Annotated in this window: 56 protein-coding genes and 1 tRNA gene (2 of these 57 cut by a window edge); 43 read left to right on the top strand and 14 right to left on the bottom strand. The window is 63.5% G+C overall.

Annotated elements, in window-relative coordinates:
• Positions 1-534 carry the beginning of a mannonate dehydratase gene (uxuA, locus tag NKH89_RS07425; RefSeq protein WP_352494127.1) on the bottom strand. 645 nt of this gene lie to the left of the window's left edge, so the window shows 534 of its 1179 coding nt (coding positions 1-534); its start codon is at positions 532-534; its stop codon lies off the left edge, out of view.
• On the bottom strand, positions 531-2033 hold the full coding sequence (locus NKH89_RS07420) for a mannitol dehydrogenase family protein (RefSeq protein WP_023719700.1): 1503 nt from the start codon (positions 2031-2033) through the stop codon (positions 531-533). Before NKH89_RS07420 ends, uxuA begins: the two co-directional genes overlap by 4 nt.
• A 175-nt stretch (positions 2034-2208) precedes the next feature.
• Here NKH89_RS07420 and uxaC point away from each other — a divergent pair, with 175 nt between their 5' ends.
• From uxaC to recQ, 9 genes are all read left to right on the top strand, one after another.
• Positions 2209-3618 (top strand): glucuronate isomerase, encoded by a 1410-nt coding sequence (gene uxaC, locus NKH89_RS07415; protein WP_352908548.1) that lies wholly within the window; start codon positions 2209-2211, stop codon positions 3616-3618.
• A 37-nt stretch (positions 3619-3655) separates the two neighbouring features.
• Positions 3656-4633 (top strand): TRAP transporter substrate-binding protein, encoded by a 978-nt coding sequence (locus NKH89_RS07410; protein WP_023719698.1) that lies wholly within the window; start codon positions 3656-3658, stop codon positions 4631-4633.
• A 103-nt stretch (positions 4634-4736) separates the two neighbouring features.
• Positions 4737-5264, top strand: a complete 528-nt coding sequence (locus NKH89_RS07405) for a TRAP transporter small permease (RefSeq protein WP_023719697.1) — start codon at positions 4737-4739, stop codon at positions 5262-5264.
• Positions 5265-5268: 4 nt separating this feature from the next.
• Complete coding sequence (locus NKH89_RS07400) at positions 5269-6549, top strand: TRAP transporter large permease (protein ID WP_023719696.1); 1281 nt, start codon at positions 5269-5271, stop codon at positions 6547-6549.
• Positions 6550-6559: 10 nt separating this feature from the next.
• A complete protein-coding gene (locus tag NKH89_RS07395) occupies positions 6560-7336 on the top strand; it encodes a FadR/GntR family transcriptional regulator (RefSeq protein WP_023719695.1) in 777 nt (258 codons plus the stop codon).
• A 28-nt stretch (positions 7337-7364) separates the two neighbouring features.
• On the top strand, positions 7365-8222 hold the full coding sequence (kduI, locus tag NKH89_RS07390; protein WP_023719694.1) for a 5-dehydro-4-deoxy-D-glucuronate isomerase: 858 nt from the start codon (positions 7365-7367) through the stop codon (positions 8220-8222).
• Positions 8219-8986 carry a 2-dehydro-3-deoxy-D-gluconate 5-dehydrogenase KduD gene (gene kduD / locus NKH89_RS07385; RefSeq protein ID WP_352480961.1) on the top strand — a complete coding sequence of 256 codons (768 nt, stop codon included), beginning with the start codon at positions 8219-8221 and terminating at the stop codon, positions 8984-8986. The genes kduI and kduD overlap by 4 nt, the downstream gene beginning before the upstream one ends.
• Before the next feature lie 24 nt (positions 8987-9010).
• Positions 9011-9349, top strand: a complete 339-nt coding sequence (locus tag NKH89_RS07380) for a cupin domain-containing protein (protein WP_352908547.1) — start codon at positions 9011-9013, stop codon at positions 9347-9349.
• Positions 9350-9711: 362 nt separating this feature from the next.
• Positions 9712-11547, top strand: a complete 1836-nt coding sequence (gene recQ / locus NKH89_RS07375; RefSeq protein ID WP_352908546.1) for a DNA helicase RecQ — start codon at positions 9712-9714, stop codon at positions 11545-11547.
• A gap of 21 nt (positions 11548-11568) precedes the next feature.
• Here recQ and NKH89_RS07370 read toward each other — a convergent pair whose 3' ends face one another.
• On the bottom strand, positions 11569-11823 hold the full coding sequence (locus tag NKH89_RS07370) for a hypothetical protein (protein WP_245278615.1): 255 nt from the start codon (positions 11821-11823) through the stop codon (positions 11569-11571).
• A gap of 197 nt (positions 11824-12020) precedes the next feature.
• Complete coding sequence (locus tag NKH89_RS07365; RefSeq protein WP_352494132.1) at positions 12021-12914, bottom strand: alpha/beta fold hydrolase; 894 nt, start codon at positions 12912-12914, stop codon at positions 12021-12023.
• Between the two features lie 736 nt (positions 12915-13650).
• Between NKH89_RS07365 and NKH89_RS07360 the strand changes: the two genes are divergently transcribed.
• The gene (locus NKH89_RS07360) at positions 13651-14250 is read left to right on the top strand and encodes a TetR/AcrR family transcriptional regulator (protein ID WP_352494133.1); all 600 of its coding nucleotides are present in this window, start codon (positions 13651-13653) and stop codon (positions 14248-14250) included.
• A 76-nt stretch (positions 14251-14326) separates the two neighbouring features.
• Entirely contained in the window at positions 14327-14902 is a 576-nt protein-coding gene (locus tag NKH89_RS07355; protein ID WP_352494134.1) for a DUF308 domain-containing protein, read from the top strand.
• Between the two features lie 129 nt (positions 14903-15031).
• On the opposite strand, the gene NKH89_RS07350 is transcribed toward NKH89_RS07355, so the two are convergent.
• The 3 genes from NKH89_RS07350 to NKH89_RS07340 all read right to left on the bottom strand — a co-directional run bounded on the left by NKH89_RS07350 (position 15032) and on the right by NKH89_RS07340 (position 17050).
• Positions 15032-15829 (bottom strand): DUF2182 domain-containing protein, encoded by a 798-nt coding sequence (locus NKH89_RS07350; protein ID WP_352494135.1) that lies wholly within the window; start codon positions 15827-15829, stop codon positions 15032-15034.
• Positions 15830-15890: 61 nt separating this feature from the next.
• On the bottom strand, positions 15891-16529 hold the full coding sequence (locus NKH89_RS07345; RefSeq protein ID WP_023719685.1) for a DUF1326 domain-containing protein: 639 nt from the start codon (positions 16527-16529) through the stop codon (positions 15891-15893).
• Between the two features lie 431 nt (positions 16530-16960).
• Positions 16961-17050, bottom strand: a tRNA-Ser gene (locus NKH89_RS07340).
• A gap of 338 nt (positions 17051-17388) precedes the next feature.
• Between NKH89_RS07340 and NKH89_RS07335 the strand changes: the two genes are divergently transcribed.
• From NKH89_RS07335 to NKH89_RS07325, 3 genes are all read left to right on the top strand, one after another.
• Entirely contained in the window at positions 17389-18096 is a 708-nt protein-coding gene (locus NKH89_RS07335) for a 50S ribosomal protein L21 (protein WP_352480957.1), read from the top strand.
• A gap of 98 nt (positions 18097-18194) precedes the next feature.
• The gene (gene rpmA, locus NKH89_RS07330) at positions 18195-18464 is read left to right on the top strand and encodes a 50S ribosomal protein L27 (RefSeq protein WP_023678077.1); all 270 of its coding nucleotides are present in this window, start codon (positions 18195-18197) and stop codon (positions 18462-18464) included.
• A 115-nt stretch (positions 18465-18579) separates the two neighbouring features.
• Positions 18580-19167 carry a GNAT family N-acetyltransferase gene (locus NKH89_RS07325; RefSeq protein WP_352480956.1) on the top strand — a complete coding sequence of 196 codons (588 nt, stop codon included), beginning with the start codon at positions 18580-18582 and terminating at the stop codon, positions 19165-19167.
• 10 nt (positions 19168-19177) lie between these two features.
• Here the strand turns inward: NKH89_RS07325 and NKH89_RS07320 are convergent, their stop codons facing one another.
• Positions 19178-20047: an endonuclease/exonuclease/phosphatase family protein gene (locus NKH89_RS07320; protein WP_352480955.1), complete on the bottom strand. Its 870-nt coding sequence runs from the start codon at positions 20045-20047 to the stop codon at positions 19178-19180.
• 171 nt (positions 20048-20218) lie between these two features.
• On the opposite strand from NKH89_RS07320, the gene obgE reads away from it, so the two are divergent.
• From obgE to NKH89_RS07295, 5 genes are all read left to right on the top strand, one after another.
• Positions 20219-21250, top strand: a complete 1032-nt coding sequence (gene obgE, locus NKH89_RS07315) for a GTPase ObgE (protein WP_352480954.1) — start codon at positions 20219-20221, stop codon at positions 21248-21250.
• A gap of 2 nt (positions 21251-21252) precedes the next feature.
• On the top strand, positions 21253-22407 hold the full coding sequence (proB, locus tag NKH89_RS07310) for a glutamate 5-kinase (RefSeq protein ID WP_023719680.1): 1155 nt from the start codon (positions 21253-21255) through the stop codon (positions 22405-22407).
• A gap of 13 nt (positions 22408-22420) precedes the next feature.
• Positions 22421-23707, top strand: a complete 1287-nt coding sequence (locus tag NKH89_RS07305) for a glutamate-5-semialdehyde dehydrogenase (RefSeq protein WP_352480953.1) — start codon at positions 22421-22423, stop codon at positions 23705-23707.
• A 249-nt stretch (positions 23708-23956) separates the two neighbouring features.
• Positions 23957-24544, top strand: coding sequence for a nicotinate-nucleotide adenylyltransferase (locus tag NKH89_RS07300; protein ID WP_031194203.1), 588 nt, complete (start codon positions 23957-23959; stop codon positions 24542-24544).
• 72 nt (positions 24545-24616) lie between these two features.
• A complete protein-coding gene (locus NKH89_RS07295) occupies positions 24617-25906 on the top strand; it encodes an MFS transporter (protein ID WP_023719677.1) in 1290 nt (429 codons plus the stop codon).
• 29 nt (positions 25907-25935) lie between these two features.
• Here the strand turns inward: NKH89_RS07295 and NKH89_RS07290 are convergent, their stop codons facing one another.
• Complete coding sequence (locus tag NKH89_RS07290) at positions 25936-26793, bottom strand: mechanosensitive ion channel family protein (RefSeq protein ID WP_023719676.1); 858 nt, start codon at positions 26791-26793, stop codon at positions 25936-25938.
• Between the two features lie 240 nt (positions 26794-27033).
• Here NKH89_RS07290 and rsfS point away from each other — a divergent pair, with 240 nt between their 5' ends.
• From rsfS to NKH89_RS07250, 8 genes are all read left to right on the top strand, one after another.
• Positions 27034-27411: a ribosome silencing factor gene (rsfS, locus tag NKH89_RS07285; protein WP_023678068.1), complete on the top strand. Its 378-nt coding sequence runs from the start codon at positions 27034-27036 to the stop codon at positions 27409-27411.
• A gap of 61 nt (positions 27412-27472) precedes the next feature.
• Entirely contained in the window at positions 27473-27955 is a 483-nt protein-coding gene (gene rlmH / locus NKH89_RS07280; protein ID WP_023719675.1) for a 23S rRNA (pseudouridine(1915)-N(3))-methyltransferase RlmH, read from the top strand.
• Between the two features lie 151 nt (positions 27956-28106).
• Positions 28107-29450: a murein hydrolase activator EnvC family protein gene (locus tag NKH89_RS07275; protein ID WP_352908545.1), complete on the top strand. Its 1344-nt coding sequence runs from the start codon at positions 28107-28109 to the stop codon at positions 29448-29450.
• A complete protein-coding gene (locus NKH89_RS07270; protein ID WP_352494138.1) occupies positions 29451-30776 on the top strand; it encodes a S41 family peptidase in 1326 nt (441 codons plus the stop codon).
• Positions 30777-30974: 198 nt separating this feature from the next.
• Positions 30975-32186 carry a divergent polysaccharide deacetylase family protein gene (locus tag NKH89_RS07265; protein ID WP_352908544.1) on the top strand — a complete coding sequence of 404 codons (1212 nt, stop codon included), beginning with the start codon at positions 30975-30977 and terminating at the stop codon, positions 32184-32186.
• A 1-nt stretch (position 32187) separates the two neighbouring features.
• Positions 32188-32709: an RNA pyrophosphohydrolase gene (locus NKH89_RS07260; RefSeq protein WP_352480951.1), complete on the top strand. Its 522-nt coding sequence runs from the start codon at positions 32188-32190 to the stop codon at positions 32707-32709.
• Between the two features lie 29 nt (positions 32710-32738).
• On the top strand, positions 32739-33908 hold the full coding sequence (gene alr / locus NKH89_RS07255; protein ID WP_352908543.1) for an alanine racemase: 1170 nt from the start codon (positions 32739-32741) through the stop codon (positions 33906-33908).
• 138 nt (positions 33909-34046) lie between these two features.
• Entirely contained in the window at positions 34047-35303 is a 1257-nt protein-coding gene (locus NKH89_RS07250) for a D-amino acid dehydrogenase (RefSeq protein ID WP_352494141.1), read from the top strand.
• A gap of 38 nt (positions 35304-35341) precedes the next feature.
• Here NKH89_RS07250 and NKH89_RS07245 read toward each other — a convergent pair whose 3' ends face one another.
• Positions 35342-36223 carry a LysR family transcriptional regulator gene (locus NKH89_RS07245; RefSeq protein WP_352480948.1) on the bottom strand — a complete coding sequence of 294 codons (882 nt, stop codon included), beginning with the start codon at positions 36221-36223 and terminating at the stop codon, positions 35342-35344.
• A gap of 375 nt (positions 36224-36598) precedes the next feature.
• On the opposite strand from NKH89_RS07245, the gene NKH89_RS07240 reads away from it, so the two are divergent.
• The 3 genes from NKH89_RS07240 (at position 36599) to NKH89_RS07230 (ending at position 39321) form a co-directional block, all read left to right on the top strand.
• Positions 36599-38095: a CoA-acylating methylmalonate-semialdehyde dehydrogenase gene (locus NKH89_RS07240; RefSeq protein WP_023719667.1), complete on the top strand. Its 1497-nt coding sequence runs from the start codon at positions 36599-36601 to the stop codon at positions 38093-38095.
• Between the two features lie 307 nt (positions 38096-38402).
• Entirely contained in the window at positions 38403-38702 is a 300-nt protein-coding gene (locus NKH89_RS07235; RefSeq protein ID WP_023719666.1) for a hypothetical protein, read from the top strand.
• Between the two features lie 304 nt (positions 38703-39006).
• The gene (locus NKH89_RS07230) at positions 39007-39321 is read left to right on the top strand and encodes a hypothetical protein (RefSeq protein ID WP_023719665.1); all 315 of its coding nucleotides are present in this window, start codon (positions 39007-39009) and stop codon (positions 39319-39321) included.
• Positions 39322-39335: 14 nt separating this feature from the next.
• On the opposite strand, the gene NKH89_RS07225 is transcribed toward NKH89_RS07230, so the two are convergent.
• A complete protein-coding gene (locus tag NKH89_RS07225) occupies positions 39336-39989 on the bottom strand; it encodes a GntR family transcriptional regulator (RefSeq protein WP_352908542.1) in 654 nt (217 codons plus the stop codon).
• A gap of 103 nt (positions 39990-40092) precedes the next feature.
• On the opposite strand from NKH89_RS07225, the gene NKH89_RS07220 reads away from it, so the two are divergent.
• From NKH89_RS07220 to NKH89_RS07160, 13 genes are all read left to right on the top strand, one after another.
• Positions 40093-40986, top strand: coding sequence for a dihydrodipicolinate synthase family protein (locus NKH89_RS07220; RefSeq protein WP_352908541.1), 894 nt, complete (start codon positions 40093-40095; stop codon positions 40984-40986).
• Between the two features lie 48 nt (positions 40987-41034).
• Positions 41035-42285, top strand: a complete 1251-nt coding sequence (locus NKH89_RS07215; RefSeq protein WP_352815015.1) for an NAD(P)/FAD-dependent oxidoreductase — start codon at positions 41035-41037, stop codon at positions 42283-42285.
• A 28-nt stretch (positions 42286-42313) separates the two neighbouring features.
• Positions 42314-43315, top strand: a complete 1002-nt coding sequence (locus NKH89_RS07210; RefSeq protein ID WP_352480944.1) for a 4-hydroxyproline epimerase — start codon at positions 42314-42316, stop codon at positions 43313-43315.
• Between the two features lie 334 nt (positions 43316-43649).
• Positions 43650-44552 carry a branched-chain amino acid ABC transporter permease gene (locus tag NKH89_RS07205; RefSeq protein ID WP_023719660.1) on the top strand — a complete coding sequence of 301 codons (903 nt, stop codon included), beginning with the start codon at positions 43650-43652 and terminating at the stop codon, positions 44550-44552.
• Between the two features lie 4 nt (positions 44553-44556).
• On the top strand, positions 44557-46152 hold the full coding sequence (gene livM, locus NKH89_RS07200) for a high-affinity branched-chain amino acid ABC transporter permease LivM (protein WP_352480943.1): 1596 nt from the start codon (positions 44557-44559) through the stop codon (positions 46150-46152).
• Positions 46152-47663 (top strand): ATP-binding cassette domain-containing protein, encoded by a 1512-nt coding sequence (locus NKH89_RS07195; RefSeq protein WP_023719658.1) that lies wholly within the window; start codon positions 46152-46154, stop codon positions 47661-47663. Before livM ends, NKH89_RS07195 begins: the two co-directional genes overlap by 1 nt.
• Positions 47663-48391 (top strand): ABC transporter ATP-binding protein, encoded by a 729-nt coding sequence (locus tag NKH89_RS07190; RefSeq protein ID WP_023719657.1) that lies wholly within the window; start codon positions 47663-47665, stop codon positions 48389-48391. Before NKH89_RS07195 ends, NKH89_RS07190 begins: the two co-directional genes overlap by 1 nt.
• 17 nt (positions 48392-48408) lie before the next feature.
• Complete coding sequence (locus NKH89_RS07185; protein ID WP_023719656.1) at positions 48409-48756, top strand: DUF6867 family protein; 348 nt, start codon at positions 48409-48411, stop codon at positions 48754-48756.
• 140 nt (positions 48757-48896) lie between these two features.
• Positions 48897-50015, top strand: coding sequence for a branched-chain amino acid ABC transporter substrate-binding protein (locus NKH89_RS07180; protein WP_023719655.1), 1119 nt, complete (start codon positions 48897-48899; stop codon positions 50013-50015).
• Positions 50016-50189: 174 nt separating this feature from the next.
• Positions 50190-53648, top strand: a complete 3459-nt coding sequence (gene pyc / locus NKH89_RS07175) for a pyruvate carboxylase (protein ID WP_352908540.1) — start codon at positions 50190-50192, stop codon at positions 53646-53648.
• A 161-nt stretch (positions 53649-53809) separates the two neighbouring features.
• Positions 53810-54070, top strand: a complete 261-nt coding sequence (locus tag NKH89_RS07170) for a DUF2312 domain-containing protein (protein ID WP_023719653.1) — start codon at positions 53810-53812, stop codon at positions 54068-54070.
• 51 nt (positions 54071-54121) lie between these two features.
• A complete protein-coding gene (locus NKH89_RS07165) occupies positions 54122-54562 on the top strand; it encodes a hypothetical protein (RefSeq protein ID WP_023719652.1) in 441 nt (146 codons plus the stop codon).
• Between the two features lie 71 nt (positions 54563-54633).
• On the top strand, positions 54634-54948 hold the full coding sequence (locus NKH89_RS07160) for a hypothetical protein (RefSeq protein WP_023719651.1): 315 nt from the start codon (positions 54634-54636) through the stop codon (positions 54946-54948).
• 3 nt (positions 54949-54951) lie between these two features.
• Here NKH89_RS07160 and msrB read toward each other — a convergent pair whose 3' ends face one another.
• The 3 genes from msrB to NKH89_RS07145 form a co-directional block, all read right to left on the bottom strand.
• On the bottom strand, positions 54952-55356 hold the full coding sequence (msrB, locus tag NKH89_RS07155; protein WP_352480940.1) for a peptide-methionine (R)-S-oxide reductase MsrB: 405 nt from the start codon (positions 55354-55356) through the stop codon (positions 54952-54954).
• Between the two features lie 108 nt (positions 55357-55464).
• Positions 55465-56286 (bottom strand): MBL fold metallo-hydrolase, encoded by an 822-nt coding sequence (locus NKH89_RS07150; RefSeq protein ID WP_352480939.1) that lies wholly within the window; start codon positions 56284-56286, stop codon positions 55465-55467.
• Positions 56287-56732, bottom strand: partial view of a vWA domain-containing protein gene (locus NKH89_RS07145; RefSeq protein ID WP_352908539.1) — the final stretch only. 745 nt of this gene lie beyond the right edge of the window; only the last 446 of its 1191 coding nucleotides appear in the window; its start codon lies off the right edge, out of view — the gene reads right to left on this strand; it ends in the stop codon at positions 56287-56289.

Raw genomic sequence — 56732 nt, 5'->3', positions numbered from 1 at the left:
GATCAGGTTGAGCTCCAGTCTCGCCTTGTCGCTTTCGCTCATGCCTTGCAGCCGCACACGCGCCGCCTCGACACGGGCCGGCGGGTGATCGGCCTCCGCCCGTTTTCGCTCGAGGATGAAGACGTCATAGGCGCAGAGCTCGACGACATCGAAGCGCAGCGCCGTGCCGCCATGCGGCATCGGATAGTCGAGGTCGGTGCGCGTCCAGTCGGTGATCGCCATGAAATTATAGCAGATGGTGTTGATGCCGGCGGCAGCGACGGCGCGGATCGAGGCCTTATAATTGTCGATCAGGGTGCGCCAGTCGCCACTGCGGGTCTTGATGTCCTCGTGGACGACGATGCTCTCGACCACGTCCCAGGTCAGGCCTGCTGCCTCGATCTCTGCCTTGCGCCTGGCGATCTCGTCCGCCGGCCAGGCGCGGCCGTCATTGAGGTGATGCAGCGCGCTGACGATGCCGACGGCGCCGGCCTGACGGACATGGGCAAGCGTCACCGGGTCGTCGGGCCCGAACCAGCGCCAGGTCTGTCTCATGGCTTCTCACTCCCTATGCCAAGCGCCGCCAAGGCAGCGGCAGGCCCGCCCCGCCGCAGGCGCTCGAGATGGGCTGTCGTCAGATCAATCAGTGTCATGCGCTGGGAATGGTCCCTGGCGAAGCCGGCGAGATCGAACATCGCTGTCACAGCTTCATCAGCCGGCCGGCTGCCGAGCGCCGTAAGCCGAGTGTCGATCGGGTCGGTGAAATGGGCTTCGGGCAAGGTCTTGCCGCGCGCCTCGCAAGCGGCGATCCAGGCGGCCACCACCAGCATCAGATGGGCTGGGGGATCACCGGCACTCAGCCGCTCGACGGCCGAGGCGACGATGCGCTGTGGCAGTTTCTGGCTGCCGTCATTGGCGATCTGCGCCGTGCGATGGGCCAGCGCCGTGTTCGAGTAACGTTCGGCGAGCTGGGCCGTGTAGCCGGCCGTATCGAGCCCGGCGTCCGGCGGCAGCGTCGGGATCGCCTCGGCCCACAAGCCGTCGACGAATTGCCGGATCGCCGGATCGGCAAAGGCGCGGTCGACCGTGTCGTAGCCGCTGAGCAGGCCGAGATAGGCGATTGCCGAATGCGAGCCGTTGAGCAGCCGCAGCTTCATGTCCTCGAACGGCCCGACGTCGCCGACCATGGTGACGCCGAACTTTTCCCAGGCCGGCCTGCCCGCCGGAAAGTCGTCCTCGACCACCCATTGGCAGAACGGCTCGGTCATCACCGGCCAGGCATCCTCGACGCCGAGCTCGACGGCGATACGCGCCCGGTCGGCATCGGTGGTCGCCGGCACGATGCGGTCGACCATGCTCGACGGAAAGGCGACGCCGTCGGCGATGTGTGCGGCGAGCCTGGCATCGCCTGAAGTGGCGAGCCTGGCATCGCGCAGTGCGGCGAATTCGACCAGCAGGCGGTGCAGCGTGGCGCCATTGGCCGGAAGGTTGTCGCAGCAGAGCACGGTGAAAGGCTGGATGCCGGTGGCACGGCGGCGCGACAGCGCCTCCGTCAGGAAACCATGCGCCGTTCGTGGCATTTGCGGGTTAGCCAGATCATGGACGATGTCGGGGTGGGTATTGTCCAGTCCGCCGCCGGCTGCCCTCAGATAGGCCTTTTCGGTGATCGTCAGCGTGACGATACGGGTGAGCGGATCGGTCAGAGCGGCGAGCACCGCAGCCGGATCTTCCGGCGCCACCAGCAGCGACAGGATCGAACCGACGACGCGCAGCTCTTCTTCGACGCTGCTCCTGATCGCCAGTGTGTAGAGGCCATCCTGCGGCGCCAGTGCGTCGCGCGTGTCTGGACTGCGCAAGGACACGCCGACAATGCCCCAGCCTGTCTCTCCAGCCGCCAGACAGTCGTCGACATAGGCCGCCTGGTGGGCGCGGTGGAACGCGCCGACGCCGAGATGGACGATGCCTGGCGCAATAGCGCCGCGGTCGTAGCGGGGAACCGCGACCGAAGCCGGCAGTGCCTTCAGCGTGCTGTTGGAAAGGCGTCTATTGGTCATTGCGCGGCGTGTCTGATCGAGGTTGCTGGGTCACTGTTGGCAGGCGGCGTAACACCCGTTGCCGTCACGCACAATGGGCAATGGCCGACGAAAAGTCATCATACAACAACCCATTTTTTGTATGTTGACATTATTTCTTTCCAACCCTACCGATGTCCGGATTGGGAGGATTTACGTGGCCGCATTGACGGATCCGGACTTGCTGTTTGCCGCCGAGGCGCGCCCGCGTTCGCTGGCCCGCGATCTCTACGCCGCGGTCAAGGACCTGCCGATCGTCAGCCCGCACGGCCACACCGATCCCCGCTGGTATGCGCTCAACGAGGCGTTTCCCGATCCGGCGCAGTTGCTGATCGTACCGGACCACTACATTTTCCGCATGCTGTTCAGCCAGGGCGTTCGGCTTGAGGAGCTTGGCGTGCCGACACTTGACGGTTCGCCGGTGGAAACCGACGGCAGAACGATCTGGCGGCGCTTCGCCGAGCATTATTACCTGTTCCGCGGCACGCCGACCCGGCTGTGGTTCGACCATGTGCTTGCCCATCTGTTCGGCATCGACGAGCCGCTGAATGCCAAGACGGCCGACCGCCACTACGACACGATCGCGACGCTGCTGCAGTGGGAGAATTTTCGCCCGCGAGCGCTGTTCGAGCGCTTCAACATTGAGGTCATCGCGACGACCGAAGGCGCGCTCGACGATCTCAGATGGCACCAGATGATCCGCGACAGCGGCTGGGACGGCCGCGTCGTCACCGCCTATCGGCCGGATGCGATCGTCGATCCCGACTTCGAAGGCTTTTCGGCCAATCTCGACCGGCTTGGCGAGATCACCGGCTGCGACACCGGCAATTGGGCCGGCTATCTCGATGCGCATCGCCAGCGGCGCGCCTTCTTCAAGAGCTTTGGCGCGACTTCCTCCGATCACGGCCATCCGACGGCCGAAACCGCCAATCTCTCGGATGCCGCCGCCGAGGAGCTGTTCAACCGCATCCGCCGGGGCTCGAACGACGAGCGCGAGCGAAAGCTGTTTCGCGCCCAGATGCTGACCGAGATGGCCAAGATGAGCCGTGACGACGGGCTGGTCCTGCAAATCCATCCCGGCTCCTGGCGCAATCATTCGCCGGCTGTCTTTCAGAAGTTCGGCAGGGACAAAGGCTTCGATATCCCGACTCGAACCGATTATGTGACGGCGTTGAAGCCGCTGCTCGACTGTGTCGGGCTGGAGCGCGATCTCACCATCATCCTGTTCACCCTCGACGAGACCAGCTATGCGCGCGAGCTGGCGCCGCTCGCCGGTGTCTACCCGGCATTGAAGCTCGGGCCGGCCTGGTGGTTCCACGACAGCCCCGAAGGCATGCGCCGGTTCCGCGAGATGACCACCGAAACGGCCGGTTTCTACAACACCGTCGGTTTCAACGACGACACCCGCGCCTTTCCATCCATACCGGCCCGCCATGATGTGGCGCGCCGGGTCGATTGCGCATATCTGGCGCGTCTCGTCGCCGAGCATCGGCTCGGCGAGGACGAGGCGCACGAGCTGGCGCAGGAACTTGCCTATACGCTCGCGAAAAAGGCGTACCGGCTCTAACGGCGCTTGCCGCCATCGTTCAAACGGGAGGAAACCAATGCTGCATTTTTCAAGACGGGCGGGAGCTACGCTACTTGCCGCCGCACTGCTGGCCGGAACGGCAAGCGCCCAGACGGTCCTGCGCTCGTCTGACACACACCCGGACGGCTATCCGACGGTCGAGGCGGTCAAATATTTCGGCGAGCTCGTGAAAGAGCGCACGGCCGGCCGCTATGTGGTCGAACTCTATCCTTCCGCGCAACTCGGCGAGGAAAAGGACACGATCGAGCAGGTGCGCACCGGCGTGATCGATCTCAACCGCGTCTCGATGGCGCCGTTCAACGGGCTCATCCCGGAGACCACCGTACCCTCGCTGCCCTACATCTTCCGTTCGGAAGACCATATGCACAAGGTCATGGACGGGGCGATCGGCGACCAGATCGCGGCGGCGTTCGACCAGGTCGGGCTGGTGCTGCTCGCCTTTTACGATGGCGGCTCGCGCTCCTTCTACAATTCGAAGAAGCCGATCAACACTGTAGCCGACATGGCCGGCATGAAGTTCCGCGTCATCCAGTCCGACATCTTCGTCGATATGGTGGCGGCACTCGGCGCCAACGCGACGCCGATGCCGTATGGCGAGGTGTATTCGGCGATCGAGACCGGGGTGATCGACGGTGCGGAGAACAATTTTCCGAGCTACGACACCGCCAAGCACGCGGAAGTCGCCAAATACTATTCGCTCGACGAGCACACGATGGTGCCGGAAGCCTTCGTCATGGCGAAGTCGAGCTGGGACAAGCTGACGCCGGAAGACCAGGCGATCTTCAAAGCGGCCGCCAAGGAGAGCGTCGCCAAGCAGCGCGAGCTGTGGACCGCCAAGGTCAAGGAATCGCGCGCCAAGGTCGAGGCGGCCGGTTCGCAGATCACGACGCCGGATAAGCAGCCCTTCATCGACGCGATGGGCCCGGTCTACGAGAAGCACGTCAAGGACGACAAGCTGAAGGCCATGGTCGAAGCCATCAAGGCCGTGCAGTGATCAAGCGGCGGCGCGGACATCCCGCGCCGCCGTCCTCTTGCGGAGAAAACCGGTGACTTCCAGCCTAAAACCAAGACCGCTCCTGTCCGGCGTCGCGCAAGTGATGTCGCGCGTCAGCACGGCGGCGCTGTCGATCGCCGGCATCGGGCTGGTGCTGATGACCGCCTTCGTCGCCTGGCAAGTGTTCGGCCGCTATGTTCTGAATCGTTCGCCGAGCTGGACCGAGCCGGGCTCGGTGATGCTGATGAGCTGGTTCATTTTCCTCGGCGCTGCCGTCGGCGTGCGCGAGAACTATCATCTCGGCTTCGACGTCCTGCTCTACGTGCTGCCAAAAGGCGGCAAGCGCTGGCTGCGGATGATTTCGGACCTCGTCGCGCTCGCCTTCGGCATCGGCATGATCTGGTATGGCAGCCAGCTGGTCGCATTGACCTGGGGCTCTGTCTTGCCGTCACTCGGCATATCGGGGGGCTGGGACTATGTCCCGCTTGTCGCGGGAGGCGCGCTCATCGTGCTCTTCACGCTGGAGCGCATCGTGCTTCGCCTCTCCGGCGCGCCGATCGACGATGCCCTCGATGAATTGCCGCCGGCCGAAGTCGCAGCCGAACTCGACACCGCCAACGTGAAGGTCTGACGCCATGGAACTGTGGATTCTCTTCGGCGTCTTCACCCTGCTGATGCTTATCGGCACGCCGATCGCTTTCTGCCTCGGCGTCGCAAGCCTGGCCACCGTCCTCTATATGGGCCTGCCGCCGCTGATCGTCTTCCAGCGCCTGAATTCCGGCATGAGCGTCTTTTCGCTGCTGGCCATTCCGTTTTTCATCTACGCCGGCGACTTGATGGTGCGCGGCGGCATCGCCAGCAAGATCGTTGCCTTCGCCGGCTCGCTCGTCGGCCATTTGCGCGGCGGCCTCGGGCAGGTCAACATCGCGACCGCTACACTATTCGGCGGCATTTCGGGCTCCGCGGTGGCGGAGGCAGCCGCGGTGGGCGGCCTGATGATCCCGCAGATGAAGGCGCGTGGATATGGAGCGGACTACGCCGTCAACGTCACGTCGATGGCGGCGCTGATCGCGCTGCTGCTGCCGCCGTCGCACAACATGATCATCTACGCGATCTCGGCAGGCGGAAAGATCTCCATCGCCGATCTGTTCACGGCCGGCATCATCCCGGGCCTGCTGCTGGCCCTGTCACTGATGGTCACCGCTTATTTCGTGGCGCGCTCCCGCGGCTATCCGACCGAGCCGTTTCCGGGCTTCACCGCGGTCGCGCATCTTTTCGCCGTCGCGGTGCCCGGCCTGCTGCTGATCGCGATCATCTTCGGCGGCGTACGATCGGGCGTCTTCACGGCCACCGAGAGTTCCTGTATCGCCGTCATCTATGCGCTGCTCGTGACCGTCTTCGTTTACCGGCAGATGACCTGGGAAGGGTTCGTTCATGCCACCCATGGCGCCGTGCGCACCACGGCCATGGTGCTGCTTATCATCGGCATGGCGGCGGCATTCTCGTGGCTGATGGCCTTCCTGAAAGTACCGGCAGCGCTGATAGCCTCCATGAACGCGATCTCGGACGATCCGCTGGTCGTGCTTCTGCTGCTCAACCTCTTGATGCTGTTCCTCGGCACGTTCATGGACATGGGGCCGACGATCATCATTTGCACGCCGATCTTCCTGCCCGTGGCGCAGGCCTACGGCGTCGATCCGGTGCATTTCGGCGTCATCATGATCCTCAATTTCGGCATCGGGCTGAACACGCCGCCGGTGGGCGCAGTGCAGTTCGTGGCGTGCGCAGTGGGCAAGATATCCGTCTGGGAATCGATGCGCTCGATCTGGCCGTTCTATGGCGCAGGCCTCGTGGTGCTGGCGCTCGTCACTTACATTCCAGCCATTTCGCTATGGCTGCCGAGCGTCTTCAAATAGGGGTTGCGACATGGCATCGGACACCGCAGTCGGGCTCCGCGTCGAACGAAGACCGAAGCTTTCGGAAACCGTCGTCGCCGCGATCCGCAAGCAGTTGCAGGCGGGCGAGATCCAGCCTGGGCAAAAGCTGCCGACCGAGGGCCAGTTGACTGAAACCTTCGGGGTCAGCCGCACCGTGATACGCGAGGCGCTGGCCAAGCTTGCCGCGGACGGCCTGGTCGAGCCGCGCCAAGGCGCCGGCGTCTTTGTCACCGAGCATATCTCGACAGCGTTCGGGGCTCTGGCAGCGGAGATGGGCAGCAAGGATTCAATTGCCCTCAACGTGCTCGAAGTCAGGTTGGCGATCGAGATCGAATCCGCCGGGCTCGCCGCCCTCCGCCATAACGCCGCACAGGAAGCGGCGATCCAGGAAGCCTTCTTCGAGTTCGAACGGCTGCTCCTCAACAGCGAGCCGACGGGACCGGCCGACCTCGCCTTCCACCGCGCAATCGCCAGCGCCACCAACAATCCGTTCTATGTCGAGATGCTCGATGTGCTCGGCCGGCGCGCCATCCCTTGCGATGTGACCTCGCCCTGGTCGACCGAATTCGCGCAGTCCGACGCCTACCAGCGCGGCCTGCAGCGCGAACACCTGATGATCCTTAATGCCATCTCGGCAGGCGATGCCGAGGCGGCACGGGAGGCGATGCGCGCGCATCTCGGTGCCAGCCAGCAGCGCTATCGCGAACGCCTGCACGCGCGTCAGGTGTTTTATGCCGACTCGGTCAAGGCCGCGGCAACTGAATAAGCAATTGAGGCAGCTCCATGGGACAGCAATGAATCACACTGACAATCATACGGATTTCACCTCGCGCTTTGCCATCGATCCTGTTTCTGCCGCGGCGATGGGCACGGACGAACTGCGTCACAATTTTCTGATCGAGGACTTGTTCCAGCCCGGCCGTATCAGCCTGACCTACACCCATTACGACCGCATGATCGTCGGCGGTGCCATGCCCGCCGGCGCGCCGCTGCCGCTGCAGGCGATCAAGCCAACCGGGACCAAGAATTTTCTCGACCGCCGCGAGATGATCATCGTCAACATCGCCGGTGCAGGCGTCGTGAAAGCCAGCGGCCAATCCTACGAGCTGCAGGCGCGCGACATGCTCTATCTAGGCATGGGCACCGATGAGGTGTCGTTCGCTGCGACCAATCCGGCTGAGCCGGCTAAGTTCTACCTGCTAAGCGCGCCGGCGCATCAGAGCCATCCCAACCGGCTGATCCGCATCGGCGATGCCAAGCGGCTCGATCTCGGCAGCCAGGCGACCTCCAACGAGCGCTCGATCTTTCAGTTCATCCATGCCGACGGCGTGAAGACCTGTCAGCTGGTCGTCGGCATGACCCAGCTTGCCCCCGGTTCGGTCTGGAACACCATGCCGTGCCATGTGCATGACCGGCGCATGGAGGCCTATCTCTATTTCGACCTGCCGGAGACGGCGCGGGTGTTTCACTTCATGGGCGAACCGGACGAAACGCGTCATCTCGTCGTGCGCAACGAGGAGGCGGTGCTGTCGCCGGGATGGTCGATCCATTCGGGCGCCGGCACCTCGAACTACGCCTTCATCTGGGCGATGGCCGGCGACAATGTCGACTATACCGATGTCGACCTGGTGGCGATGGAGGAGCTCAAGTGAGCGACCTCTCGGCCTTCAGCCTTGCCGGCAAGCGTATCCTCGTCACCGGCGCCAATACCGGCATCGGCCAGGGTATCGCCGTGTCGATCGCGCGTGCCGGCGGCGCGGTCGTCGGCGTCGGTCGCTCGGCGATGGACGAGACGGCGGAGAAGATTGCGGCGGCCGGCGGACGCTTCGAGGCGGTCCGCTGCGACCTTGGCGATGATGCCGCCGCCCAGGCGATGCTTGACCGCGTCTGGGACGATACAGGGCCGCTCGACGGCCTGGTCAACAATGCCGGCATCATCCGGCGTGCCGATGCGGTCGACTTGACCGAAGCCGACTGGGACGACGTCATCGGCGTCAACCTCAAGACGGTGTTCTTCCTCAGCCAGAGTTTTGCCAGGCGCGTGCTTGCCGACCCGGGACGGCGTGGCAAGATCGTCAACATCGCTTCGGTGCTGAGTTTTCAGGGTGGCATCCGCGTCGCCTCCTACACCGCCTCCAAACATGGCGTGCTCGGCATCACCCGACTGCTCGCCTGCGAATGGGCGGCAAAGGGCATCAACGTCAACGGCATTGCGCCAGGCTATATCGAGACCAACAACACCGAGGCGCTGCGTGCCGATCCCGACCGCAGCGCTTCGATCCTGGCGCGCATTCCGGCCGGGCGCTGGGGCGCGCCGGAAGACATCGGCGACGCAGCCGTCTTCCTGCTGGCGCCGGCGTCGAACTATATGCACGGCGCGGTGATGCCGGTGGACGGTGGCTGGCTGGCGCGATGAACAACAAAAGATGAGAGTTTGGCGATGACCGGAACCAAGATCTTCTCGCATGCCGGCGAGGGTGCGTGGACGCCGACGCCGGATGGCAACCGCAGGCGCGTGCTCCTGCACACGGACGAACTGATGATGGTCGAGTTCGCCTTCGACAAGGGCGGCGTCGGCGCGCTGCATTCGCATCCGCATGTCCAGGCGAGCTACGTCGCCGAAGGCCACTTCGAGGTCACCATCGACGGCAGGACCGAGATCTTGGAAACCGGAAGCAGCTTCATCGTTCCTTCCAACCTGGTCCATGGCGTCAAGGCACTGGAGGCGGGACGACTGGTCGACAACTTTACGCCGCCCCGCGCCGATTTCCTCGACTGAGCTGCGGGCCCGAAGATCAGGCTGTCAGTTCTCGGAACGAAAAACCCGCGCCTCCGGAGAGACGCGGGCGTGTTGCCTGGGCGCTTGTGGCGCCGCGGTACTCAAAACATCACCGCAGAACCTGAACCTGCCGAATGATGGTGAAGATAGGATTAACCGCTCCGAGGCGGCGCGATATTCACAGCCAAGGCGAATAGGGGCTGGAACGACGGTCTGATATCGGCCAATGAGAGAGAAGTTCGCTTCAGCCGGTGCCGAGGACAGGACCAGAGGGGTCGATAAATGTTCGAATCTGCTGTCCAGGCAATCACCCGGCGATTCGCCGGGGAATTTCGGCAGGTCGTATCCGCGAAAGTTCTGTAATGCAGATTGCGGCGAGCATCCCGGCAGAGGATTCCAAGCGGCGCGTCCTGAAGGATGTCTTCGGCTTCGATGATTTTCGTCTCGGCCAGGCGGCCGTGATGGAGGCGCTGCTGGCCGGGCATCATGTACTGGCCGTCATGCCGACGGGTGCGGGCAAATCGCTCTGCTACCAGGTCCCGGCGCTGGTGCTGGGCGGGCTCACCATTGTCGTTTCGCCGCTGGTAGCGCTGATGCAGGACCAGGTCGCCGCATTGCGCCTTGCCGGTGTGGCGGCCGATACGATCAATTCCTCGCTCGACCGCGATGCCAATGTCGCTGCATGGCGCCGCGTCGCGGCAGGGCAGACACGGCTGCTCTATCTTGCGCCGGAGCGGCTGATGACCCCGCGGATGCTCGAGGCGTTGACCAAGCTCGATGTCCGGCTGATCGCCATCGACGAGGCACATTGCATCTCGCAATGGGGACCGGCGTTCCGGCGCGAATACGAAGAATTGTCGCGGCTGCGCGGCATCTTCCCCGATGTGCCGATCATTGCGCTGACGGCGACTGCGGACGAGACGACGCGCACCGACATTGCCGCGCAACTGTTCGACGGGCGCATCGATACCGTGGTGCTCGGCTTCGACCGACCGAACATCAAGCTAAGCATCGAGCCCAAGCAGGACAGCAAGCGCCAATTGCTGAATTTCGTGCAGCGCCATGCCGGCCGAAGCGGGATCGTCTATTGCCTGTCGCGCAAAAAGACCGACGAGATGGCGGCGTTCCTCGAGCGGAACGGCGTACGCGCGCTCGCCTATCATGCCGGCATGAGCAAGGACGCGCGTGAAGCGCATCAAAACGCTTTCATGACCTTGTCCGGGGTGGTGATGGTGGCGACCATCGCCTTCGGCATGGGGATCGACAAGCCGGACGTCGCCTATGTCTTCCACACCGACCTGCCGGGCAGCTTGGAAGCCTACTATCAGGAAATCGGGCGGGCGGGCCGCGACGGGCGGGCGGCCGAGGCGCATATGCTCTTCGGTCTCGGCGACATCCGTATGCGCCGGCTTTTCATCGACGACGAGGGCGCACCGGCGGAGCACAAGAGGCGCGCGCATGGCCGGCTCGATACGTTGATCGGCTATTGCGAGACGGCGCAGTGCCGCCGCCAGATCCTGCTTGGCTATTTCGGCGAAAGTGCTTCGCCTTGCGGCAATTGCGACAACTGCCTCGACCAGGCGCCGCATGCGGATGGCGACGCCGAGGCGCGGATCATCCTGGCAGCGATCACACAGACCGGCGAGCGCTTTGGCGCTGCCCACGTTGTCGATGTCCTGCTCGGCCATGAGACCGAGAAGGTCCTGGCCAGGAACCACCACAGGCTTGCCAGCTTCGGCACCGGTGTGGCGCATAAGAAGAGTCTCTTGCTGTCGCTGCTTCGCCAACTCGTCGCGGGAGGGTTCCTGACATCGGACTCAGCCGGCCATGGCGGCCTCGCCGTCGCCGAGAAAGGCCGTGAACTCGCCCGGGGCGAGGCTTCATTCCGGTATCGCGTGGACGCGCGCCAGTCATCGCGAGGCAAGATACGTCCTGTGGATACCGCAGCAGGCACGGAAGGTCTGGATTCGGCGCTGCTGGCCGCGCTCAAGGCGGTACGGCTGCGTCTTGCCCGGGAACGCCAAATGCCGGCCTTCGTGATCTTTTCGGATCGTACGCTGATCGATATGGCCGAACGCTGCCCGCGTGATCTGGACGCCTTCGCCGCGGTCAACGGCGTCGGCGCCGCCAAGCTCAAGGATTTCGGCGAGATATTCCTCGGCGCGATCGCTGCGCATCAGTCCGGTGTGGCGGGCTGAAGACCCACTTCAGTGACGCAATCAGCACCTGCTTCGTCTCGCCGCCGCAATCGCAGCCTCCTGCTGCCGCAAGCGCTCGATCTTCGCGCTCTGGCGGGCAGCGACGGTCGAGGCGACACGCTGCCCTCCCCACAGCCAATCCGGAATGTTGGTGTGGACGACTTTGCCGCGAGCGATGGCTGTTGCCGACATCTCGTCAGCGACCGTGCCGATCGCCACGTTGAGCTCGACGCAACTCATCTTGTCGTATTTCGCAGCATCAAAGGATGCAGGCAAAGGCGATGCACAACTTCCGACAAACATCAGGCTGCATATCACAGGCGTGGCCATGGAGATCGGCTTCATTCTCTTATCAAGCACGTTGATGCCGGACAGACGAATATCGGAGGATGCTCGACCTGGGGCCGCGAAGCACTCCCGAGGTTCCGCGTAACTGAAGCATGTGACCTCTACAACCCTCTGTCCTGACCGTCCTATTTGTCCTCGAAGAATTCCGAGAGAACCGCTGCTATCGTGTCGGGGTGCTCTTCTGGGAAAAAGTGCCCGCCTTGGACAGCGCGTCCTTCCACGCTGTCAGCCCATTTCCTCCAGATAGCCAGCGGCCCGCCTTCTTGCGCATACCAGTTCTCCAGGGCGCCTTCGCCACTCCATAGCGCCATTAGCGGGCACTCGATGCGACGACCGTTTGCCTGGTTCAGCGCGTCATGTTCACGATCGGTCGTCGCAGCGGCGCGATACTCTTCGCATATCGCATGAATATGCGCGGGATCGCGAAGCGCATCAACATAGGCGTCCCTGACCTCTTTGGAGACCATTTTCGTCGACGATCCCCATTGCGTTATTGCATCGTCGACGACGGCATCGGGAGCCGCGCCAATCAGACGTTCCGGCAGGGGCTCCGGCTGGGCAAGCAGGCTCCAGGGCCAGAAGCCGAGCGCCAGCCTGGCATCCGCCCGATCCCATGTTGCGGCGGTGGGGATGATGTCGAGGACGGCGATTTTGAGGACTTTGTCGGGATGGTCGAGCGCAAGGCGATAGGCAACCCGCCCGCCGCGATCATGTCCGGCAACCATGAATCGCTCAAACCCCAGTTGCTTCATGGCTTGAACCATGTCGCCGGCCATGGCGCGCTTGGCGTATTGGCTATGATCGGCAGAGGAAACCGGGCATCCGCTTTGGCCATAGCCTCGAAGGTCGGCGGCGACCACCGTGAAGCGGGGCGCCAAGGCTGCGGCGATATCCCTCCACATCAGATGCGTCTCTGGAAAACCGTGAAGAAGCAGCAGCGGCGGACCGGTGCCACCGACCCTTGCGAAAATGGTCGTATCGTCCAGTCGCAAGCTGGTGGCTCTGAAACCTGCAAACACCGTCAGCCTCCTCCGGCGCCGTCAGACAAACTCTCTAAGGGCACTAACGGTCGCCTGAGGCGAAAACCCCGGCCGCGATGGCCAGGGTTCAAGCCGGCCAATTGCTAGAATCGAAACCAGACCCAGACGCGCCTGCGGAAGCACCGCCTGCGCCGATAGCCATTCCGCCAGTAAACGCGACAGACCCTTCTCCAAGCACGCCGGCGGCGCCGGCGCGGCCGGTGCCACCGGCGATGATAGACTGGTTGCAACTCTGCTTGAGTATCGTCGTCGAAGGTCTCGACGTCCGGCGCCTCGAGTTCATCGAGAATGCCGTTTCTGGCAGTTGGAACGCCGGCCACTGCGTTGATTGGCCGAACCGTGCTTGCAAGGGCCGCGGCCCCGGCAATGCCAAACATTCCTGTCAAAAATAGTCGCCGATCCATGGAAACCTCCCGATCTCAACCAGCGATAGAACAGGGCTAACGATGGGGAGATAGCGCAGTCGGTGCAAACGCCTAGTGCCGCGCGGCGATTGCGATGATCCGGTCGGCCGAAGGGTGTCGCCTTCTCCTCGAAGTGGGACGGCTACTTCGATCGACAAACACTCGGCGCTTTTTTGAATTGATGGCGGCCGAGACACAAGGAACATCGAATGACGTCTGCGCCATAGCCACGTTCCACGCTACTGCTCTCGCTTTGGTCGTTGCGTTGCAAGAGGGCTTGACTGCCATCCTACCAGAAGGTAGGTAGGGGCATGGGCAACGTGTCTACTACCTCCGACGACATCCTGGCTTGTGCGCGTTCTCTGATCGTCGCTGGCGGCTACAACGGTTTCAGTTATGCCGACATCGCTGATGTGGTCGGGATTCGTAAGGCGAGCATCCATCACCATTTCCCAAGCAAGGTCGATCTGGTCCGAACGCTGGTTGCGCGGTATCGGGAAGAAGCTGAAGCGGGGATGGCGAATCTCGAACTTCAGGTCTCCGATCCGCTCGAACAGCTTCAGGACTACGCTGGCTATTGGGAAGTCTGCATCGCGGATGCCAGCGCTCCGTTTTGTATCTGCGCGCTGTTGGCAAGCGAGCTCCCCGTGCTGCCCGAGGAAGTTGGCCTTGAGGTCCGGGCGCATTTCCGCTCCCTGTCGGCTTGGCTGACATCCGTGCTGGAGCGCGGTGCGCGGCTCGGCCGATTCCAACTGATGGGTGCCCCTCGTGCCGAGGCTGAAGCGTTCATGGCGACTGTCCACGGCGCGATGCTTTCGGCACGGGCCTATGGCGATCCGAAGATATTCGCCGTCGTGACACGCCCGCTCCTGGAGCGGCTCGCTCCGCGTTCCCTCCAGATACAATCCTAAGACCTCAAATAACCATCGCCGTAACGGCTCTGCGACGTTCGTCGAGAGACCTACCTACTAGTCGAAAGGACATCCAATGACGGTTCACAGTAGCGATCTTTCCCGCGCCAGCCAGGAACAATGGCTCAAGCTCTATTACTTCGCACGGACGGCGGTCTCGGCTGTCTGGGTGGCGGCTGCCTTTACAGTGGGACAGAATTCCGGGGTGGTGGCGGCGGTTTTGCTCGTGGCTTATCCTGCATGGGATGCCCTCGCCAATTTTGTCGACGCATCGCGCAGCGGAGGATTGGGACAGAATCGCACCCAGACCATCAACGTCGTGGTCAGCGCGGCGACAACGCTCGCGGTCGTTGTTGCGCTGAAGATGAGCATGAATTGGGTGCTTGGGGTGTTCGGCCTATGGGCGATCCTGTCTGGCCTGCTTCAACTCGGCACCGCGGTCCGCCGTTGGAAGAGCTCTGGCGCGCAGTGGGCGATGATCCTGAGCGGAGGGCAATCAGCACTGGCAGGCACGTTTTTCATCGCGCAGGCGCGGATGCCGATGCCGCCATCCATCACCAACGTGGCCGGCTATGCCGCAGTAGGCGCCCTCTACTTCCTGGTTTCGGCGGTGTGGCTGAGTGTGAGCCAATTGCGGCGGAAGGCTGCATAGCCCGCCATCTTGAGCCATCACCGACCCGATCAGAGGGCTGCCAGCTGCTAGTATCGGTTCGCCAAACACAACGACCCGCCCTTATCCTTAAGGACCGATATGTTTGGAATTTCACCACCCGGCTGGGGGCTAGCCGCTCATCCAAGGCATCTCGATCGCGCCGAACGATACAGCGATCCCGAGGGCCATCAGCGCAATGCCCAAGGCAACTTCGAAGCGGCGGCCGCGCTGCAGCAGCTTCTCGACGAAGACGACCAGCGTCAACAGCAGCATCCAGGCGACACTCATGATGCCCACCGCGACCAGCACGGCAAACAGCGCCCAGCAGCAACCAAAGCAATAGAGTCCGTGCCGCAGCCCCATCTCGAGTGCGCCAACCCGCCCGTCGCGCCAATGCTGCGCAACGAAAGCGAGCGGCGAACGGCAATGGCTGAGGCAAATGTGCTTGAGTGTCGTGAATTGGTAGAGTCCGGCGACGCCAAGCGTGATACCGAGCGCGAGCGGCGCCCATTTCGAATGCTGAGGCGGATCGAGGCTCGTCGCAAACTCGCTTCCGATCTGGACCAGGACATACACGAGAAGGCCCGCCGCCGCCCAGACGAGCATGTAACCCGCGACGAATATCCACGTCGGGACGGCAACGTGCTGTTCGCGCCTGGCCTGCGCCGCCGCGAACATAAAGATCATGGGCGCGGCCGCCGGCAGCATCATGGCAGCCATCATCACCGTCCATACAGCAAGAAAGGCGGCGGCGCCGGCGAGTGACCAGCCGTCAGCGGCAATTCCGGCCATCGCCATGCCGGCCATGCCTTCCATACCCTCCATCCCGCCGCGCACCGCAATGCCCATAGGCATATCCATGCTGAGGGTCAGCGCCCACGCCGCCGCTGTTAGCACGACGAGCGATGCGAGAAGGCCGAGCGGCATGCCACGCAAATTCCGGAGCCGCGACGATTTCCCGGGGAACGCGTCAGGCATCGGCACGTCCCTAGTTCGGGCCGGTCCAGTCGAACGGAATGTGTTTGCTCGAGCGCGCCGTGCCCGTCCAGTCGAGCCCGAAGCCTTTGGTGCTCACCTCGACCGAACGCCCCCAGGTGGCAACCTGGCCCGGGCCGACCTCCGAGCCCGGCGGGTTGATCGTCTGCACCCGCTTGCCGGGTGGTGTTGTGGGACCTGAAAGCGCTTCCGCATGCCCGACGACGAGGCCAGGAATCTCGACCCGCCAGGTGGCAAGGTCGCCCGCCACCTCGAAAGTGATCGGCACGAACTCCATGCCACGCATCTCGCCGATGTTGGCGGCAAAACCCGCCGGCCAGCCGCCAGCCTGCCCGCCGAAGATCGCCTGCAGGGCTTCACGTTGCCGCTCGTTCGCCTTCTCGTCGAGGTACATGCCCATCACGGCCTTTGCCTCGCCGGCCCATAGATTGCCTTCGAACTCGCCGAGCGCCACCAGCGACAGGCCGTCGAGCTTCACGTCGCCATACTGACCCTCGCGTACATGCCAGGCGAGCACGCCCTGGCAGTGATTGCCGGTCGGCCGCTGGGCGAACTCGCAAGGGCAAGGGATGTCGCAGCTGCAGATGTCGAACCAGTCGCCTGCGAGCCGCCATTGAGGCACTGCATTCATGGCTCTTCCTCCCGGAATGTAGCGCCATTTATACGTCGAAGGCGGGGCGCACTCCAGCAGTTAGTGCATCGCTCGCTGATTTTTGGTGGACTTGACGCCCCAGACACAAGTCACCGCGTTGATCAGCAACTGCTCGCGACGGAACCCAGCCACCATCCAATGCGACCACGAAAGTGGTTTCTTGCTCCGTTCCATGTGCTCGATGAGGTCGTGGGTAGGTTCGCGACGGGTCGATCACCAAATACACGATCCAGCTGACGCTCGCTTGACCCACATTGCGAACCGACAACCTTCCGCAACACCGCTCGGTTGCTTGGTCAACGACCTAGCGGGCCAAGGGTTAACGCCGGGCTGCAATTGAGCTCCGCGGCTTCACGAGCATTTATGGCTGAGTTCGGCAGGCAAAAATCAAAAAATGAAATTAGGATCACTGGCGGAGAGGGAGGGATTCGAACCCCCGATGGGCTTGCACCCATGCCGCATTTCGAGTGCGGTGCATTCGACCACTCTGCCACCTCTCCGCGGTCATGGTCCGCCGTTGCCGGCGCGGCGCACTAGATAACGGCTGGACAGGCAGGTTACAAGGGCCAATCTGCCCCGGCGCCGCAGGTTCCCGTCCGTGCTGCGTTCAAAGCTGCGGTGCCCGATGTTCCATGTTTGCCGGACTGGGCTCAGCCCATTCGCAGCTTGCCCGCGGCGCTTGCCTTGACTCAAGCCGAACCTTCGGTTAGGGACAGCGCGCAATCGGCGTGGAGGGATCTTCCGCGCCGCTTGTTTTTTGAACCCGCAGACTGACAAAAAGACGGCCGAACCGCCTCAGGCGGTTCATCAAGGCCGACCGAACAGCGAAAGGCAAAAAATGTTCGCAGTCATCAAAACGGGCGGCAAGCAGTATCGCGTTGCCGCCAACGATCTCCTGAAGATCGAAAAACTCGAAGCCAATGTCGGCGACATCGTCGAAATCGGCAATGTGCTCGCGCATGGCGAAGGCGAGAACGTCACGTTCGGCGCGCCGTTCGTCGATGGTGCGATGGTCACCGCCGAAGTCGTCGAGCAGGGCAAGAACCGCACGGTCATCGCCTTCAAGAAGCGTCGCCGGCAGAATTCGCGCCGGAAGATCGGCCATCGCCAGCTTTTGACCACTGTCAGGATCGCCGAGATCCTGCTGGGTGGCGCCAAGCCGGCGAAGAAGACCGCCGCCAAGACCGAAGCGAAGGCCGAAGTTGCCGCCAAGACCGAGGCGAAGGCTGAAGCTGCGCCGAAGGCCGCAGCCAAGGCAGAGGCTGCGCCGAAGAAGGAAGGCAAGGCCGAGACGACCGGGGACAAGGCTGCCGAAGCCGCCGCGCCGTTGTTCAAGGCGCCGAAGGGCGAGCCGGACGATCTGACGGTGATCAAGGGCATCGGCCCGGTTGCCGCCGGCCAGCTCAACGAACAGGGCATCACCACCTTCGCCCAGATCGCCAAGCTGTCCGACAAGGATGTCGCCAAGATCGACGAGCACATGCCGTTCAGCGCCGACCAGATCAAGGACTGGCGCGAGCAGGCCAAGGAATTGGCGAAGAAGTAGAACGAACTGGCGCAATCGTCGCCGGATCGGACTTGAAACGGAACGCGAACGCGTTCATAAGATCGTTTAGGCGCCTCGCGGCGCATCGGAGTAGTTAGATGGCACACAAGAAAGCTGGCGGATCGTCGCGCAATGGTCGCGACTCCCATTCCAAGCGGCTCGGCGTGAAGAAATTCGGCGGCGAAGCCGTGATTCCAGGCAACATCATCATTCGTCAGCGTGGCACGACGTGGCATCCCGGCACCAATGTCGGCATTGGCACGGACCACACGCTGTTTGCGCTGGAAGCTGGCGCAGTCACCTTCAACAAAAAAGCCAATGGCCGAACCTACGTATCGGTGAACCCGATGACGAAGGCAGCGGAGTAGCCGGTTCCGCAAGAGAACACCGGCACCCATCTCGGGACCGGTGTCTGGCCAAGCCAGGAAATGGATCAGGGGAGATGGGTTTCCATCTCCCCTTTTTCTTGCCTGGAGGACTGACATGGTTGCCGAAGCGGAAGCGACAGACGACGAAAGTTACGCGATAGATTGCCCGGTCCTGGTCACCGAGCGGCTGGTCATGCGGGCCCCGCGTGAAAGCGACATCGAGCAATTGGTGGCGCTCGCCGATAACCGCCATGTCGCGGAAATGCTGGCCCGCATGCCGCATCCCTATGGCGAGGCCGAGGCACGCGCTTTCCTGGCTATGACGGCATCGCGCCGGGCCGGAATCGCCTATGCGTTGACGCTGGCCGGCACCGAGACCTTCGTCGGCTGTGCCGGGCTCAACACCACGGATCGCGGGCTGGAGCTCGGCTATTGGATCGGCGAGCCGTACTGGAAACGCGGCTACGCGACGGAGGCAGCGCACGCACTGGTCGACCTTGCCTTCCAGAGAACCACGATCCAGGTGCTGCACGCCTCGACGCGGGTGATCAATCCGGCCTCGCGCCGGGTCATCCACAAATGCGGCTTCCAGTATGCCGGCCAGGGCATGCTGAATTCGATCGTTGCCGGCCAGGTGCCGGTCGAGCGCTACCGCCTCGATCGCAAGACCTGGACCAGCCTCAGGAATTGGGTGCATTTTTGATGGATGCGGCTCACGCCATCTCGACCCAGACCGGCAAGTGATCCGAACCGGCCGCTTGCCGGTCGACCCACAGGCGCCTCAGCGATTTGGTAAGCGAGGCGCTGGTGAAGATGTAGTCGATGCGCTTGTGGCGGCTGGCATCGCCCGGCCGCTTGGGGTCGACCCAGGTGACGAGATCGGTGCCGGCCGCGCCGAGGCGCGCGGCGGCATCGACGGCGAGGTCGGCGGTCACCGGCATGCCGAATTCATGGTCAGGCTGGCCGGCGAGTTCGACGTGTTCCGGCGATCCGGCGAGCATGTTGAAGTCGCCCATGACGACGAAGGCTTCGGGACAAGGCAAGTCCGGTAAGCCGATCTCGGCGACGCCGGAGAGCCCACCGCCCTCGAGCGGGTAGTTCAACAGGCGTTCGCGCAGAAAGCGGATCTGGCTCAGGCGTTCGACCGGGCTGCGATGGTCGAGATGAGTGGAATAGAAGCGGACGAAGCCAAGCGGCGTTTCGATCAGCGCCTCCAGCGCGCCGCGCTGGAAGTTCATCGCCTCGAAACTGCGGCTGCGCGGCAAAAGGAGATTGCGCGACAGATGGATCGGCGTTCTCGACAGCACCATGTTGCCGAGCTGGAAGGTGGTCGTGATGGCGCGGCCGTTCTCCAGGCGCGATCCGGCGTCGGCTTCGAAATTGCTGCCGTAGACGGCAAAATAGTCGGGCAGCGCCTCGCCGAGCTCGGCCACCATGTCGCGGCCGCCATTCTTCGGGTTGGCGCGGGTGACCTCCTGCAGCGCGATCACGTCGGCGCCGCGCACCGCATCGGCGATGCGACCGACATCATAGCGGCCGTCGAGGCCGATGCCGTAGTGGATATTGTAAGTTACCAGCTTCATTCCGACATCTCGCGCTTGGAAAGCCGAAGATCGATTTTCGGCAAGGGTCAACCAAATGCTACGCGTCCAGAGATACGCGCGACGTTACAGTAGCAAAAACGGCCCTCGCCCTTCGACCCGCCTTGCTTTAGAGCAATCCCGCAAAGCCAATAGCAGAAATCATACAATCCGATGAAATTTCTCGATCAAGCCAAGGTCTACATCCGCTCCGGCGACGGCGGCGCCGGTTCGGTGTCGTTCCGGCGCGAAAAGTTCATCGAGTTCGGCGGCCCGGACGGCGGCGACGGCGGCCGCGGCGGCGATGTCTGGGTGGAGGCGGTCGACGGACTAAACACGCTGATCGACTATCGCTACCAGCAGCATTTCAAGGCCAAGACCGGGACGCACGGCATGGGCCGCAACATGACCGGCGCCAAGGGTGCCGACGTGACGCTGAAAGTGCCGGCCGGAACACAGGTCTTTGCCGAGGACAATGAGACGCTGATCTGCGATCTGACGGTCGTCGGCCAGCGCTTCCTGTTGGCCAAGGGCGGCAATGGCGGCTTCGGCAACCAGCATTTCAAGACCTCGACCAACCAGGCGCCGCGCCGCGCCAACCCCGGACTGCCGGGCGAAGAGCTCAATATCTGGCTCAGGCTGAAGCTGATCGCCGATGCCGGCCTGGTCGGGCTGCCCAATGCCGGCAAGTCGACCTTCCTGGCGGCCGTCACCGCGGCCAAGCCGAAGATCGCCGACTATCCCTTCACCACGCTGCATCCGGGCCTTGGCGTGGCCCGCATCGACGGGCGCGAATTCGTCATTGCCGACATTCCCGGCCTGATCGAAGGCGCGCATGAAGGCGTCGGCATCGGTGACCGCTTTCTCGGCCATGTCGAACGCACGCGCGTCCTTCTGCACCTCGTCTCGGCGCAGGAAGAAAATCCGGGCAAGGCCTACAAGACCGTGCGTGCCGAACTCGACGCCTATGGCAACGGGCTGACCGACAAGGTCGAGATCGTCGCTCTTTCGCAGGTCGACATACTCGATGCCGACGCACGCAAAAAGAAGGCCGCCTCGCTGAAACGCGCCGCCGGCCGCGCGCCGATGCTGCTTTCGGCGGTCACCGGCGAGGGCGTCGAGGCGGTGTTGCGCGCGCTGATGGCTGTGGTGGCGAAGGCGCGCGAAGCTGTCGCTGCGCCGGTCGAGACGCGCTGGAACGCATAGCCATGGCCGCGCAATCGCTGAAAAATTATCGGCGCATTGCCGTCAAGATCGGCTCGGCGCTGCTTGTCGACCGCACGACGGGCCTGAAGCGCGACTGGCTGGCCTCGCTTGCCGACGACATCGCCGTGCTGGCCAATGGCGGCGCCGAAATTCTCGTTGTGTCTTCCGGTGCGATTGCACTTGGCCGCACCATCCTCGGCCTCGGCAAGCGGGCGCTGAAGCTCGAGGAGAGCCAGGCGGCGGCCGCCGTCGGGCAGATCGCCTTGGCCGGCGCCTGGTCGGATGCGCTCGGCAAGAATGGTTTGAAATCGGGCCAGATCCTGTTGACGCTCGGCGACACGGAAGAGCGCCGCCGTTATCTCAACGCGCGGGCGACGATCTCGACGCTGCTCAAGATGAAGGCGGTGCCGGTCATCAACGAGAACGATACGGTGGCCACCTCCGAAATCCGTTATGGCGATAACGACCGGCTGGCGGCGCGCGTCGCCACCATGATGGGCGCCGACCTTTTGGTGCTGCTCTCCGACATTGACGGGCTCTACACGGCACCGCCTGCGCGTGACCCGCACGCTCGGTTCATTCCGATCGTCGACCGCATCACCCCCGACATTGAGGCGATGGCGGGTGCCGCCGCTTCGGAATTGTCGCGCGGCGGCATGCGCACCAAGCTCGATGCCGGCAAGATTGCAACCGCCGCCGGCACCGCCATGATCATCACATCAGGCACGCGGCTGTCGCCGCTGCTGGCAATCGAGCGCGGCGAGCGCGCCACCTTCTTCCGGCCGAGCAGCAGCCCGGTCAAAGGTTACAAGACCTGGATCGCCGGGCAGCTCGAACCGGCTGGCCGGCTGACCGTCGATGCCGGCGCCATCGGCGCGCTGCTCTCCGGCAAGTCGCTGCTGCCGGCCGGCGTCAAATTGGTCAGCGGCAATTTTGCGCGTGGCGACACGGTGGCGATCCTGTCGCCCGAGGGCCGCGAGATAGCGCGCGGGCTGGTTGCCTATGATGCCGCCGATGCCGTAAGGATCGCTGGGCTGAAGACGACCGAGATCGAAACCGTGCTCGGCTACGAGGCGCGTTCGGCGATGATCCACCGCGACGACCTTGTGGTGAGCCATGCCGGTGGTGAGCAAGTAGTCGGTGACCAGGTTACATAGCGGAGGATGAGCCATGCTGACGCTGCATGAAAAATCCCGGGATGACACCGTCGCGCTGATGGCCGATATCGGCCGCCGCGCGCATGCCGCGGCCCGACCGCTGGCCATCGCAGCGGCCGAGCGCAAGCACAAGGCGCTGGTCGGCATGGCTCAGGCGATCCTTCGGCATGAGCAGGATATCCTCGACGCCAACGCAATCGACATCAGAAATGGCGAGGAGGCTGGCCTATCGGCAGCGTCGATGGATCGGCTGAAGCTCGATCCCGTCCGCATCCGCGCCATGGCAGACGGCATCAGCGAGATCGCCGAGTTGCGCGACCCAATCGGCGAAATCATTGCTGGATGGGACCGGCCGAACGGGTTGCACATCGAACGGGTGCGCACGCCGCTAGGCGTCATCGGCGTCATCTATGAGAGCCGGCCGAACGTGACCGCCGATGCCGGTGCGCTCTGCCTCAAGGCGGGCAATCCGGTGATCCTGCGCGGCGGCTCGGATTCAGCGAATTCTTCCGCCGCGATCCATGCCTGCCTGGTCGAGGGGCTGAAGGCAGCCGGGCTGCCGGAGGATGCCATACAATTGGTGCCGACCACCGATCGCGCCGCCGTCGGCGAAATGCTGAAAGGGCTTTCCGGCAATCTCGAGGTCATCATTCCGCGCGGCGGCCGCAGCCTGGTCGAGCGTGTGCAGAAGGAGGCGCGGGTGCCGGTCTTCGCCCATCTCGAGGGCATCTGCCATCTCTATATCGACCGATCGGCTGATCTCGACATGGCGGTCAAGATCGCGGTCAATGCCAAGATGCGGCGCACCGGGGTGTGCGGCGCTGCCGAGACGCTGCTGGTCGACCGTGCCGTCGCCGTCACGCACCTGGTGCCGATCCTCGAGGCCCTACGGGCGGCAGGATGCGAGATCCATGCCGATGCCGAGGTGCTGAGGCTTTATGCCGATGCCCAGCCCGCGACCGATGCAGACTGGGTGACCGAATATCTCGACGCGATCATCGCTGTGAAGCTGGTCGACGGCATTGGCGGCGCGATCGAGCATATCGAGACGTTCTCCTCGCATCACACCGAGGCGATCGTCGCCGAGGACGCCACAGCGGTCGACCGGTTCTTCAACGAGGTCGATTCGGCGATCCTTCTGCACAACGCCTCGACCCAGTTTGCCGATGGCGGCGAATTCGGCATGGGCGCCGAAATCGGCATCGCCACCGGCAAGATGCATGCCCGCGGACCGGTCGGCGTCGAGCAACTGACGTCGTTCAAATATCGTGTACGCGGGTCGGGACAGGTGAGGCCTTGAAGCTTTGTGTTCAAAGAACCTGAAGCCTTGCGCCCAGCCACCCCCCTCTGTCCTGCCGGACATCTCCCCCTCAAGGGGGGAGATCAGCTCTCGTTCGCGATTTCGCCAATTGCCGGGCGGGCAGAATTCAAGCTGTCATTGAAGCTGACAATCTCCCCCCTTGAGGGGGAGATGCCCGGCAGGGCAGAGGGGGGTGCCTGACGCATGCTTGCCTTGTCCGAACATGCCATATCCTCCCGTTACCTCAAGATGCCGCATGCCGGGAAAGGCGTGGCGGTCGGGCTGTTTGGCGGTTCGTTCAATCCGCCGCACGCCGGGCATGCGCTGGTCGCCGAGATCGCACTCAGACGCCTTGCTCTCGACCAGCTGTGGTGGATGGTGACGCCCGGCAATCCGCTCAAGAACGCTGGTGAACTTGCGCCGCTGGCCGAGCGGCTGCAGCTGTCTGAAAAGATCGCCAAGAACCCGAAGATCAAGGTCACCGCCTTCGAGGCGGCCCACCACGTCCGCTTCACCGCCGACACGCTGGCGTTGGTCAAGGCGCGTAACCCCGGCGTCGATTTCGTCTGGATCATGGGGGCCGATTCGCTTCGCGACTTCCACCGCTGGCAGCGCTGGCGCCGTATCGTGATGACGTTCCCGATCGCGGTGGTCGACCGGCCAGGTGCGACGCTGTCGTTCCTGTCGTCCGTGGTCGCCAAGACTTTCGACTATGCCCGCGTCGACGAAGGCGACGCACCGCGGCTCGCCCGCATGAACGCGCCGGCCTGGACCTTCATCCACGGCCCGCGTTCGTCGCTGTCGTCGAGCGCGATCCGCAATGTGGCAAAGGGCTGAGGGGGCGGAAGGCAAGTCCAGCCATGTCGCATTTGCCGCTGCCTTGACCTGCTTGATGGGCGATCCTCGGTCATGACGATTCTCGAGCGCGACCAGGACAAGAACGGTCTAGGGCAGCCGGCGCCCTCGATCGCCATTGCCAGCATCCTCTTGTCGATGGCGCTGATCGCCGTCGGCAATGGGCTCATGTTCGCCTATATCCCAGTCCGGCTCGGCGCCGAGGGCTTCGATCCGACTTGGGCGGGGCTGATCGTCACCGGCCTTTCGGCTGGCGGCCTCGCTGGCTGCATCCTGACCGGGCCGCTGGTGCGGCGTGTCGGCCATGCCCGCGTGTTCATGGTACTGTCGGCGCTGATCGTGCTGTCCAACGCCGCGGTCGGCGCCGGGCCGCACCCATTGCCATGGATCGCTGCACGGGCGCTCTACGGCTTTGCCATATGCGGCCTGTTCATTGTCGCGCAGAGCTGGCTGAACGATGTCGTCGCAAACGCCATCCGCGGCCGGGTCATGGCTATCTTCTACGTTGCCTATGTCGCCGGACTCGGCGTCGGCTATTCGACGCTGGCGTTGATCGATATCCGCGCGGCCGATGCGCCGCTGATCGGCATTGCCTTCACCGCGCTGTCGATCCTTCCCGTCGGGCTGACGCGGCTCGCGCAGCCACCGGCGCCGCAAGCGGCGTCGGTGGCGCTCGGCCGCGCCTGGCGAATCTCGCCGGTCGGCGTTGCCGGCATGCTTGCCGTCGGCGGCCTGTCGATGACGATTTCGGGTTTTGCGCCAATCCATGCCACCGCCAGAGGCTACAGCCAGGCCGACGTCGCCTTGCTGCTTTCGGCAATGCCGGTCGGCACGCTGATCCTGCAGATTCCCCTCGGCTGGATTTCCGACCGCACCGACCGGCGCTTTGTGCTGATCGCGGCGTCGGCGCTTGCCGCCGCGGCGGGCCTGTTTGCACTGGGTTTCGACGGTGGCGCTCTGGCGACGCTGCTCGTCATCTACGTGGTCTGGGACGGCGCCTCGGAATCGATCTATTCGCTGGCCAGCGCCCATGCTGGCGACCGCGCCGGCAAGGACGACATGGTGGCGCTGTCGAGCTCGCTCTTGTTTGCCTGGTCGCTGTCCGGCTTCGTCGTGCCCGGCATTGTGACCGGGCTTTCCGCCATCTATGGCACGCAGGCCTTCATCTATGTGGCAATCGTCATTGCCGCCGCCTACTGCTTGTTCGTTCTCTGGCGCGTCGGCATGGTGCGGCCCGTGCCCGCCACCGAGACCGGCAGTTTCGCGCCGATGACGGCGCAGGCGCCGTTGCCTGTCGATCTCGCCTTCGCGCCCGAAGATCAGCGCGGGCGCGGAGAGCTTTGAGGGCCATCTGCGGGCTGGCTTCAAATGCTCTATTGCTGCGTGGCTGAGGCCTCCGGCTGCGGCGCTTGCGGCGCCGGCGCCGGAATTGAAAGGCCTTCGGCATCGAACGCCTGCTTGACACTCTTGGTGAGGTCGATCTGGGCGGCGAAGAAATCGGCAGCCGCCGTCCAGTAGCGCAAGGTGATGGCGACAGTGCTGTCCCCGACAGTCGCGACAAAGGCGATCGGCGCCGGCTGCCGCCTGACGCGCCGGTCGGCGGCGGCGACACCGAGCATGGTCTTTTGCGCGAAATCGATGTCGTTCCACGAGCCGATGCTGAGCGTGATGTCGCCGCGGCGCACACCATTGCGGGTGAAATTGCGGACCGGCTGGTTCCACAGGGTCGAGTTAGGTGCAAGCACGTAGACACCTTCGACCGTCCTCAGCGTTGTTGCAAACAGCCCGATCTCCTCGACGGTACCGGATATGGCGCCGACCTCGACATATTCGCCGATGCGGAACGGCCGCAGCGCCAGCAGCATGATGCCAGCGGCAATGTTCTGCAGCGTGCCTTGCAGCGCCAGACCGATGGCCAGGCCGGCGGCACCGATGGCGGCAATGATCGAAGCCGTCTGCACGCCGAACTGGCCGAGAACCATGATCACGACAAGCCCGAGGATGGCGTAGCGGACGACCTGCGAGAAGAAATGGCGGAGCGTTTCGTCGAAGCCGTGAACGTGGCCGAGGCCGGCATAGATCGAACGCTCGGCGAGGCCGGCGACGATGTAGCCGATGACCAGCAGGATGACGGCGCCGACCGCCGAAAGCGAGTAGGAGACGATCAGCGTGCTGAGTTGCGCCAGGCCGGATTGCACGGTGAGGAGGGCGTTCTGAGGATCGATCGGCATGTCGGGATTCCGGTTCGTGGATGAGCTGATAACCGCTGCGGGGCGAGGCGGTTCCGAATTTCTGGCCCGGAAAAGCCGCATATTCGGCCGTTACCGGGCGTCTGCTTGCGAGCGGTGTCTTGAAACTGCAACCTAACTCTGCCTATCTAAGCAGTGTCACCTGATTTGAAAGGTGATTTGGTTGTTCTTGCTGCGAAAGGAAATACACTGAGAACAGCACTGCGGAAGAAGGCCGACATCGTGCCTTCGCCGGCCGGGATCAGCGTAAACGACGCCGTGTCCCGCGCCATCAAGACAGTCCTTGCCAGTCTGGAAGACTCCAAGGCTGAAAACATCGTCTCAATCGACATTCAGGGGAAATCGAGCCTCGGCGACTACATGGTCGTCGCGTCGGGCCGATCGCACCGTCATGTCTCGGCTGTCGCCGATCATCTCCTCAAGGCGCTCAAGGATGCCGGGCTCGGCACGGCGCGCGTCGAGGGGCTGGCTGGCGCCGACTGGGTCCTGATCGATTCGGGCGACATCATCGTCCATGTCTTCCGTCCCGAGGTCCGCGACTTCTACAATCTCGAAAAGATGTGGCAGGCGCCGGATCTTGAGGAAGAGACCCTCCACTGAGCCGTATTCGTCTTGATGCATGTCGTTGTGCGACACGCATCAGCGGCTCTCCGAGGCAGGGATGAAGATTACCGTTCATGCCGTGGGCCGAATGAAAGCCGGCCCCGAGAAGCAGTTGGCCGACCGCTATTTCGAGCGTTTCGCCAAGAGCGGCCCTGCCGTAGGCCTCGAATTCGCCGGGATCGCCGAGATTGCCGAAGGCCGCGCGCAGACGGCCAATGAGCGCCGGCGCGAGGAAGGCCAGAAGCTGCAGACGCACTTGCAACCGGGCACGGCGCTGATGCTGCTGGATGAGCGCGGCAAGAACCTTTCCTCCGAGGATTTCGCCGGCCGCATAAGCTTGCTGCGCGATGGCGGGCGCAAGGCGCTGGTGATCGCCATTGGCGGCGCCGACGGCCATGACCAGTCGCTGCGTGACTTGGCTGATCTGACGGTGTCGCTCGGCGCGCTGACCTGGCCGCATCAGCTGGTCCGCGTCATGCTGGGCGAGCAGCTTTACAGGGCGGCCACGATCCTTTCCGGCCACCCCTACCATCGTTCATGAAGCCGGTTCGATCAGCGAATTGACGCCAGCCGCCCGGATTTCTGCCCCAATGCTCATCGACAGTTTGGGCTCATAGGGGTTTGCGGATGGCGGCCGGGCTCGAACATGGTTGATGGTTCGTTAACGAAGCCGCGCATAGAGTTGGGCTTCAATGTCTGAAGACTGGAAATCACGAACGGGCTCCTGGCGCGTGCGCTACGGCATCGCAGCGGCGGTGATCGTGGTTTCGCTCGGGATCGCGCGGGCTGAGAACACGCTCGACCTGGCGCCGGACCCGGACCAGAGCCGCGCCGAATACGAAAAGGTATCGAAAGAGATCACGCTGTCGTCCGAGCGGCTGGCCAAGCTCGCCGCCGACATAGCGGCGGTCAAGAAGGACCATGCCTCGATCACCGCGGCACTGATCCAGTCGGCGATGACCGAGCAGAAGCTCGGCCAGGACATCGAGGACATTGGCGGCAAGCTGGAAGGGCTGAAGGCGCAGGAGCAGAAGATACGCGCCTCACTGGCCGCCAGACGTGACGTTCTGGCCGAAGTGCTCGGCGCGCTGCAGCGCATGGGGCTCAATCCGCCGCCGGCGATCCTGGTCAAGCCGGAGGACGCATTGTCGTCGGTGCGCAGCGCCATCCTGCTCGGTGCCGTGGTGCCGGAACTGCGCCAGCAGACCGACATGTTGCTGGCCGATCTCAAAGAGCAGTCGCGGGTGACGGCCTCGATCGAGGCCGAGCGGGCGCGGCTGACGGCAGCGGTCGGCGAGCAGGCGGCGGAAAAAAAGCGGCTCGGCATGCTGCTCGAAGCCAAGCAGAAGCTCGCCGCCGATACGCAAACCGCGCTGGCCGCCGAAAAGCAACGGTCCGCGACGCTGGCGGCCAAGGCCGGCAGCCTGAAAGAGCTGATCGCATCGCTCGAGGCCGACAGGGCCCGCAAGGCGGCGGATGCGGTCAAGGCAGCCGAGCAAAAGACGGTGGACGCCGACAAGGGCCCGGCATCGGCCCCGGCGCCAACGGAACTGGCCTCGCTGCCGGTGCCGGAGAGCAACAGGCTCACCGCTGCTGCGCCGTTTTCCGCGCTTCAAGGGCAGATCGCGCTGCCGGTCACCGGCAGGATCAAGCGGCGCTTCGGGGCCAACGACGGTAACGGCGCGGTGATGCTCGGTGACATGGTTGCGACACAATCGGGAGCCATCGTCACAGCGCCGGCGGATGGAAACGTGCTTTATGCGGGGCCTTTCCGCTCTTACGGTCAACTCTTGATCCTGAATGCGGGTGACGGCTATCATGTCGTCCTAGCGGGGATGAGCAGAATCAGCGTCGCGTCTGGCCAGTCGGTGCTCGCAGGTGAGCCGGTCGGCGCGATGGGAGAGGCCCGGGTGGCGAGCACCTCGGCATCGAAGAATGGAAATGCCACGCCGGAGCTCTATGTCGAGTTCCGCAAGGATGGAAAACCCGTCGATCCGGCCCCATGGTGGGCGGACCGTTTTTCTGGAAGGACGTGAATGATGCGGAAACTGTCGCTTCTGTTTGCCGGTGCGCTGATGGGTGCATCGGCGATGAGCCTGGTCTATGGCGCGCCCGGCTCGACGGCGAAGGCTGCGGGCTCCGAGACCTATAAGCAACTGGCGATCTTCGGCGATATCTTCGAGCGGGTGCGGGCGAATTATGTGACGCCGCCCGACGACAAATCGCTGGTCGAAAATGCCATTAACGGCATGCTGTCCTCGCTCGACCCGCACTCCTCCTACATGAATGCCGAAGAAGCGCAGGACATGCGCGTGCAGACCAAGGGCGAGTTCGGCGGCCTCGGCATCGAGGTCACCATGGAGAACGACCTGGTCAAGGTGATCACGCCGATCGACGATACGCCGGCCGCCAAGGCTGGCGTGCTCGCCGGCGACTATATCGCCAAGATCGACGGCGAGGAGGTTCGCGGCCTGACCCTCAACGACGCCGTCGAGAAGATGCGCGGGCTGGTCAACACACCGATCAAGCTCACCATCCTGCGCCAGGGCGCCGACAAGCCGATCGAACTGACGGTCGTGCGCGACATCATCAAGGTAAAGGCGGTGAAGTTCCGGGTCGAAAACGACATCGGCTACATGAAGATCACCTCCTTTACCGAAAAGACCTATGACGACCTCGAGAATGCCATCGACACCATCAAGAAGCAGGTGCCGAACGACAAGCTCAAGGGTTACGTGCTCGACCTGCGCCTCAATCCGGGCGGTTTGCTCGACCAGGCGGTGAGTGTGTCGGATGCCTTCCTCGACCGTGGCGAGATCGTCTCGACGCGCGGCCGCGATCCGAAGGACGTCACCCGCTTCGACGCGCGGGCCGGCGACGACGTCGGCGGCAAGCCGCTGATCGTGCTCGTCAATGGCGGCTCGGCCAGTGCCTCGGAAATCGTCGCCGGCGCGCTGCAGGATCTGCGCCGCGCCACGGTGGTCGGCACGCAGTCCTTCGGCAAGGGTTCGGTGCAGACCATCATTCCGCTTGGCGAGAACGGGGCGCTGCGGCTGACGACGGCGCTCTATTACACGCCGTCCGGCAAGTCGATCCAGGGCAAGGGCATCACGCCCGATATCAAGGTCGACCAGCCGCTGCCGGCGGAACTGCAGGGCAGGGACCTGACGCGCGGCGAATCGGACCTCAAGGGCCATATCAAGGGCGCCGACGAAGGCACGACCGGTTCGGGCTCGGCAGCCTATGTGCCGCCGGAACCGAAGGACGATTTGCAGCTCATCTATGCCGAGCAGCTGCTGCGCGGCCAGAAGACCGATCCGGCGTTCCCACCGAATCCGCAGAAGGCCGTGTTGAACCAATAAGGGCAGGCAAGCCGGGCCAAACAGGTCTGGCTGCCTGAGCGAAGCGATGCGATGCTGCCGGGGCCGCGAGGCTCCGGCAGTTTGATTCGGGGCCGCGGCCGGCATGCTGCGCGTCCAGTGAAGCGAGGGGACGCGCCGACATTTTGGATTTGCGCCTCCGGAGGTTTCACTTCGGAGATGCGCGCCGGGGGTGCGGGCTTGGCTGATATCGGCAAGGACATAGAACGACCTCTCGGACAGGCGATCCGGGCGCCGCGCCCAGGCAGCAGGATCAGCGCCGGTGCAGTCGCGGCCGCGCTCGTCGTGCTGGCCGTGGTCGGCGTTTCCGGCGCGATCGCCTTGCGCGACAAGCCGTTCCGCAAGCCGCAAGAAGTCGCCATTTCGACGCCGAAGATGCCGGCAGCGGCGGATCCCGCCGCGGCGCCGGCCAAGGCGACGCCCGCAACGGAAGCGCCAAGCAACGCAAGCGAACAGAAGACGGGCGAACAAACGACAAGCGGGAAGATGGGCGGTCCGCAGATCATCCATGTCCAGACCGAAGAGGGCGACGGTCCGCCCAAGGCGGCCATTGTCATCCGCGACCCTTCGACGATCGGCCAGAACCTCAGGATCGCGCACATTCCCGACAAGGCGCTGATCGAGGCCAGCGAGACCGGTCCGCTGCCGATCCGCGCCGCCGACGGCCGGCGCCCGTTCGATGTCTATGCGCGGCCGTGGTCCGGCGCACGCGGTGCACGCGTGGCGCTCGTCATCGGCGGGCTTGCCGTGTCGCAGACCGGCACGCAGGCAGCCATCGCCAAGCTGCCGGCGGAAGTGACGCTGGCCTTCGCGCCGCAAGGCAACAGCATCGGCCGCTGGATGCAGGTGGCGCGGCAAGGCGGCCATGAGGTCATCATGCAGGTGCCGCTCGAGCCGTTCGACTATCCGAACGTCAACCCCGGCCGTAACACGCTGACCGTGGCAGCGGCGCCGGACGAGAATTTGAAGAATTTACGCTGGGCGCTGTCGCGAACGACCAACTACACCGGCGTCATGAACTATATGGGCGCCCGCTTTTCGGCCGACGCGACGGCGATGGGGCCGTTGATGGCCGAGCTTGGCAAGCGTGGTCTGGCCTATGTCGACGACGGTTCGTCGGCGCGCAGCCTGGCATCCGAATTGGCGCTGAAGGACGGCGTGCCGTTCGTCGGCGGCGATACGGCGATCGACGCGGTGCAGGACCGCGGCGCCATATTGAAGAAACTGGATGGGCTGGAAGCGACGGCACGGGCGAAAGGCTTTGCCGTCGGCATCGGCTCGGCCTTCGACCTGACAGTCGATACCGTGTCGTCCTGGGTGACCGAGGCCAAGAAGCGCGGCATCGAGATCGTGCCGATTTCGGCGGTGGCCATAGATCCGGAAAAAGGCTGACATGGCAAAGAACAAGCTCGTTGACGCCGAGACACTGCCCTACCGGCCCTGCGTAGGGGTGATGGTCCTCAATGGCGATGGCATGGTCTGGGTCGGCCATCGCATTGCCGAGCCGGACAGCGAATTCGCTGGAACCACGCAGCTCTGGCAGATGCCACAGGGCGGCATAGACGATGGCGAGGAGCCGCTGCCCGCGGCGGAGCGCGAGCTTTACGAAGAGACCGGCATGCGCTCGGTGTCGCTGCTGGCCGAGGCGCCGCACTGGATCAAATACGACCTGCCGGCCCATCTGGTCGGCGTCGCCTTCAAGGGACGATATCGCGGCCAAACGCAGAAATGGTTTGCCTTCCGCTTCCACGGTGACGAAAGCGAGATCGAAATCAATCCGCCGCCGGGTGGCCACAAGGCCGAGTTCGACCGGTGGGCGTGGCGGCCGATGCTGGAACTGCCCGGTCTGATCGTGCCGTTCAAGCGCAAGGTCTACGAAGACGTGGTGGCAGCGTTCCGGCACCTGGTGGCGTAGCCGCCGGCCTTCCGCTAAACCAGGTCGGCATGCCCGACATCTCCAGCAAATCCCTTCCGCAGACCGTCTCTCTACCGCAGGCCGGCGCCCCGAGTGAGCCGATCAGCGAAGCGGCGGCGGGGGCGATCCTGACCGTCGATCTTGGCGCCGTCCGTGAGAATTACCGGCGGCTGAAGGCGCGTCTGGGCGGCGTCAGCTGTGCCGGAGTGGTCAAGGCCGACGGTTACGGGATTGGCGCGGCGCCGGTGGCGGCGGCGCTGATGGCTGAAGGCTGTGATATTTTCTTCGTCGCGCATTTGGCCGGCGGCGTCTTGCTGCGCAAGGCGCTCGGCTCAGACCCGGCCATCTACGTGCTGAACGGCATTCCGCCAGGTGCGGAACGGGAAGCGGTTGCGGCGGGGCTTTGCACTGTCGTCAACAGCGCCAGCCAACTTGCGGCATGGCGCGAGATGGCCGGGCGGGTGGGCCATAAATTGCCTGCCGCCGTCCAGGTCGACAGCGGCATGTCGCGGCTCGGCATGGCGCCCGAGGAGGTGAAAGCCATCGCGCAGGATCCGCAGGCTTTCGATGGTGTCGAACTGACCTTCGTGATGAGCCATCTCGCCTGCGCCGACGAACCCGAGCAACCGGCCAACGAGCAGCAACGGCTGGAATTCGAACGGCTGCGCCGGATGCTGCCGGGAGCGCCGGCGTCGCTTGCCAATTCATCAGGCATTTTTCTCGGGCAGCGCTATCACTACGACCTCGTTCGTCCGGGTGCCGCTCTCTATGGCATCAATCCGACGCGGGCGAAGGACAACCCGATGCTGCCGGTGGTGCGATTGCAAGCCAAGGTCATCCAGACGCGGATGCTGGAGGCCGGCGCCGGTGTCGGCTACGGCCACACTTTCCACACCAAGGCCCCGCTTGCCGCGGCGACGATTTCGCTCGGCTACGGCGATGGCTGGCATCGACGCGCCGCTTCCGCTGCCTGGTTCGAAAATGTGCGGCTGCCCTTCATCGGCCGGGTTTCGATGGATTCGATCATCCTTGACATTTCCGCATTGCCGCCCGGCAAGCTGAAGGCCGGCGACCTCGTCGAACTGATCGAGCCGTCGTCGCAGACCGTGGACCAGGTAGCCGGCCAGGCCGGCACCATCGGCTATGAGGTCTTGACCAGCCTCGGCCACCGCTTCCACCGGCGCTATGTGAATGGCTAGGACGCAAGCTTGTTGTCCTCACGCATGTCGTTTCCCTCAGCATCGGCACTTGGCGGACGCCGCAGAATCCGGCAGACAGAAGGCGGCGATGATCCCGGACCCGAACCCTGACGAGACGCCGTTGCGGAGAACTAAGCGATGAAGATCTTCGTGCTGGGCGGCGGTGTGATCGGGGTCACCACCGCCTATTTTCTTGCCGAGGCCGGCCATCAGGTGACGGTGATCGACCGCCAGAAAGGCCCGGCGCTGGAAACCAGCTTTGCCAATGCCGGCGAGATCTCGCCCGGCTATGCCTCGCCCTGGGCCGGGCCCGGCGTTCCGCTGAAGGCCGTCAAATGGCTGTTGATGAAGCATGGTCCGCTGGTGGTGCGGCCGGCGCTCGATCCGCATATGTGGATATGGCTGGTCAAGATGCTGCGCAATTGCACGGCTGAACGCTACGCGCTGAACAAGGCGCGCATGGTGCCGCTGGCCGAATACAGCCGCGACACGCTGAAGGCGCTGCGCGAGGCGACCGGCATCGCCTATGACGAGCGCGCCAAGGGTACGCTGCAGCTTTTCCGAACGCAAAAGCAGCTCGATGGCGTCGGCGGCGATGTCGAGGTGCTGAAGACCTATGGCGTCCCTTATGAGGTCCTCGACCCCGACGGCTGCATTGCTGCCGAGCCCGCGCTGGCTGGCGTGCGCGAGAAATTCGTCGGTGGCCTGCGGTTGCCCGGCGACGAAACCGGCGACTGCAAGATGTTCACCGACAGGCTTGCGGAGCTTTGCGCGGCACGCGGCGTCACCTTCGAATACGACACGGAGATACGGCGCGTCGTCAAGAAGCGCGATCGCATCACCAACATCAGCACCAGCAAGGGCTGGATGGTCGCTGACGCCTATGTGATGGCGATGGGCAGCTATTCGGCGCGGTTCATGCGCATGCTGAAGCGGCCCATCCCGGTCTACCCGGTCAAGGGCTATTCGATCACCCTGCCGATCAAGGACGCCGCCGCCGCGCCGGTGTCGACGGTGATGGACGAGAGCTACAAGGTGGCGATCACCCGCCTCGGCGACCGTATCCGGGTCGGCGGCACGGCGGAAATCTCCGGCTTCGACATGCGGCTGCACGAATCGCGGCGCCGCACGCTCGAACATTCGGTCGGCGACCTTTTCGCGGGCGGCGGCGACATGCGGTCGGCCACCTTCTGGTGCGGGCTGCGGCCGATGACGCCGGACGGGCCGCCGCTGATCGGGCGCACCGATTTCTCCAATCTCTATCTCAATACCGGCCACGGCACGCTCGGCTGGACCATGGCCTGCGGCTCGGCCAAGGTTCTGGCCGACATCATCTCCAGCCGGGTGCCAGACATCGACGTCGGCGATCTCGGGCCGGGACGATACGCCAAGTAAGACCCCCAGCAGCTAAGACAGCCAGCGGCCGATAGATCTCACGCGAACAATCCCCGATCCCGTTCGACGGCCTTGGTGATGAAGCTCGCGACGATCTGAACGCGGCGCAGCGGCCTGACCGATTCATGATAGACCAGCCAGTAGGCGCGGCGGATGGGTGCGACGATATCGAGAGGCACCAACTCCGGCATCGAGTGGGCAACGAAGGTGTGCAGTATGCCGATGCCGGCGCCGGAACGCACCGCTTCGGCCTGGCCGAGCGCTGAGGAAATGGCGAAGCTGGTGCGCCAGTCGGCGCTGAATTCGGCCGCGTAGTCGAGCGAGGGACTGACGATCAGGTCCGGCACGTAGCCGATCAGCGTGTGCTGGCCCAGCTCGGCGGCGCTTCCGGGCAGGCCATGCGTGTCGGCGTAGGCCCGCGACGCGAACAGGCCGAGCGTGTAGTCGACCAGCTTTCCCGCCACCAGCCGGCCTTCCGTCGGCCGTTCGACGGTGATGGCAATGTCGGCCTCGCGCCGGGATAACGAGAAGGAGCGCGGTACCGGCACCAGCTGGATGGTGAGTTCACGGTGCAGAGCGGTCAGCGCGCCGAGGCGCCTGGCCAGGAAGGCGACGCCAAAACCGTCCGGCGCGCCGATGCGCACGGTGCCCGAAACGTCGTCGCCTTCGCCTGAAACGGTCGAGCGCGCGGCGATCATGTCGCCCTCCATGCGTTCGGCGATTTCGAGGAAACGTTCGCCTGCCGGCGTCAGCTCGCTGCCGGTGGTAAGCCGGCGAAACAGTTTTGTCCTGAATGCATCCTCGAGGGCGGCAATGCGGCGCGAGACGGTCGCGTGATTGAGCTCCAACCGCCTGGCGGCGCCGAGGATCTGGCCGGCGCGCGCCACGGCAAGGAAGATGCGAACGTCATCCCAGTTCATGGGGATGGTCCGTTTCGATAAAGAGCGCCGTGTTCCCGCCCACCCCCCTCTGGCCTGCCGGCCATCTCCCCCGCAAGGGGGGAGATCGGATGTCCGGTCGGCTTTCGCCAATCTCCAACGTCGCAAAAAGGGCGGTAAGGCCGAAGTCGCCAATCTCCCCCCTTGCGGGGGAGATGTCCGGCAGGACACAGGGGGGTGTGAAGAAACTCAACTCAGCAATCCAAGCGATAGGAGTACACTCCCTACCATTTGCGCCATTTGATGCACAATCGCGCGCCGCTATCTATTTTCTGCACAACGGTTGCGTTTTCACTCGCGTTGCCATCGCTCCCGCAAAGGCGGACAATGCCTCATCACGAACCAGGGAGAGAGACCATGATCGAATACGGTCATTTCATCGGCGGCAAGCGTGTCGCCGGAACCAGCGGCCGCAAGCAGGACGTCATGCAGCCGATGGACGGCACGGTGCGTGGCACGGTGGCGTTGGCTTCGCAGGCGGAATTGCGCGCAGCGGTCGAAAACGCCAAGGCGGCACAGCCCGGCTGGGCGGCAACCAACCCGCAGCGGCGCGTGCGCGTCTTGATGCGGTTCCTCGAGCTGGTCGCCAAGGAGTATGATGCGCTGGCCGAGATATTGGCGCGCGAACACGGCAAGACCGTCGCCGACGCCAAGGGCGACATCCAGCGTGGCCTCGAAGTGGTCGAGGTCTGCATCGGTGCGCCGCATATGATGAAGGGCGAGTTCACCGATGGCGCCGGCCCCGGCATCGACGTCTATTCGATGCGCCAGCCGCTCGGCGTCGTCGCCGGCATCACGCCGTTCAATTTTCCAGCGATGATCCCGTTATGGAAGATCGCGCCGGCCATCGCCTGCGGCAATGCCTACATCCTCAAGCCGTCGGAGCGCGATCCGGGCGTGCCGATGCGGATTGCCGAACTGTTCATCGAGGCCGGCCTGCCGGCGGGCATCCTCAATGTCGTCAACGGCGACAAGGAAGTGGTCGACGCCATCCTCGACGATCCCGACATCAAGGCTATCGGTTTCGTCGGCTCGACACCGATCGCCCAGTACATCTATTCGCGCGGCTGCGCGGCCGGCAAGCGCGTGCAGTGCTTCGGCGGCGCCAAGAACCACATGATCATCATGCCCGATGCCGACATGGACCAGACCGTCGACGCGCTGATCGGCGCCGGCTACGGCTCGGCCGGCGAGCGCTGCATGGCGATCTCGGTGGCCGTCCCGGTCGGCAACGACACCGCCAACCGCCTAATGGAAAAACTGGTGCCGCGCGTCGAGAGCCTGAAGGTCGGTCCGTCGACGGATTCTTCCGCCGATTTCGGCCCTCTGGTCACGGCGCAGGCGCTGGAGCGGGTCAAATCCTATGTCGACACCGGCGTCAAGGAAGGCGCCAAGCTGGTGGTCGATGGCCGCGGCTTTTCCATGCAGGGCTACGAGAACGGCTACTATATGGGCGGCTGCCTGTTCGACAACGTGACTGCCGACATGCGCATTTACAAGGAAGAGATCTTTGGGCCGGTGCTGTCGGTGGTGCGCGCGCCGACTTACGAAAACGCCATCAAGCTCGCCAACGAGCACGAGATGGGCAATGGCGTCGCCATCTTCACCCGCGACGGCGATGCGGCGCGGGATTTCGCCTCGCGAGTCCAGGTCGGCATGGTCGGCATCAACGTGCCGATCCCGGTGCCGATCGCCTACTATACGTTTGGCGGCTGGAAGGCGTCCTCGTTCGGCGACCTCAACCAGCACGGGCCGGACGCGTTCCGCTTCTACACCAAGACCAAAACGGTGACGTCGCGCTGGCCGTCCGGCGTGAAGGACGGCGCCGAGTTCGTCATCCCGACGATGAATTAGCCGGACGGTTTCCTGTCTGCGCGTCCTCGCTTCGGCTGCGGGCGCGCGGGCCGGCGTGAAGGACGGCGCCGAGTTCGTCATCCCGACGATGAACTGATCCAAATCGCAGAAAGCAAGAAAAGGCCCGGGCTTGGAGCCCGGGCCTTTTTTGTCGCCGTCCTCATCGGCATGAACACGAATGTGATGGAACCAAGAAGGCAGCAATCCTCTTAGGTTGCAGTCCTGCCGCGAAGGAGGAGTTGGCAGATCAACCAACGGCGCTGGTGACGGCTCCGGGGGATATCGTCCGGCGCAAAGGAGATGTCAGATGACACGTCTCATGGCGATCATAGCTTGCGCGGCAACGGCGGCGCTTTCCGCCATCCCGGCAATGGCTGCCGAGCAATGCGCGGCACGCGCCGATATGGTCAAGGCGCTCGGCGAGAAGTTTCATGAAAACCCGAGCGCGGTTGGCGTCGTCAATCCGAATGTGGTGCTTGAAGTCTTCGTTTCCGACAAGGGCACCTGGACCATCCTCGCCAGCGATACAAAAGGTCAAAGCTGCGTGATTTCAGTCGGCGAAGGCTGGGAGAGCGCGATGACGATAGCGGCGCTGCCCGGTACCTGAAGTAGGCCTTCCTATTCACCTGGCCGCAGCCTCGGCACGACAGCCGGGCTGCGGCCCTGTTCTCGGCGACCTTGAAACGGATCTCCCCGCGCCCACTTGAGGCGCGCACGGCTTGCTATTTTTCGTTAGCGATACCATATATGGAACATAGCGAGAACATCCAGAATCGTTCCCGCTGGCGGCAGACCGGAACACGGAAAGGAGCGACGCGATGATGACGTCGGAACCGGCCTGGATCGCTCCGGCAAAATGAGGCCGTCAATCACCTCCCTTTGCCGGATCGTGATGGCAAAGGAGGTGCCCTATGGCACGCAAATCGCTGTTAGGATGGGTGAAGACCGTAGCTTTTGCTGGCTTATTCGCGGTGGGTACGAATGCCGCAAGCGCCCAATATCAATACTGCGTTGAACATGGCGACCTCGTCGCCCACCTGGCCGAGAATTTCCAGGAAAGACAGTTTGCTCTCGGACTGATCGGTCAGGAGGCGGTCATGGAAGTTTTTGTCGCCGATAGCGGAAGCTGGACGGTCATCGTGACCGACGTCGCCGGCAGAAGCTGCATTGTCGCAGCCGGCGAAAATTGGGAAAGCGTGGACGCCCTGCCCGGCCAAAACTCATGAGGGAGCGGGCGGCGTCAGCGCGTAGCAGCTGCCTCAGCGTGGCCGCGCAGCAACGCCATCAGCCGCTTGGCGTCCTTGGCCGCGGCCTCTTCGTCGCCGGCGAGGATCGAGCGGATCAATGCGACATGGTGCTCGGCGGATTCGGCCAAGCCGGTATCGGCCTTGTAGCGGAACCAGAAGCGGCGGCTGTGGGTTTGCAAGGGCGCCGCCAGGCGCGCCGCGAACGGGTTGTCTGCAGCCAGCGCCAGCGCCTCATCAAGCGCCTTGTCGGCTTGGATGAAGCAAAGAACATTTTCCGAAATCACGGCCTTTTGCATGGCCAGCGCTGCGTCATGAAACAGGTCGGCGGCCTCGCGGGTGACGAAGCGGGCGGCCGAGCGGGCAAGCACGACCTCGACGCCGCGGCGGGCGTCGAGGACGCGCAGCCAGTCGCCAGGGTGAAGCGGGGCAATGGCAATGCCGGCACGCGGCCGGACCTCGAGCAGCCCCTCCCAGGCCAGCCGCTGGATCGCTTCGCGCACCGGGGTGCGGCCAAGGCCGAGCCTGTCGATCAGCGCCCCCTCGGTGATGAAGCTCGCGGGCGCCAGTTCGAGCGTTACGATCATATGCTCGAGCCTGCGGTAGGCCTTCGCAGTCGCCGGCTCGGAGCCTCGGTTGTCATATACCAATGCGGCATCTCCTGATATATTTTTGATATATCATATCAGATTCAACGTTGACAGCCGGCTTCTTAAGAAATATACGACTGATATATCAGATGGAGCAACCGACATGTGGGCCGGAGTTTTCCCCGCCGTTACGACCAAATTCACCGAGGATGATCGCCTCGACCATGCCGAGATGGAGCGCTGCTTTGCGCTGCAGATGGAGGCCGGCTGCGACGGCATCATCGTCTGTGGCTCGCTTGGCGAAGGACCGATGCTGTCGCATGACGAAAAGATCGAGGTGCTGAAGACCGCGCAGAAGATCGCCGGCAACAAACCGGTGCTGTTGACGGTCAACGAAGCCGGCACACGCGAGGCGGCGACGATCGCGCGCCGCGCCGCAAAAGAAGGCGCCAACGGTTTGATGGTGGTGCCGAGCCCGATCTACCATACCAATGCCGAGGAGACAGTCGCGGCACTCAGCGCCGTCGCCGCGGCCGGCGACCTGCCGGTGATGATCTACTCCAACCGGTTTGCCTACCGCGTCGACGTCACTGTCGACCAGATGGAGGAACTGGCGAAGGACCAGCGCTTCGTTGCCATCAAGGAGTCCTCCGACGACATCCGCCGCTCGACCGAGATCATCAACCGCCTCGGCGACCGCTATGACCTGTTCACCGGCGTCGACAATCTTGCCTTCGAGGCGCTGTCGGTCGGCGCCATTGGCTGGGTGGCGGGCCTGGTCACCGCGTTCCCGCGCGAGACAGTCGCCATCTATCAATTGATGAGACAGGGCCGCCGCGAGGAGGCGTTGAAAATCTACCGCTGGTTCCGGCCGCTGCTCGACCTCGACGTCTCGACCTATCTGGTGCAGAACATCAAGCTCGCGGAGGTCTTCGCCATCGATACCAATGACCGGGTGCGCATGCCGCGTCAGCCGTTGGCGGGCGAGCGGCGCAAGGCTGTCGAAAAGACCGTCAGGGACGCGCTGGCGGTGCGGCCAGAGCTGCCGGCATTCTGATCCAGTCCCTTCGAGGGTATTTGCAGATGTGCAGCGCGGCGCATGGCAATGAATGATGATGCTACGCTCGATGTTGCCATCATTGGTGGCGGCATCATCGGCATCTGCGCCGCCGCCTTTCTGGCCGAGGCGGGGCGAAACGTCACGATCTTCGATCGGACGGGGATCTGCGAGGAAACCAGCTCCGGCAATGCCGCTGCCTTTGCCTTCTCCGATGTGCTGCCGCTCGCCCACAAGGGCATGATCAGGCAGCTGCCGAAATGGCTCGCCGACCCGCTCGGCCCGCTCAGTATTCCGCCCGCCTATTTGCCGAAGCTGTTGCCTTGGCTGGTCCGCTTCTGGCGGGCCGGCCGAAGCGACCGCTATGAAGCCGGCCTTGCCGCGCAGGCCGGGATGATGAAGCTCGCCGAGGCGGAATGGATGGGCTTGCTCGACCGTTCCGGCACACGGCCGATGCTGCACGAGGACGGCTCGCTCGAACTCTACGAAAGCGAGGCCGAGTTCAAGGCGTCGCTGCCCGGCTGGGCGGCAAGGCAGCGCTTCGGCATCGGCTTCAACCATGTCGAAGGCAGCGCTCTCGCCGCCTTGCAGCCCGGCCTGTCGCCGCGCTTCGCCAGGGGCACGTTCGTGCCGGGGTGGAAGACCGTCGCCGACCCCAAGCTGCTTGGAAAGGCCTTATGGGCCTATGCCGAGAGGTTGGGCGCGGGGTTCGAAAAGGCCCGGATCGAGCGTATCGAGGCGGGACAGGGCGACGCGATCCTGACCATGGCCGACGGTACGACGCGTCGGGCAAAGCATGTCGTCATCGCTGCCGGGGCCTGGTCGCATCTGCTGGCAAGACATCTCGGCGACGGCATCCCGCTGGAGACCGAGCGTGGCTACAACACGACGCTGCCGAAGACTGCGTTCGACGTAAAGCGGCAATTGATCTTCTCCGGGCATGGCTTTGTCATCACGCCGCTCGAGACCGGCCTGCGCGTCGGTGGCGCGGTCGAGCTCGGCGGCCTCGAAAGGCCGCCCAATTATGCGCGCTCGAAAGCACTGCTCGAAAAGGCGCAAAAATTCCTGCCAGGGCTGGATCCGGCCAATGGCCGCGAATGGATGGGGTTCCGGCCGTCGCTGCCGGATTCGTTGTCGGTGATCGGGCGGTCGCAAAAAACGCCGTCGGTGGTGTATGGCTTCGGCCATGGTCATCTCGGCCTGACCCAGGCCGCGGCGACCGGACGCTTGATCCGTGAGCTCGTTCTCGGGCAGAGTCCATCGCTCGATCTCGGTCCGTTCAGTCCGCAACGGTTTTGAGATCGAAGACATTCAGTTGGGAGCCGGCATGGCCAAGAATTCCTTCTTCTGCATAGACGGCCACACCTGCGGCAATCCGGTGCGGCTGGTCGCCGGCGGCGGACCGCTGCTCAACGGCTCGACGATGATGGAGCGGCGAGCGCATTTCCTGGCCGAATATGACTGGATCCGCACCGGGCTGATGTTCGAGCCGCGCGGCCATGACGTGATGTCCGGCTCGATCCTCTATCCGCCGACGCGCGAGGATTGCGACATCGCCATCCTGTTCATCGAAACCTCCGGCTGTCTGCCGATGTGCGGCCACGGCACAATCGGCACTGTGACCTTTGCCGTCGAACATGGGCTGATCAAGCCGAAGACGCCGGGCGTGCTCAGGCTGGATACGCCGGCGGGCCTGGTCGTCGCCGAGTACAAGCAGGTCGGCGACTATGTCGAGGAGGTGCGCATCACCAATGTGCCGTCCTTCCTCCATGCCGAGGGACTGACGGTCGAATGCCCCGGGCTCGGCGAGATCAGCGTCGATGTCGCCTATGGCGGCAATTTCTACGCCATCGTCGAACCGCAAACGAACTATCGCGACATGGCCGACCATTCGGCGGGCGAGCTGATCGCCTGGAGCCCGGTGGTGCGGCAGCGGCTCAACGAGAAATATTCCTTCGTCCACCCGGAGAATCCCGGCATCGACAAGCTGTCGCACATATTGTGGACCGGTGCGCCGACCAACCCGCAAGCCGATGCCCGCAACGCCGTCTTCTACGGCGACAAGGCGATCGACCGCTCGCCCTGCGGCACCGGCACCTCGGCGCGGATGGCGCAGCTTCACGCCAAGGGCAAGCTTGGGGTTGGCGACGACTTCGTCCATGAATCGATCATCGGCTCGCTGTTCAAGGGCAGGGTGGAAAAAGAGGTCACCGTCGCCGGCAAGCCGGCGATCATTCCGTCGATCGGCGGCTGGGCACGGATGACCGGATTGAACACGATCTTCATCGACGACCGCGACCCGTTCGCGCACGGCTTCGTCGTCAAATAGAAAAAACGCTGACGCAGGGGAAGAAAGAGAGCGTAAACGGATTGCGATCAACGACGCAACGATCCCGCTCATCAACTTATTTTGACGGCGATTTCTTCGAAACGAGGCGCATGGTGCGGTTGAATCGTCAAAGACATTGCGTTAGGCCAATGGTAGGGTCCGCGATGGTCCAGGGGCCGGACGGGAATAAAACGGGCAATCGGACGGCGTGCGGCGAAAACACGCATAGCCATCGAAAAATCACGTTGCAATCCGGGCTCGAAACTTTACGACTAGGGGAAATACGAAAAGGAATGCGTCTGCATGGGCGACATTCCAGGGGAGCCACGACAGCATGCAGTATTTTGTCCAGCAGCTTATCAATGGGCTGACGCTGGGATCGATCTATGGGCTGATAGCGATCGGCTATACGATGGTCTACGGCATCATCGGCATGATCAATTTTGCCCATGGCGACATCTTCATGGTCGGGGCATTCACCGCCCTCATCGTTTTCCTCATTCTCGGCGCATTGTTCTATTCCTTGCCGGTGGTGATCGCGCTGCTGATCATGATGATCGTCGCGATGCTGCTGACCAGCCTGTATAATTGGACGATCGAGAAGGTGGCCTACCGGCCTTTGCGCGGTTCGTTTCGGCTGGCCCCGCTGATCACCGCGATCGGCATGTCGATCGCCCTGTCGAACTTCGTCCAGGTGACGCAAGGGCCGCGCAACAAGCCGATCCCGCCGATGGTGTCCACGGTCTACAACATCGAGGGCATCAGCGTATCGCTGAAGCAGATCATCATCGTCATCGTCACCGCGCTGCTGCTGGCGCTGTTCTGGTATTTGGTCAACAAGACCTCACTGGGCCGGGCGCAAAGGGCATGCGAGCAGGACCGCAAGATGGCGGCGTTGCTTGGCATCGACGTCGACCGCACCATCTCGATCACCTTCGTCATGGGTGCGGCCCTTGCTGCCGTCGCCGGCACGCTGTTCCTGATGTATTACGGCGTCATCGCCTTCTCCGACGGTTTCACGCCCGGCGTGAAGGCGTTCACCGCGGCGGTGCTCGGCGGCATCGGCTCGCTGCCCGGCGCCGTGCTCGGCGGGCTGATGATCGGCTTCATCGAAAGCATGTGGTCGGCTTATTTCTCGATCGACTACAAGGACGTCGCCGCCTTCTCCATCCTGGCGATCGTCCTGATCTTCCTGCCTTCCGGCATATTGGGCCGGCCAGAAGTCGAAAAGGTCTGAGGTCATGGCGGTCACTGTATCTCCGGAGCGCGGCGTCGTCGCCACCCCAGTGCAACGCGCCACGCGCGAGGCGCTTTATGCTGGTGCCATCGCGCTCGGCCTGTTCGTGCTGTTCATCGGCCTGCGGACCGATCAGAACATCTCCAACGAGCTGATCCTCGTACAGCGCTGGGGCCTGCTCGCCGCCGTGGTGATCGCCACCATGCTCGGCCGCTTTCTCTACGTTGCCTACGGCCAGCCCTTCCTGGCCAACCAGAAGATTGCCGACATCGCCACCGGGCTGTTGCCGGAAAGCGTGGCGACGCGGTTCTTCCGGTTGCCGTATTTCATTGCTGCCGTCGTCGTAGTGGCTGTGCTGGCGCTGCTGGCCGGCTCGCTCGATGGTTTGCTGGGGCCGGGTCTCGCCGGTTATGCGCGCTTCGCGCGGGCGCTGGCGATCATCTATGCGCTGGCCTCGGTGCTGTTCTATTTCCGCACCTTCATCCTCGCCCATTTCTCGGCGTTGGGCATAACCGCACTGGCGCTCTACCCGATCATCGTCGTGGCGGTGCTTGCCGTGTACGCAGGGTCGATGGCCGGCGGGTTCCAGGGTTCACTGAAATGGGTCGACAATTTCGGCATCCAGATCCTGATCTATGTGATGCTGGCCTGGGGGCTGAACATCGTCGTCGGCCTCGCCGGCCTGCTCGATCTCGGCTACGTCGCCTTCTACGCGGTCGGCGCCTATGCCTATGCGCTGCTCGGCACGCATTTTGGCCTGTCGTTCTGGATCCTGCTGCCCGCCGCCGGCGCCATGGCCGCCTTCTGGGGGGTATTGCTCGGGTTTCCGGTGCTGCGTCTGCGCGGCGATTATCTGGCGATCGTGACGCTTGCCTTCGGCGAGATCATTCGTCTCGTGCTGATCAATTGGCGCGAGGTTACGAACGGCTCGGCCGGCATCTCCGGCATCCCCAAGGTCACCTTTTTCGGCCTGATGACGTTCAACGTTTCGGATCCGAATTATATCGCCAAGGTGTTGGATATCGCCACATCGAGCGCCTACTACAAGATATTCCTCTACTATCTGATCCTGGGGCTCTGCCTGCTCACCGCCTTCGTCACGATAAGGCTAAGGCGCATGCCTGTCGGCCGCGCCTGGGAAGCGCTGCGCGAGGATGAGATCGCCTGCCGCTCGCTCGGCATCAACACCACCACCACCAAGCTCACTGCCTTTGCCACCGGCGCCATGTTCGGCGGCTTCGCCGGCTCGTTCTTCGCGGCACGGCAAGGTTTCGTCAGCCCCGAATCCTTCATCTTCCTGGAGTCGGCCATCATTCTGGCTATGGTCGTGCTTGGCGGCATGGGTTCGCTGGTTGGCATCGCCGTCGCCGCCATGGTGATGATCGGCGGCACGGAGGTGCTGCGCGAACTCGATTTCCTGAAGCAGGTCTTCGGCCCCGACTTCACCCCGGAACTCTACCGCATGCTTTTATTCGGCATGGCCATGGTCATCGTCATGCTGTGGAAGCCGCGCGGCTTCGTCGGCAGCCGTGAACCGACAGCCTTCCTCAAGAAGAGCAAGGCCGTATCCGGCTCCTTCACCAAGGAAGGCCACGGCTGATGAGTGATACGAACCCATCTCCCATGAACGATGCCATCCTGCAGGTCGACCATCTGTCGATGAAATTCGGCGGTCTGGTCGCCATCGGCGATCTCTCCTTCCAGGCCAAGCGCGGCGAGATCACCGCGCTGATCGGACCGAACGGCGCCGGCAAGACCACGGTGTTCAATTGCATCACCGGTTTCTACAAACCGTCGGAAGGCATGCTCACGCTCAATAGGCGCGACGGCTCGAGCTATCTGCTCGAACGCCTGCCGAACCATGAAATCCCGGCACGCGCCAAGGTGGCGCGCACCTTTCAGAACATCCGCCTGTTCTCGGGCATGACGCTGCTCGAGAACCTGCTGGTAGCCCAGCACAACAAGCTGATGAAGGCGTCCGGCTACACCGTGCTCGGCCTGTTCGGCTTCAGCGGCTACCGGAAGGCATCGGCCGAGTCGGTCGAACTGGCCAGGCACTGGCTGGAGAAGGCCGATCTCGTCGACCGTGCCGACGACCCGGCCGGCGACCTGCCCTATGGCGCGCAACGACGCCTCGAGATCGCGCGGGCGATGTGCACGGGTCCGGAGTTGCTCTGCCTCGACGAGCCGGCTGCCGGCCTCAATCCGAAAGAATCAATGGCGCTCAACGCGCTGCTGATGGACATCAAAGACAACACCGGCACCTCGATCCTGCTGATCGAGCACGACATGGCGGTGGTCATGCAGATTTCCGACCACGTCGTGGTGCTCGAATACGGGCGCAAGATATCGGACGGCAGCCCGCATTCGGTACGCACGGACCCGCGCGTCATCGCTGCCTATCTCGGCGTCGAAGACGAGGAAGTCGAGACGGTACTGACCGAAGTCGGCGACGAGGACGTCATCGAGCAATTGGACACCGGTCCCGATTCCGCGCACGGCCCAGGCACATCGTCTTCGTATCTCGCCGGACCGGTGACCGATACGATCGGCCACAGCGAGGGCGAGCGCGTGACCGTGTCGAAAGGCGCCTCGAAAGCCGGGCAGTTCGATGCAAAGTCGAGTGCCGCGGCAAGCAAGGCAGCAGCGCAAGCCGCCGCTCCCCCGGCCAAGGCGGAACCCGCTGCAGCTAAGCCGACCGCGAAACCCTCCACGGCTAAGGCGCCGGCCAAGTCGAAGGTCGCGGGCGTTTCGAACCGGCTCACAGCGCCACGTGGCGGCGAGGCCGACAATCTGACCCGCATCAAGGGCATCGGCACGGTCAACGAGAAGAAGCTTAACCAGCACGGCATCTTCCATTTCGACCAGATCGCGGCATGGAAGAAAGCCGACGTCGCGGCCGTCGAGGCCTATCTCGCCTTCGACGGACGCATCGCCCGTGAGGACTGGGTTGGTCAGGCCAAGCTTCTCGCCGCCGGCAAGGAGACGGAATTTTCGCGCCGCGTCGACGCCGGGAAAGTGGAAACGAGCCACGCTTCCGGGAAAACTGCGAAAACAGTTGCCGGCAAGACTGCTGCCGCACCTGCGGGCAAGCGCGGAGGGCGCAAGTGATGGCCGGCACAACGCTGCTCGATATCAAAGGCGTCCAGACCTACTACGGCAACATCAGGGCGCTGAACGGTGTCGACGTCACCGTCAGGCAGGGCGAGATCGTGGCGCTGATCGGCGCCAACGGCGCCGGCAAGTCGACGCTGATGATGACCATTTTTGGTGCTCCGCGGGCCCGGGCGGGCACGATCACCTTCGCCGGCACCGATATTACCCAGATGCCAACGCATGAGATCGCGCGCATGCGGATCGCCCAGTCGCCGGAGGGCCGGCGCATCTTCCCGCGCATGACGGTGATGGAAAACCTGCAGATGGGCGCCAGCCTCGACGGCCTCAAGCATTACGACGAGGACGTCGAGAAGGTGTTCACGCTGTTTCCGCGCCTGAAGGAACGCATCGCCCAGCGCGGCGGCACCCTGTCGGGCGGCGAACAGCAGATGCTGTCGATCGGGCGTGCGCTGATGGCACGGCCGAAGCTGCTCCTGCTCGACGAGCCGTCGCTCGGCCTGGCGCCGCTGATCGTGAAGCAGATCTTCGACGCCATCCGCGAGTTGAACCGGACCCAAGGGCTGACAGTGTTCCTGGTCGAGCAGAACGCCTTCGGCGCGCTGAAGCTCGCGACGCGCGGCTATGTCATGGTCAACGGCAATGTGACGATGAGCGGCACCGGCAAGGAGCTGCTCGCCAATCCGGAAGTGCGCGCCGCCTATCTCGAAGGCGGCCACCACTGAGTTCAGGAGACTTCATCATGCAGGGCATTCTCTACGAGGAACCCTCGATCTGGCAGTTCTTCTTCGTCACCTGCCTGCTCGGCGGCTGGGCGGCATGGATGACCGGCAAGGCCAGCGCCCAGACATGGCGCAGCTTCCTCCAATTGTTCGCCTACATGCTCGGCCTTGGCATTGGCGTAAGGTTCATTCATCACGCGCTGTTCGGCGGCACGATGTTCTCGCTGCATTACTATATCGTGGATACGATCGTACTGATGATATTGGGCTTCATCGGCTATCAATACACGCGCACAAACCAGATGGTGACACAGTATAATTGGCTCTATGAAAGAGCATCGGTTTTGAGCTGGAAGCCGAAAGGTTGACGTTCATGATTAACGCCGTTTCGGGGATGAATCGGCGTGACAAGTGCCTGAAAATCGGCAAAGTACGTTTTCTGCGAGTAAAAGTGGGCATCGCATGAAAGCATCATCCAACGCCCACTCCGTAAATGGGAGCGTTTTACATGAAAAAATCACTTTTGTCCGCCGTCGCCCTGACCGCGCTGATCGCGTTCAGCGGCAGCGCGTGGGCTGACGTCCTGGTTGGCGTCGCCGGTCCGATCACCGGTCCGAATGCCGCCTTCGGCGCGCAGCTGCAGAAGGGTGCCGAACAGGCCGTCGCCGACATCAATGCGGCCGGTGGCATCAATGGCGAGCAGATCAAGCTCTCGGTCGGCGACGACGTCTCCGATCCGAAGCAGGGCATCTCGGTCGCCAACAAGTTCGTCGGCGACGGCGTCAAGTTCGTGGTTGGCCACTTCAACTCGGGCGTCTCGATCCCGGCGTCGGAAGTCTACGCGGAAAACGGCATCCTCGAGATCACGCCGGCCGCGACCAATCCGAAGTTCACCGAACGCGGCATGTGGAACACGTTCCGCACCTGCGGACGTGACGACCAGCAGGGCAGCATCGCCGGCGCCTATCTCGCGGCGAACTTCAAGGATGCCAAGATCGCGGTCATCCACGACAAGACGACCTACGGCCAGGGCCTTGCCGATGAGACCAAGAAGGCGATGAACGCAGCCGGCCTGACGGAAGTCATGTACGAAGGCGTCAATGTCGGCGACAAGGACTTCTCGGCGCTGATCGCCAAGATGAAGGAAGCCGGCGTTTCCATCATCTATTGGGGTGGCCTGCACACCGAAGCCGGCCTGATCATCCGCCAGGCGGCTGACCAGGGCCTCAAGGCGACGCTGGTTTCCGGCGACGGCATCGTGTCGAACGAGCTGGCCTCGATCGCTGGCGACGCAGTTGCGGGCACGCTGAACACGTTCGGCCCGGATCCGCGTCTGATCCCGACGAACAAGGAACTCGTCGAGAAGTTCCGCGCGCAGGGCTTCGAACCGGAGGCCTACACGCTTTACTCCTACGCCGCCATGCAGGCGATCGCCGAAGCAGCCACCGTTGCCAAGTCGAACGACCCGCAGGAAGTTGCCAAGGCGCTGCATGAGAAGGGTCCGTTCAAGACCGTTCTGGGCGACCTCTCCTATGACGCGAAGGGCGATCCGACGTTGCCCGGCTACGTCATGTACGAGTGGAAGAAGGGCGACGACGGCAAGTACACCTACATCCAGAAGATGTAAGCCTGTCGACGACGATAATTTTGGAGATGCCCGGCGCTTGCGCCGGGCATTTCCGTTTTGACGACATCGAGTTGATTTAAATCGGTTTAGCCGCTGCCCGATTTTGTTTGCACTGCAGCATTTTCGCGCTAATCATGTCCGGCAGTTCCCTTCCCCGTGTCCGGAGCCCTGTCCTTGGCAATCTCGAAGATCCTTGTCGCCAACCGCTCCGAAATTGCCATCCGCGTCTTCCGCGCGGCTAATGAACTCGGCCTCAAAACCGTGGCGATCTGGGCGGAGGAAGACAAATACTCCCTGCATCGCTTCAAGGCCGACGAAAGCTACCAGGTCGGGCGCGGGCCGCACCTGACCAGGGATATGGGGCCGATCGAAAGCTATCTGTCGATCGAGGAGGTTATCCGCGTCGCCAGGCTTTCGGGCGCCGATGCCATCCATCCAGGCTACGGCCTGCTGTCGGAGAGCCCGGAATTCGCCGAGGCCTGCGCCACGGCCGGCATCATCTTCATCGGGCCAAAGCCGGATACGATGCGCAGGCTGGGCAACAAGGTCGCCGCCCGCAATCTCGCAATCGAAGTCGGTGTGCCGGTAATTCCCGCCACCGATCCCTTGCCGGACGACATGGCGGCGGTGAAGGAACTCGCCAGGACGATCGGCTACCCGGTGATGCTCAAGGCATCTTGGGGCGGCGGCGGCCGCGGCATGCGCGCCATCCGCTCCGAGGCCGATCTCGCCCGCGAGGTGATGGAAGGCAAGCGTGAGGCGAAGGCGGCTTTCGGCAAGGACGAGGTCTATCTCGAGAAGCTGATCGAGCGCGCCCGCCATGTCGAGGTGCAGGTGCTGGGCGACACGCATGGCAATGCGGTGCATCTGTTCGAGCGCGATTGTTCGATCCAGCGCCGCAACCAGAAAGTGGTCGAGCGGGCGCCGGCTCCCTATCTCGAAATGTCGCAGCGCGAGGAGCTTTGCGCCTATGCGCTGAGGATCGCGCGCGAAACCAGCTATATCGGCGCCGGCACGGTCGAGTTCCTGCAGGATGCCGATACCGGAAAATTCTATTTCATCGAGGTCAATCCGCGCATCCAGGTCGAGCACACCGTCACCGAACAAGTGACCGGCATCGACATCGTCAAAGCACAGATCCACATACTCGACGGCTTTGCCATCGGCACGGCGGAATCGGGCGTGCCGACGCAGAAGGACATCAGGCTCAACGGGCACGCGCTGCAGTGCCGCATCACCACTGAAGACCCCGAGCATAATTTCATCCCCGACTATGGCCGCATCACCGCCTATCGCGGCGCCACCGGCTTCGGCATCCGCCTTGATGGGGGCACCGCCTATTCGGGCGCGGTCATCACCCGCTTCTACGATCCATTGCTGGAAAAGGTGACGGCGTGGGCGCCGACGCCGGCCGAGACCATCGCCCGCATGAACCGGGCGTTGCGCGAATTCCGAATCCGGGGCGTGGCGACCAATCTCACCTTTCTCGAGGCGATCATCAATCACCGGAGCTTCGCCGACAATTCCTACACCACCAAGTTCATCGACACGACGCCGGAACTGTTCGCCAGCGTGAAGCGGCAGGACCGCGCGACCAAGCTGCTCAACTATCTTGCCGACGTTTCGGTCAATGGCCATCCCGAGACGCGCGGCCGGCCGCAGCCAAAAGCAGATGCGGCGCCACCGGTGGTGCCATATCTCAACGGCAATGTGCCTGACGGCAGCAAGCAGAAGCTCGACGTGCTCGGGCCGGAGAAATTCGCGGCGTGGATGCGCGAGCAAAAAGAGGTGCTGGTCACCGACACGACAATGCGCGACGGGCATCAATCCTTGCTCGCGACGCGTGTGCGCACCTATGACATCGCCGGCATCGCCGGCACCTATGCGCGCGCTCTGCCGCAGCTTTTGTCGCTCGAATGCTGGGGCGGCGCAACATTCGACGTCGCCATGCGCTTCCTCACCGAAGATCCATGGGAGCGGCTGTCGCTGGTGCGCGAGGCAGCCCCCAATCTTCTGCTGCAGATGCTTCTGCGTGGCGCCAACGGCGTTGGCTATACCAACTATCCCGACAACGTCGTCCAGCATTTCGTCCACCAGGCCGCTGCTGGCGGCATCGACCTGTTCCGCGTCTTCGACTGCCTGAACTGGGTCGAGAACATGCGTGTGGCCATGGATGCGGTCGGCGCCGAGGGCAGGCTGATCGAAGCGGCGATCTGCTATACCGGCGACATACTCGATCCGGCGCGGGCGAAATACGATCTGAAATACTATGTCGGCCTGGCCAGCGAATTGCAGGCGGCGGGCGCCCATATCATTGCCGTCAAGGACATGGCGGGGCTTCTAAAGCCGAGTGCTGCCCGCGTGCTGTTCAAGGCACTGCGCGAGGCGACAGACCTGCCGATCCACTTCCACACGCACGACACATCCGGCCTGTCGGCGGCCACCGTGCTGGCAGCGGTGGAGAGCGGTGTCGACGGCATCGACGCGGCGATGGATTCGCTATCTGGCAACACCTCGCAGCCATGCCTGGGTTCGATCGTCGAGGCGCTGAAGGGCACCGAGCGCGATCCGGGCCTCGACCCGCAATGGATCAGGAATATCTCGTTCTACTGGGAGGCGGTGCGCAACCAGTACGCCGCCTTCGAAAGCGACCTGAAGGGGCCAGCATCGGAGGTCTATCTGCACGAAATGCCTGGCGGGCAGTTCACCAACCTCAAGGAACAGGCGCGCTCGCTTGGGCTGGAGACGCGCTGGCACGAAGTGGCGCAGACCTATCACGACGTCAATCTGATGTTCGGCGATATCGTCAAGGTGACGCCGTCGTCCAAGGTCGTCGGCGACATGGCGCTGATGATGGTCAGCCAGGACCTGACCGTCGCCGACGTCGAGAATCCGGCGCGGGACATCGCCTTCCCGGATTCTGTGGTGTCGATGTTGCGCGGCGACCTCGGCCAGTCGCCGGGCGGCTGGCCAAAGCCATTGCAGAAGAAGGTGCTGAAGGGCGAAAAGCCGATCACGGTGCGGCCGGGTTCGCTGCTCAAGGCGGCGGACCTCACGGCCAGCCGCAGGGAGGTCGAGGAAAAGCTCGAGCGCAAGCTCAGTGAGTTCGAGTTCGCGTCGTGGCTGATGTATCCGAAGGTGTTTTCGGATTTCGCCGCCGCGCAGGAGACCTACGGGCCGGTCAGCGTGCTGCCGACGCCGACCTATTTCTACGGCATGAAGCCGGAAGACGAGATTTTCGTCGACATCGAAAAAGGCAAGACGCTGGTGGTGCGCTGCCTTGCCATGGGCGATGTCGACGAAAAGGGCATGGTCACCGTGTTCTTCGAGCTCAACGGCCAGCCGCGCCGGGTGAAGGTGCCGGACCGGGCGCATGGCGCCTCCGCTGCCAAGGCACGGCGCAAGGCGGAGCCGGGCAATGAGGCGCATGTCGGCGCGCCGATGCCTGGCGTCGTCTCGGCGCTTGTGGTCGCTGCCGGCCAGGCGGTGAAGGCCGGCGACGTGCTGCTGTCGATCGAAGCGATGAAGATGGAAACGGCGTTGCATGCCGAACGCGACGGCACCATAGCCGAGGTGCTGGTCAAGGCCGGCGACCAGATCGATGCCAAGGATCTGCTGATCGCGTTCGGGTGAAATAGGCCGGCATCAGAGAGCCTTGTCGGCGCCTGGCAGCAGCCCCTTCATGCCGCATCGATAGCACCTTGACCCGCCGCGCCCGGTCGGGCATCGAACCGCTGCAATTCGCCGCTCGGGTCCCCGTGAGTCGCGGCGAGAAACGACGCGGAGTGAAGAATATGGCCGACGACATCACCGAAACCAGCCAGACTGTTGCCGCCGGCCAGCTGCGCGCCTTCATCGAACGCATCGAGCGGCTCGAGGAAGAGAAGAAGACGATTGCCGACGACATCAAGGAAGTGTTCGCCGAGGCCAAGGGCACCGGCTTCGACACTAAGGCGATGCGGTCGATCATCCGGCTGCGCAAGAAGGACCAGGCCGAGCGGCAGGAAGAGGAGTCCATCCTCGATCTGTACAAGGCCGCGCTTGGAATGGTGTAGGCCGATAACAGCCTTGGGCGCCGGTTGCGGCGCCCCTCGACGGTTCGAACCATGAGCGAATTCGATTTTGGCGCCCGCCGCGCCTCTGAATTCCGCCAACGCAGCTTCTGGACGCTGTTCGCGGAACGGCATCCGGATGAAAGGGCTCTGCTGGCGAGGCGTGGACCGTGGTTCTGGCAGCGTGGGCTGCCCGACTTCGCATTGGTCCTTTCCATGTACGTCGCGCCTGCGCAGAATCATGTCGGCGTCTTCTTCGGCCGCAACGAGAAGTTCGGTGCCACGCAAGCCTGGTCGCGGCTGAAGCCGTTCCAGCCGGCCATCGAAGACAGGCTGAAGCTCAGGCCAGAACAAAGTTGCGACGGCCTCGGCATCAATTCGATGTGGCGGGTGAATTGTTTTGCCGAAGACAATTGGCCGGCGATGACCGACTGGCTGGTGACGGAAGCCTCGCGTTTCGAGCGCGCGATTGCCGAAGTTCTGGGTCAGGAATAAAGCAGGGTTTCCAGACGCAATCCTTGTGGAAGGGTTGCGCTGGTGAGCAGAGCGAGGGAGCCGGTGGATCGATGACGATCATGTCGCGCGTTGCCGCCTTCTTCCGCTCACGCTGGCTCGGCGGCGTGCCGCTCGATCGGCTGTTCTGGCGCGACCTGGTTGTTGTCGGCACAGCGATCAACGTCGCGTCGTCGGTGGTGGCGCTCATTCTGCTCGGGCTGAAGCTGCCGCTTGCGCTGGTTCTGGCGGTGCATTTCGCGCCGGTGCCCTACAACATCTTCCTGACTTTTGCCGTTTGGCGAACTGCCGGAAAATCAAGTGGCGCCAAGGCCTCGCTGATGACGCTTGGCGCCACGTTGTGGCTGATCCTGGTGGTCGTGGCCTGACGATCAGGCGGCCGGCTCGAATTTGAGCGCCACGCCGTTGATGCAATAGCGCAGACCGGTCGGCGGCGGGCCGTCCTCGAAGACGTGGCCGAGATGGCTGCCGCAGCGGGCGCAATGGCATTCGGTGCGGACCATGCCGTAGCTGCGGTCGACAGTAGTCTCGAGCGAACCCGGCACCGGGTCGTTGAAGCTCGGCCAGCCGGTGCCGCTCTCGAATTTCAGCTTGGATTCAAACAAGGGTTGGTCGCAGCCGACGCAGGAGAAGGTGCCGGCGCGCTTCTCGTGCAGCAGGGCGCAGCTTCCCGGCCGCTCGGTGCCGTGGTTGCGCATCACCGCATATTGCTCAGGCGTCAGCAGGGCGCGCCATTCGGCGTCGGTGCGGGTAACGGGGTAGGTGTGGCTGTCCATTTTTTCCTCTTAGCTTAGGTCGCTATTTGGGTTGCCTTCCCAACTTCGCCTGAAATAGGGATTTGTTACCGCGTTTGCCCGTATTTCTATCCTGTCGCGAAGAATTCCTCAGGCGATGGCGGCGAGATAGCGCGCAACCGATGCTGAAAATGCCGCCTTTGCATCTCCGATGACGTTCTGGTTCCACCACGCGCCATAGATATGGTCGAACGCGAAAGGCTCCAGCGCGGCCTTGATGCCGAGCACTTTCGAAGCGTTGAGCGGGATGTAGTTCGGGTAGCTGTACATGAAGCTGAGATGGCGGCGAGTCGGCGTCACCTGCACGATGTCGCCGGCCAGGATGGCATTGCCGCCGTCGCGCTTCCAGTGCAGCACCTGGCCACCGGCAAAGTGGCCGCCGCAGCGGATGAGCGTCAGCGACGGGTTTATGGCGCGCGTCTCGCCTTGCCAGCTGATGATCGCCGGATGCGGCCGCATGATCCACTGACAATCATCGGCGTGCAGATAAATCGGCACGCCGCCAAACGCCTCGCTCCACTCAACCATTGCCGAATAATAATGGCAGTGGGAAATGGCGATGGCGGCGAGGCCGCCCCGGCGGTTGATCTCGGCCACCGCCTCGTCGCTGACCATCGAAATGCAGTCCCACAGCACATTGCCGTGCGGCGTTTGCGCCAGCAATGCCCGCTGGCCGATGGCGAAGCGCGGCTCGATGCCGAAGGCGAGCACGCCGGCGTCGTCTCTCATCGCGAGCCGATGGCCGGCGGCGAGCTCTTCCGGCGTGGTCCAGGCCTGGCCCTCCCAACGCACATATTGCCGCTCGTCCTCGCAGATCGGGCAATGTCGCGGCGGCGTCGCTGTCGCCGCGAACTGGACACCGCATTGCAGGCAAAGGAAACAGGTCGACCTTCCTGTTTTGCGTGGATCCATTCAGTGCTTCCTTGAAAGTTGCTTCCTCGCGGCTTCGAGGCCGGCGAGCGTCAGTGGAAACATGCGGCCGTCAAAAATATCGCGGATCATGGCAATCGAATGGGTAAAACCCCAGTTTTTCTCGGCTTCCGGGTTGAGCCATATGGCATTTGGCCATTGCTGCAGCAACCGCCCAAGCCAGACGGCGCCGGCCTCCTTGTTCCAGTGCTCGACCGAGCCGCCGGGATGGGCGATCTCGTAGGGGCTCATCGAGGCGTCGCCGACGACGATCACCTTGTAGTCGGGGCCATATTTATGCAGGAGATCGAAGGTCGGAATCACCTCGGCATGGCGGCGGCGATTGTCCTTCCACACGCCCTCGTAGAGGCAGTTGTGGAAATAGAAATATTCGAGCTGGCGGAATTCGGCGCGGGCAGCCGAAAATAGCTCCTCGACGCTCCTGATGT

This window comes from Mesorhizobium sp. M0923, from assembly GCF_040319365.1.
GTDB lineage: Bacteria > Pseudomonadota > Alphaproteobacteria > Rhizobiales > Rhizobiaceae > Mesorhizobium.
Note: the sequence above shows the minus strand (reverse complement) of the source record. Positions and strands in the feature narration are given on the sequence as shown.

What these genes read in the sequence shown, in the direction of transcription:
- NKH89_RS07395 (WP_023719695.1), top strand. Translation starts at nt 6,560, where the DNA reads ATGGCATCGGACACCGCAGTCGGGCTCCGCGTCGAACGAAGACCGAAG.
- NKH89_RS07380 (WP_352908547.1), top strand. Translation starts at nt 9,011, where the DNA reads ATGACCGGAACCAAGATCTTCTCGCATGCCGGCGAGGGTGCGTGGACG.
- NKH89_RS07270 (WP_352494138.1), top strand. Translation starts at nt 29,451, where the DNA reads ATGATGCGGAAACTGTCGCTTCTGTTTGCCGGTGCGCTGATGGGTGCA.
- NKH89_RS07165 (WP_023719652.1), top strand. Translation starts at nt 54,122, where the DNA reads ATGAGCGAATTCGATTTTGGCGCCCGCCGCGCCTCTGAATTCCGCCAA.
- NKH89_RS07230 (WP_023719665.1), top strand. Translation starts at nt 39,007, where the DNA reads ATGGCACGCAAATCGCTGTTAGGATGGGTGAAGACCGTAGCTTTTGCT.
- NKH89_RS07250 (WP_352494141.1), top strand. Translation starts at nt 34,047, where the DNA reads ATGAAGATCTTCGTGCTGGGCGGCGGTGTGATCGGGGTCACCACCGCC.
- NKH89_RS07195 (WP_023719658.1), top strand. Translation starts at nt 46,152, where the DNA reads ATGAGTGATACGAACCCATCTCCCATGAACGATGCCATCCTGCAGGTC.
- NKH89_RS07335 (WP_352480957.1), top strand. Translation starts at nt 17,389, where the DNA reads ATGTTCGCAGTCATCAAAACGGGCGGCAAGCAGTATCGCGTTGCCGCC.
- NKH89_RS07350 (WP_352494135.1), bottom strand. Translation starts at nt 15,829, where the DNA reads ATGCCGCTCGGCCTTCTCGCATCGCTCGTCGTGCTAACAGCGGCGGCG.
- NKH89_RS07405 (WP_023719697.1), top strand. Translation starts at nt 4,737, where the DNA reads ATGTCGCGCGTCAGCACGGCGGCGCTGTCGATCGCCGGCATCGGGCTG.
- msrB (WP_352480940.1), bottom strand. Translation starts at nt 55,356, where the DNA reads ATGGACAGCCACACCTACCCCGTTACCCGCACCGACGCCGAATGGCGC.
- NKH89_RS07300 (WP_031194203.1), top strand. Translation starts at nt 23,957, where the DNA reads ATGCCGCATGCCGGGAAAGGCGTGGCGGTCGGGCTGTTTGGCGGTTCG.
- NKH89_RS07275 (WP_352908545.1), top strand. Translation starts at nt 28,107, where the DNA reads ATGTCTGAAGACTGGAAATCACGAACGGGCTCCTGGCGCGTGCGCTAC.
- NKH89_RS07215 (WP_352815015.1), top strand. Translation starts at nt 41,035, where the DNA reads ATGAATGATGATGCTACGCTCGATGTTGCCATCATTGGTGGCGGCATC.
- NKH89_RS07325 (WP_352480956.1), top strand. Translation starts at nt 18,580, where the DNA reads ATGGTTGCCGAAGCGGAAGCGACAGACGACGAAAGTTACGCGATAGAT.
- NKH89_RS07295 (WP_023719677.1), top strand. Translation starts at nt 24,617, where the DNA reads ATGACGATTCTCGAGCGCGACCAGGACAAGAACGGTCTAGGGCAGCCG.
- NKH89_RS07205 (WP_023719660.1), top strand. Translation starts at nt 43,650, where the DNA reads ATGCAGTATTTTGTCCAGCAGCTTATCAATGGGCTGACGCTGGGATCG.
- alr (WP_352908543.1), top strand. Translation starts at nt 32,739, where the DNA reads ATGCCCGACATCTCCAGCAAATCCCTTCCGCAGACCGTCTCTCTACCG.
- NKH89_RS07220 (WP_352908541.1), top strand. Translation starts at nt 40,093, where the DNA reads ATGTGGGCCGGAGTTTTCCCCGCCGTTACGACCAAATTCACCGAGGAT.
- NKH89_RS07410 (WP_023719698.1), top strand. Translation starts at nt 3,656, where the DNA reads ATGCTGCATTTTTCAAGACGGGCGGGAGCTACGCTACTTGCCGCCGCA.
- recQ (WP_352908546.1), top strand. Translation starts at nt 9,712, where the DNA reads ATGCAGATTGCGGCGAGCATCCCGGCAGAGGATTCCAAGCGGCGCGTC.
- rlmH (WP_023719675.1), top strand. Translation starts at nt 27,473, where the DNA reads ATGAAGATTACCGTTCATGCCGTGGGCCGAATGAAAGCCGGCCCCGAG.
- NKH89_RS07290 (WP_023719676.1), bottom strand. Translation starts at nt 26,793, where the DNA reads ATGCCGATCGATCCTCAGAACGCCCTCCTCACCGTGCAATCCGGCCTG.
- NKH89_RS07240 (WP_023719667.1), top strand. Translation starts at nt 36,599, where the DNA reads ATGATCGAATACGGTCATTTCATCGGCGGCAAGCGTGTCGCCGGAACC.
- NKH89_RS07260 (WP_352480951.1), top strand. Translation starts at nt 32,188, where the DNA reads ATGGCAAAGAACAAGCTCGTTGACGCCGAGACACTGCCCTACCGGCCC.
- kduI (WP_023719694.1), top strand. Translation starts at nt 7,365, where the DNA reads ATGAATCACACTGACAATCATACGGATTTCACCTCGCGCTTTGCCATC.
- NKH89_RS07420 (WP_023719700.1), bottom strand. Translation starts at nt 2,033, where the DNA reads ATGACCAATAGACGCCTTTCCAACAGCACGCTGAAGGCACTGCCGGCT.
- NKH89_RS07180 (WP_023719655.1), top strand. Translation starts at nt 48,897, where the DNA reads ATGAAAAAATCACTTTTGTCCGCCGTCGCCCTGACCGCGCTGATCGCG.
- NKH89_RS07190 (WP_023719657.1), top strand. Translation starts at nt 47,663, where the DNA reads ATGGCCGGCACAACGCTGCTCGATATCAAAGGCGTCCAGACCTACTAC.
- NKH89_RS07360 (WP_352494133.1), top strand. Translation starts at nt 13,651, where the DNA reads ATGGGCAACGTGTCTACTACCTCCGACGACATCCTGGCTTGTGCGCGT.
- obgE (WP_352480954.1), top strand. Translation starts at nt 20,219, where the DNA reads ATGAAATTTCTCGATCAAGCCAAGGTCTACATCCGCTCCGGCGACGGC.
- NKH89_RS07345 (WP_023719685.1), bottom strand. Translation starts at nt 16,529, where the DNA reads ATGAATGCAGTGCCTCAATGGCGGCTCGCAGGCGACTGGTTCGACATC.
- NKH89_RS07355 (WP_352494134.1), top strand. Translation starts at nt 14,327, where the DNA reads ATGACGGTTCACAGTAGCGATCTTTCCCGCGCCAGCCAGGAACAATGG.
- rpmA (WP_023678077.1), top strand. Translation starts at nt 18,195, where the DNA reads ATGGCACACAAGAAAGCTGGCGGATCGTCGCGCAATGGTCGCGACTCC.
- NKH89_RS07400 (WP_023719696.1), top strand. Translation starts at nt 5,269, where the DNA reads ATGGAACTGTGGATTCTCTTCGGCGTCTTCACCCTGCTGATGCTTATC.
- NKH89_RS07185 (WP_023719656.1), top strand. Translation starts at nt 48,409, where the DNA reads ATGCAGGGCATTCTCTACGAGGAACCCTCGATCTGGCAGTTCTTCTTC.
- livM (WP_352480943.1), top strand. Translation starts at nt 44,557, where the DNA reads ATGGCGGTCACTGTATCTCCGGAGCGCGGCGTCGTCGCCACCCCAGTG.
- NKH89_RS07160 (WP_023719651.1), top strand. Translation starts at nt 54,634, where the DNA reads ATGACGATCATGTCGCGCGTTGCCGCCTTCTTCCGCTCACGCTGGCTC.
- NKH89_RS07305 (WP_352480953.1), top strand. Translation starts at nt 22,421, where the DNA reads ATGCTGACGCTGCATGAAAAATCCCGGGATGACACCGTCGCGCTGATG.
- proB (WP_023719680.1), top strand. Translation starts at nt 21,253, where the DNA reads ATGGCCGCGCAATCGCTGAAAAATTATCGGCGCATTGCCGTCAAGATC.
- NKH89_RS07210 (WP_352480944.1), top strand. Translation starts at nt 42,314, where the DNA reads ATGGCCAAGAATTCCTTCTTCTGCATAGACGGCCACACCTGCGGCAAT.
- NKH89_RS07320 (WP_352480955.1), bottom strand. Translation starts at nt 20,047, where the DNA reads ATGAAGCTGGTAACTTACAATATCCACTACGGCATCGGCCTCGACGGC.
- NKH89_RS07235 (WP_023719666.1), top strand. Translation starts at nt 38,403, where the DNA reads ATGACACGTCTCATGGCGATCATAGCTTGCGCGGCAACGGCGGCGCTT.
- NKH89_RS07245 (WP_352480948.1), bottom strand. Translation starts at nt 36,223, where the DNA reads ATGAACTGGGATGACGTTCGCATCTTCCTTGCCGTGGCGCGCGCCGGC.
- NKH89_RS07150 (WP_352480939.1), bottom strand. Translation starts at nt 56,286, where the DNA reads ATGGATCCACGCAAAACAGGAAGGTCGACCTGTTTCCTTTGCCTGCAA.
- NKH89_RS07170 (WP_023719653.1), top strand. Translation starts at nt 53,810, where the DNA reads ATGGCCGACGACATCACCGAAACCAGCCAGACTGTTGCCGCCGGCCAG.